At 50.9% G+C, this 57671-nt stretch carries 51 protein-coding genes and 2 tRNA genes (2 of these 53 only partly in view); 32 read left to right on the forward strand and 21 right to left on the reverse strand.

The features are described 5' to 3' along the window. Positions 1 to 109, forward strand: partial view of a HEPN domain-containing protein gene (locus AC5JMP_RS05835; protein WP_495850503.1) — the 3' end only. It extends 314 nt beyond the left edge of the window; only the last 109 of its 423 coding nucleotides appear in the window; the start codon falls outside the window, past its left edge; the stop codon is at positions 107 to 109. Positions 110 to 128: 19 nt separating this feature from the next. Here the strand turns inward: AC5JMP_RS05835 and AC5JMP_RS05840 are convergent, their stop codons facing one another. Continuing rightward, positions 129 to 962, reverse strand: coding sequence for an undecaprenyl-diphosphate phosphatase (locus tag AC5JMP_RS05840; RefSeq protein WP_495850752.1), 834 nt, complete (start codon positions 960 to 962; stop codon positions 129 to 131). A 318-nt stretch (positions 963 to 1280) separates the two neighbouring features. Here AC5JMP_RS05840 and AC5JMP_RS05845 point away from each other — a divergent pair, with 318 nt between their 5' ends. Beyond that, positions 1281 to 2009 carry a DUF3120 domain-containing protein gene (locus tag AC5JMP_RS05845; RefSeq protein ID WP_495850504.1) on the forward strand — a complete coding sequence of 243 codons (729 nt, stop codon included), beginning with the start codon at positions 1281 to 1283 and terminating at the stop codon, positions 2007 to 2009. Between the two features lie 318 nt (positions 2010 to 2327). After that, a complete protein-coding gene (locus AC5JMP_RS05850) occupies positions 2328 to 3332 on the forward strand; it encodes an FHA domain-containing protein (RefSeq protein WP_495850505.1) in 1005 nt (334 codons plus the stop codon). 144 nt (positions 3333 to 3476) lie between these two features. Here the strand turns inward: AC5JMP_RS05850 and rpmA are convergent, their stop codons facing one another. From rpmA to AC5JMP_RS05865, 3 genes are all read right to left on the reverse strand, one after another. Next, positions 3477 to 3776, reverse strand: a complete 300-nt coding sequence (gene rpmA / locus AC5JMP_RS05855) for a 50S ribosomal protein L27 (protein WP_495850506.1) — start codon at positions 3774 to 3776, stop codon at positions 3477 to 3479. A gap of 63 nt (positions 3777 to 3839) precedes the next feature. Further along, positions 3840 to 4241, reverse strand: a complete 402-nt coding sequence (gene rplU, locus AC5JMP_RS05860; RefSeq protein WP_495850507.1) for a 50S ribosomal protein L21 — start codon at positions 4239 to 4241, stop codon at positions 3840 to 3842. Positions 4242 to 4443: 202 nt separating this feature from the next. Further along, a complete protein-coding gene (locus AC5JMP_RS05865; RefSeq protein WP_495850508.1) occupies positions 4444 to 4887 on the reverse strand; it encodes an Rrf2 family transcriptional regulator in 444 nt (147 codons plus the stop codon). 389 nt (positions 4888 to 5276) lie between these two features. Here AC5JMP_RS05865 and AC5JMP_RS05870 point away from each other — a divergent pair, with 389 nt between their 5' ends. Beyond that, complete coding sequence (locus tag AC5JMP_RS05870; protein ID WP_495850509.1) at positions 5277 to 5669, forward strand: AbrB family transcriptional regulator; 393 nt, start codon at positions 5277 to 5279, stop codon at positions 5667 to 5669. A 265-nt stretch (positions 5670 to 5934) separates the two neighbouring features. Here AC5JMP_RS05870 and AC5JMP_RS05875 read toward each other — a convergent pair whose 3' ends face one another. Beyond that, positions 5935 to 7671, reverse strand: a complete 1737-nt coding sequence (locus AC5JMP_RS05875) for a putative bifunctional diguanylate cyclase/phosphodiesterase (RefSeq protein ID WP_495850510.1) — start codon at positions 7669 to 7671, stop codon at positions 5935 to 5937. 179 nt (positions 7672 to 7850) lie between these two features. Continuing rightward, positions 7851 to 8708, reverse strand: coding sequence for an N-acetylmannosamine-6-phosphate 2-epimerase (locus tag AC5JMP_RS05880; RefSeq protein ID WP_495850511.1), 858 nt, complete (start codon positions 8706 to 8708; stop codon positions 7851 to 7853). Between the two features lie 252 nt (positions 8709 to 8960). On the opposite strand from AC5JMP_RS05880, the gene AC5JMP_RS05885 reads away from it, so the two are divergent. Next, the gene (locus tag AC5JMP_RS05885) at positions 8961 to 10013 is read left to right on the forward strand and encodes a glucokinase (protein WP_495850753.1); all 1053 of its coding nucleotides are present in this window, start codon (positions 8961 to 8963) and stop codon (positions 10011 to 10013) included. A 112-nt stretch (positions 10014 to 10125) separates the two neighbouring features. Here AC5JMP_RS05885 and AC5JMP_RS05890 read toward each other — a convergent pair whose 3' ends face one another. The 3 genes from AC5JMP_RS05890 to AC5JMP_RS05900 form a co-directional block, all read right to left on the reverse strand. Further along, entirely contained in the window at positions 10126 to 15462 is a 5337-nt protein-coding gene (locus AC5JMP_RS05890; RefSeq protein ID WP_495850512.1) for an nSTAND1 domain-containing NTPase, read from the reverse strand. A 146-nt stretch (positions 15463 to 15608) separates the two neighbouring features. Further along, a complete protein-coding gene (locus AC5JMP_RS05895) occupies positions 15609 to 17189 on the reverse strand; it encodes a SagB/ThcOx family dehydrogenase (RefSeq protein WP_495850513.1) in 1581 nt (526 codons plus the stop codon). A 146-nt stretch (positions 17190 to 17335) separates the two neighbouring features. After that, positions 17336 to 18217 (reverse strand): MerR family transcriptional regulator, encoded by an 882-nt coding sequence (locus tag AC5JMP_RS05900; protein ID WP_495850514.1) that lies wholly within the window; start codon positions 18215 to 18217, stop codon positions 17336 to 17338. Between the two features lie 108 nt (positions 18218 to 18325). Here AC5JMP_RS05900 and AC5JMP_RS05905 point away from each other — a divergent pair, with 108 nt between their 5' ends. The 8 genes from AC5JMP_RS05905 to larE all read left to right on the forward strand — a co-directional run bounded on the left by AC5JMP_RS05905 (position 18326) and on the right by larE (position 24068). After that, positions 18326 to 19057, forward strand: coding sequence for a DUF4386 domain-containing protein (locus tag AC5JMP_RS05905; RefSeq protein ID WP_495850515.1), 732 nt, complete (start codon positions 18326 to 18328; stop codon positions 19055 to 19057). Between the two features lie 51 nt (positions 19058 to 19108). Beyond that, positions 19109 to 20044: an SDR family oxidoreductase gene (locus AC5JMP_RS05910; RefSeq protein WP_495850516.1), complete on the forward strand. Its 936-nt coding sequence runs from the start codon at positions 19109 to 19111 to the stop codon at positions 20042 to 20044. A gap of 5 nt (positions 20045 to 20049) precedes the next feature. Then, positions 20050 to 20847, forward strand: a complete 798-nt coding sequence (locus AC5JMP_RS05915; RefSeq protein ID WP_495850517.1) for a hypothetical protein — start codon at positions 20050 to 20052, stop codon at positions 20845 to 20847. Positions 20848 to 20924: 77 nt separating this feature from the next. After that, positions 20925 to 21140, forward strand: a complete 216-nt coding sequence (locus AC5JMP_RS05920) for an NAD(P)H-quinone oxidoreductase subunit O (protein ID WP_495850518.1) — start codon at positions 20925 to 20927, stop codon at positions 21138 to 21140. Between the two features lie 70 nt (positions 21141 to 21210). Next, positions 21211 to 22164, forward strand: a complete 954-nt coding sequence (gene mdh, locus AC5JMP_RS05925; RefSeq protein WP_495850519.1) for a malate dehydrogenase — start codon at positions 21211 to 21213, stop codon at positions 22162 to 22164. 193 nt (positions 22165 to 22357) lie between these two features. Further along, positions 22358 to 22531, forward strand: coding sequence for a hypothetical protein (locus AC5JMP_RS05930; protein ID WP_495850520.1), 174 nt, complete (start codon positions 22358 to 22360; stop codon positions 22529 to 22531). Positions 22532 to 22708: 177 nt separating this feature from the next. Further along, positions 22709 to 23155 carry a type II 3-dehydroquinate dehydratase gene (gene aroQ, locus AC5JMP_RS05935; protein WP_495850521.1) on the forward strand — a complete coding sequence of 149 codons (447 nt, stop codon included), beginning with the start codon at positions 22709 to 22711 and terminating at the stop codon, positions 23153 to 23155. 94 nt (positions 23156 to 23249) lie between these two features. Further along, positions 23250 to 24068 carry an ATP-dependent sacrificial sulfur transferase LarE gene (gene larE / locus AC5JMP_RS05940; protein ID WP_495850522.1) on the forward strand — a complete coding sequence of 273 codons (819 nt, stop codon included), beginning with the start codon at positions 23250 to 23252 and terminating at the stop codon, positions 24066 to 24068. A gap of 74 nt (positions 24069 to 24142) precedes the next feature. Here the strand turns inward: larE and AC5JMP_RS05945 are convergent, their stop codons facing one another. The 5 genes from AC5JMP_RS05945 to rpsT all read right to left on the reverse strand — a co-directional run bounded on the left by AC5JMP_RS05945 (position 24143) and on the right by rpsT (position 35279). Beyond that, positions 24143 to 28204 carry a DNA-directed RNA polymerase subunit beta' gene (locus AC5JMP_RS05945; protein ID WP_495850523.1) on the reverse strand — a complete coding sequence of 1354 codons (4062 nt, stop codon included), beginning with the start codon at positions 28202 to 28204 and terminating at the stop codon, positions 24143 to 24145. Positions 28205 to 28321: 117 nt separating this feature from the next. Next, a complete protein-coding gene (locus tag AC5JMP_RS05950) occupies positions 28322 to 30196 on the reverse strand; it encodes a DNA-directed RNA polymerase subunit gamma (protein ID WP_495850524.1) in 1875 nt (624 codons plus the stop codon). A 158-nt stretch (positions 30197 to 30354) separates the two neighbouring features. Further along, positions 30355 to 33657 carry a DNA-directed RNA polymerase subunit beta gene (gene rpoB, locus AC5JMP_RS05955; RefSeq protein ID WP_495850525.1) on the reverse strand — a complete coding sequence of 1101 codons (3303 nt, stop codon included), beginning with the start codon at positions 33655 to 33657 and terminating at the stop codon, positions 30355 to 30357. A gap of 318 nt (positions 33658 to 33975) precedes the next feature. Further along, positions 33976 to 34794 carry a TatD family hydrolase gene (locus tag AC5JMP_RS05960; RefSeq protein WP_495850754.1) on the reverse strand — a complete coding sequence of 273 codons (819 nt, stop codon included), beginning with the start codon at positions 34792 to 34794 and terminating at the stop codon, positions 33976 to 33978. A gap of 146 nt (positions 34795 to 34940) precedes the next feature. Next, entirely contained in the window at positions 34941 to 35279 is a 339-nt protein-coding gene (gene rpsT / locus AC5JMP_RS05965) for a 30S ribosomal protein S20 (protein ID WP_495850526.1), read from the reverse strand. 293 nt (positions 35280 to 35572) lie between these two features. Here rpsT and hisD point away from each other — a divergent pair, with 293 nt between their 5' ends. The 7 genes from hisD (at position 35573) to AC5JMP_RS06000 (ending at position 43023) form a co-directional block, all read left to right on the forward strand. Continuing rightward, positions 35573 to 36886, forward strand: a complete 1314-nt coding sequence (gene hisD / locus AC5JMP_RS05970) for a histidinol dehydrogenase (RefSeq protein ID WP_495850527.1) — start codon at positions 35573 to 35575, stop codon at positions 36884 to 36886. Between the two features lie 32 nt (positions 36887 to 36918). Continuing rightward, entirely contained in the window at positions 36919 to 37830 is a 912-nt protein-coding gene (gene glyQ / locus AC5JMP_RS05975; protein WP_495850528.1) for a glycine--tRNA ligase subunit alpha, read from the forward strand. 87 nt (positions 37831 to 37917) lie between these two features. Beyond that, the gene (locus AC5JMP_RS05980) at positions 37918 to 38418 is read left to right on the forward strand and encodes a DUF4079 domain-containing protein (RefSeq protein ID WP_495850529.1); all 501 of its coding nucleotides are present in this window, start codon (positions 37918 to 37920) and stop codon (positions 38416 to 38418) included. Between the two features lie 17 nt (positions 38419 to 38435). Beyond that, positions 38436 to 40766, forward strand: a complete 2331-nt coding sequence (locus AC5JMP_RS05985; protein ID WP_495850530.1) for a ComEC/Rec2 family competence protein — start codon at positions 38436 to 38438, stop codon at positions 40764 to 40766. A gap of 154 nt (positions 40767 to 40920) precedes the next feature. Next, positions 40921 to 41005: transfer RNA gene (locus AC5JMP_RS05990), tRNA-Ser, on the forward strand. Positions 41006 to 41021: 16 nt separating this feature from the next. Next, positions 41022 to 42305: a glycosyltransferase family protein gene (locus AC5JMP_RS05995; protein ID WP_495850531.1), complete on the forward strand. Its 1284-nt coding sequence runs from the start codon at positions 41022 to 41024 to the stop codon at positions 42303 to 42305. A 244-nt stretch (positions 42306 to 42549) separates the two neighbouring features. Then, positions 42550 to 43023: a hypothetical protein gene (locus AC5JMP_RS06000; RefSeq protein WP_495850532.1), complete on the forward strand. Its 474-nt coding sequence runs from the start codon at positions 42550 to 42552 to the stop codon at positions 43021 to 43023. Between the two features lie 177 nt (positions 43024 to 43200). Here AC5JMP_RS06000 and AC5JMP_RS06005 read toward each other — a convergent pair whose 3' ends face one another. Together AC5JMP_RS06005 and AC5JMP_RS06010 are read right to left on the reverse strand one after the other, a co-directional pair. Then, positions 43201 to 44379: a citrate synthase gene (locus AC5JMP_RS06005; protein WP_495850533.1), complete on the reverse strand. Its 1179-nt coding sequence runs from the start codon at positions 44377 to 44379 to the stop codon at positions 43201 to 43203. 322 nt (positions 44380 to 44701) lie between these two features. Next, on the reverse strand, positions 44702 to 46498 hold the full coding sequence (locus AC5JMP_RS06010) for a CBS domain-containing protein (protein WP_495850534.1): 1797 nt from the start codon (positions 46496 to 46498) through the stop codon (positions 44702 to 44704). A 205-nt stretch (positions 46499 to 46703) separates the two neighbouring features. Here AC5JMP_RS06010 and psbZ point away from each other — a divergent pair, with 205 nt between their 5' ends. The 5 genes from psbZ (at position 46704) to AC5JMP_RS06035 (ending at position 49880) form a co-directional block, all read left to right on the forward strand. Further along, positions 46704 to 46892: a photosystem II reaction center protein PsbZ gene (gene psbZ, locus AC5JMP_RS06015; RefSeq protein ID WP_495850535.1), complete on the forward strand. Its 189-nt coding sequence runs from the start codon at positions 46704 to 46706 to the stop codon at positions 46890 to 46892. Between the two features lie 147 nt (positions 46893 to 47039). Beyond that, positions 47040 to 47645: a 6,7-dimethyl-8-ribityllumazine synthase gene (gene ribH / locus AC5JMP_RS06020; RefSeq protein WP_495850536.1), complete on the forward strand. Its 606-nt coding sequence runs from the start codon at positions 47040 to 47042 to the stop codon at positions 47643 to 47645. 86 nt (positions 47646 to 47731) lie between these two features. Further along, positions 47732 to 47803 (forward strand) — tRNA-Gly (locus AC5JMP_RS06025). A 395-nt stretch (positions 47804 to 48198) separates the two neighbouring features. Continuing rightward, positions 48199 to 48606: a hypothetical protein gene (locus tag AC5JMP_RS06030; RefSeq protein WP_495850537.1), complete on the forward strand. Its 408-nt coding sequence runs from the start codon at positions 48199 to 48201 to the stop codon at positions 48604 to 48606. Between the two features lie 17 nt (positions 48607 to 48623). Next, positions 48624 to 49880 carry a glutamate-5-semialdehyde dehydrogenase gene (locus AC5JMP_RS06035; protein WP_495850538.1) on the forward strand — a complete coding sequence of 419 codons (1257 nt, stop codon included), beginning with the start codon at positions 48624 to 48626 and terminating at the stop codon, positions 49878 to 49880. A gap of 25 nt (positions 49881 to 49905) precedes the next feature. On the opposite strand, the gene AC5JMP_RS06040 is transcribed toward AC5JMP_RS06035, so the two are convergent. Continuing rightward, positions 49906 to 50211 carry a pentapeptide repeat-containing protein gene (locus AC5JMP_RS06040; RefSeq protein ID WP_495850539.1) on the reverse strand — a complete coding sequence of 102 codons (306 nt, stop codon included), beginning with the start codon at positions 50209 to 50211 and terminating at the stop codon, positions 49906 to 49908. Between the two features lie 87 nt (positions 50212 to 50298). Further along, positions 50299 to 50487 (reverse strand): 30S ribosomal protein S21, encoded by a 189-nt coding sequence (gene rpsU, locus AC5JMP_RS06045; RefSeq protein WP_495850540.1) that lies wholly within the window; start codon positions 50485 to 50487, stop codon positions 50299 to 50301. A gap of 13 nt (positions 50488 to 50500) precedes the next feature. Between rpsU and AC5JMP_RS06050 the strand changes: the two genes are divergently transcribed. Then, positions 50501 to 50704: a hypothetical protein gene (locus tag AC5JMP_RS06050; RefSeq protein ID WP_495850541.1), complete on the forward strand. Its 204-nt coding sequence runs from the start codon at positions 50501 to 50503 to the stop codon at positions 50702 to 50704. A 176-nt stretch (positions 50705 to 50880) separates the two neighbouring features. Here AC5JMP_RS06050 and rbp read toward each other — a convergent pair whose 3' ends face one another. Further along, a complete protein-coding gene (rbp, locus tag AC5JMP_RS06055; RefSeq protein WP_495850542.1) occupies positions 50881 to 51189 on the reverse strand; it encodes an RNA-binding regulator in 309 nt (102 codons plus the stop codon). Between the two features lie 232 nt (positions 51190 to 51421). After that, positions 51422 to 52237 carry an acyl-CoA desaturase gene (locus AC5JMP_RS06060; RefSeq protein WP_495850543.1) on the reverse strand — a complete coding sequence of 272 codons (816 nt, stop codon included), beginning with the start codon at positions 52235 to 52237 and terminating at the stop codon, positions 51422 to 51424. A gap of 223 nt (positions 52238 to 52460) precedes the next feature. On the opposite strand from AC5JMP_RS06060, the gene AC5JMP_RS06065 reads away from it, so the two are divergent. Continuing rightward, a complete protein-coding gene (locus AC5JMP_RS06065; RefSeq protein WP_495850544.1) occupies positions 52461 to 53690 on the forward strand; it encodes a methionine gamma-lyase family protein in 1230 nt (409 codons plus the stop codon). 502 nt (positions 53691 to 54192) lie between these two features. Here the strand turns inward: AC5JMP_RS06065 and AC5JMP_RS06070 are convergent. Then, positions 54193 to 54357, reverse strand: coding sequence for a ribbon-helix-helix domain-containing protein (locus AC5JMP_RS06070; RefSeq protein WP_495850545.1), 165 nt, complete (start codon positions 54355 to 54357; stop codon positions 54193 to 54195). Positions 54358 to 54474: 117 nt separating this feature from the next. On the opposite strand from AC5JMP_RS06070, the gene AC5JMP_RS06075 reads away from it, so the two are divergent. The 5 genes from AC5JMP_RS06075 to AC5JMP_RS06095 all read left to right on the forward strand — a co-directional run. Further along, a complete protein-coding gene (locus AC5JMP_RS06075) occupies positions 54475 to 54600 on the forward strand; it encodes a hypothetical protein (RefSeq protein ID WP_495850546.1) in 126 nt (41 codons plus the stop codon). Further along, complete coding sequence (locus AC5JMP_RS06080; RefSeq protein ID WP_495850547.1) at positions 54597 to 54740, forward strand: hypothetical protein; 144 nt, start codon at positions 54597 to 54599, stop codon at positions 54738 to 54740. Before AC5JMP_RS06075 ends, AC5JMP_RS06080 begins: the two co-directional genes overlap by 4 nt. 30 nt (positions 54741 to 54770) lie before the next feature. Beyond that, positions 54771 to 55475, forward strand: coding sequence for a monofunctional biosynthetic peptidoglycan transglycosylase (mtgA, locus tag AC5JMP_RS06085; RefSeq protein WP_495850548.1), 705 nt, complete (start codon positions 54771 to 54773; stop codon positions 55473 to 55475). Between the two features lie 28 nt (positions 55476 to 55503). Then, complete coding sequence (locus AC5JMP_RS06090) at positions 55504 to 56367, forward strand: cyanophycinase (protein WP_495850549.1); 864 nt, start codon at positions 55504 to 55506, stop codon at positions 56365 to 56367. Between the two features lie 419 nt (positions 56368 to 56786). Further along, a protein-coding gene (locus AC5JMP_RS06095) for a hypothetical protein (protein ID WP_495850550.1) crosses the window boundary here: on the forward strand, positions 56787 to 57671 show its 5' portion. The gene runs 771 nt beyond the window's last position; only the first 885 of its 1656 coding nucleotides appear in the window; it begins with the start codon at positions 56787 to 56789; its stop codon lies off the right edge, out of view.

The raw sequence follows: 57671 nt of genomic DNA on the forward strand, positions 1-57671 counted from the left end.
GTTAGCTCGAATGTCTCTGAAGCTAGCGGCTAGAGTATTGGCTAACTTAGATGAACTGCTGTTGCAGCAACGTCAAGCGCTTCTAAAAAGTGAGGTCAAGCGCCCTTAACAAGTTAACCTTTAACAAGCTAACCCTTAACCAAATTGAACGCCAAGCCAAACAGCAGCAGTCCGCCGAACCCCAAGCGATACCAGACAAACACCCAGGTGCTGCGCCGTTGCAGATAGCGCAGCAGCCACGCGATCGACAAATATGAAAAAATGAAGGTTGAGATAATTCCTGCGATGAGAGCAATAACGCTGTCTACGCTAGTAAAGGCTTTACTCGCCTGATAAAGGGTGGCGATCGTCAGCGTTGGAATGCCTAGCAGAAACGAAAATCGAGCGGCTGTCTGACGCTCTAGACCCAAAAACAAGGCGGCTGTCAAGGTCGAACCCGATCGAGATGCGCCCGGAAGTAGAGCAATCATCTGACCTAAGCCCACGAGAACTCCGTCAATCACTTGTAGTGACTCAAACCCTCGCTTCCGGCTGCCAATTTTTTCAGCCAGCGCCAGCAAAAGCGACATGGCGATCGACATGATGGCAATTACCAGGATGCTTTCTGGCAAAATATCTTTGAGCAGAAAACCAACTGCCAAAGCTGGAATAGTGCCGACTGTGATGCCAACCAGCAGTTTCCATTCTTCTCGTTGCCAGTCCTTTTGCTGGAAGGCTGTCCAAGCCCCGGTCAAAATTTGCCGAATATCTGACCAGAAGTACCAAACCACGGCAATCACACTGCCGAACTGGATAGCGTCCACAAAGTATTTTTGTCCCACATCTGTCCAGCCAAAAATCTTGGTAAAAACCAGCAGGTGAGCGGTGCTGCTGATGGGCAAAAATTCAGTAATGCCTTGGACGATTCCTAAGACGATCGCTCGAAATATTTCTTGAATTAAATTCACGTTGTTACCTAGCAGGTCGTTAGTGTATCAGCCTGAGATGTATCAGTCTGGCATCGATTCGGGGCATTGGGAGCAGGATTTTGCCACATTCTAATCATCATCAGCCTAATCGCCGCTGCGGTCTAATCTGAAATTGACGCGCTGAACCACAGCTTAGGAGTTTACCCGGAGGCAAGTCTATCCCTTATCCTCTTCTTTAGAAAAGTTTTATCGTCAGTCCAGAAATTATTAAGCAGTGGATCTAAGTTGGGATAAGATACGGAGATAGATATGCCCCCCCAGGGGATATATCTATGCTATGTTAAGAAAGTTGAACTAGATTATTAGAAAATTTTGTCTTCCTTTATCCCTTTTTCTAAAGACCTCTACTCAAATGCTTTAGATTTACAGCCCGCACGGTCTTCCAGGGATGAGAAGGGCGATCGCATTCATCAAGCCCGTCTAGTATTTGCTGCCGCAATTTTTTTAGTGGCTGTTCCCGTCTTTTTTCAGGCTCCTCTGGTAAGGGTTTTCCCTTGGCTGAGCTTAGGCATGACCGCTGGCTGGCTCTGGCTCAGTCTGCATCTGCGTAGCCTTCCTAAGACGGCTTTATGGGGAGATTTGTTACTAGGGTTTACCTGGACATGGCTGGCTGGCTCAGTTTACTGGGGCTGGTTGCGCTGGGAGCCATTGCTGCACTTACCTGTGGAAGCGATCGGTCTCCCTTTCGCCTGGCTCAGTTTGATGATGGGTCGAGATAAGGTAGGCAACTGGTTCTATCTGGGTTCGCTTTTCGGCACATCCATCACAGATATCTACTTTTTCTTAGTTAATCTTATTCCTCAATGGCGGCAGCTCATGAAGGCAGAGCCGGATTTAGTTCAGCCTATTTTTCAGAGCGCCATTATTCAGATTCAGACTCCTTGGGGAATTGGATGTGCGATCGCTCTGGCTCTGGTGCTGATAGCTGCCAGCAGTCTGCCTCTGCGGTCGCAACAGTTACACTGGTGGGGGTTCAGTGGCGCAGTCTTCAGCACAATTTTGGTAGATGGTCTCTTCTGGCTAGCGGCAACCTACGTCTAGGGTCAGGACATGATGGAAATAATTCGAATCTATGGGTGATCATAATTTACCTATGGCTGGGTCAGTCTGCGGCTAGATTAATGCGTGTTAAGGCATCGAGTAAGTTAAGCTTTACAGAGCTTGTCTGATTAAAAATGAACTTTGGGTTAGCGGTACTGACTGGATACATTAGTTCTTCTATATTAAGAATTTAGTAATTCATCCGGAGTTCATTTCAGACAAAGCCTCTTTATAATGCAAGAGCTGATCATGCATTAGCTGAACGTTCGCGCTTTTTGCGTTGAATCGAGTCAGGATACTACCTAGCCAGAGACACGAATGGTTTCTCAACGTGTGGCAACTGCACAACCCGTTCCCCATCTAATTTTGCGAACTGAATCTGGGAGCCGCTATCTCTCGTTAGTGGGCAGTAGCTGCTGGACTGCCGGGAGAGGAGACGACAATAATTTTGTGCTGCCCGATCGCTGGATTTCGCGCAACCATGCCATGCTGCAACGCATGGAGACGGGGGAGTTTTACCTAATTGATCTAGGCAGCCGCAACGGCTCGTTTGTCAATGGCAGAAGGGTAAGTGTTCCTGTGACGCTGCAAAATGGTGATCGCCTTACTTTTGGGCAAACTGAACTAGAGTTTTATACACCCGATACTGAACATCTGAATCATTCCCCCGTTGGGCTAGACTCTCAAGAGTTTACGGCAACTGCTACACTGCATGTCCGTCGGCTGATTTCGGTTCTAGTGGTTGATATCCGCAACTTTACCGGGATGACGCGTCAGATCGATGAGAAATTGCTGTCTGAAGTGATTGGCACCTGGTTTCGCTGCGCTGGAGAAATCATCCGCGAGTATGGAAGCTGGGTTGATAAGTATATTGGCGATGCCGTCATGGCAGTCTGGATTCACGGTGCGCAGGGAATTAGCCCCGAAGAGATGGTGCGCATCACCCGCGCCCTTAGCGCTATGCACAAGATGACCAGTCAGCTTCATGAACGCTATCCGTTGCCCTTTCCCCTCCAAATTGGTGCTGGGTTAAACACAGGATACGCCATGGTAGGGAATACAGGAACAGGCGATCGCCCCGATTACACGGCTCTGGGCGACACAGTCAACGCTGCTTTCCGACTAGAGTCTTCGACGAAGCAAATTGGCTCAGATATTGCATTAGGAGAAACAACCTATCAATATCTAGCAGAGTCAGGCATTAGTCCCGATCTATTCAAGCAACACACCGTTAGCCTCAAGGGCTATGACGTCCCAACTTTGACTTACGCAGGATCATTCACCGATCTAGACACATTCCTTAAGTTAATGCCTAATGACTGATGCCCGATGACAAAAGAGCGAAGCTTTATGGGCTTCGCTCTTGACTCACTACATTGAACCTTTAGCAAGTTAGGTTTGGTGAGTTGTGCTCCTACCAAACCTAATTTGCAAACGGTCTATTGCCTATACCATGCACCAGAACAGCTACGCGATTTCTGCAACTTCTGCAACAGGCACAATGGATTCCATAGCAGCAGCATAGACGCTGATCTTCTTGCGGTTCTTGCCTCGGCGCTCAAATGTGACGATCCCGTCAATTAAAGCAAACAACGTGTCATCGCTGCCCCGCCCGACATTTGAACCCGGATGAATTTTGGTTCCCCGCTGCCGCACCAAAATATTTCCAGCTCTGACAACTTGACCGCCGTACCGCTTAACACCAAGTCGCTGAGCGTTAGAATCACGTCCGTTGCGAGTACTACCCGTTCCCTTCTTATGAGCCATGTGAATTCCTACCCCTTACTAACGTTATCTTCCACCCTAGCCAAAGCCCAGCTAGCCCAAATCTTATTCAACAGACGCTTCCTCAAAGGAAAGCTCTGGTGGTTCTGCAGAAACAGGTGCGGAAGCATCTGCACTTGCAAGAACTTCGCCCCCCACGGAAATAGAGTTGATCATCAGCCGAGTTAGCTCTTGGCGATGCCCTTGCTTCTTGCGGGTTTTCTTTTTAGGGCGCATCTTGTAGACGATGATCTTACGACCCCGCATATGTCTCAGGACAGTGCCTTCTACAGTGGCACCCTCTACGAAAGGCTGACCCACAGAGGACTCGCCATCGTAATCAATGAAAAAAACCTTATCGATGGTTACAGATGCGTCCTCATCGACCGCAAGCCGCTCTACATCATAAAAGCGACCGGGTTCGACCCGTAGCTGCTTTCCACCTGTCTCAATAATCGCGTATGCCATGAACTTGCCCTAGATAGTTGCCGTACAGGTAGCCTGACAGATTAGGTAAATCTAGAAAAGCACTTTGAATAGAGCCTGAAAAGTGAACAGACCCAAAACCTGATCCGAGCAGAGTGACCAGTCTATTATCTTCACAAAAAAACAGGCAATTGTCAATTTTAGCCGCTAGCTTTTTCCGTGCCGCGCAGTTTTGAATCAGTCCTCAAACCACAAAGCTTGTAGAGTCTCCCTGAGTCGCTTGCCAACTCCTAGCATCAAAGTAAAGATCCTCCAGCGTGATGCTATACAGGACATCTTTGAGTTTCTGATGCAGTTGACGCCAGAGCGTCAGTGTTACCCAATCTCCTGCTTGCTCTGCTTCCGGGATATGACGAGGAAGAGGCTCGACGGTTTCGCCCACCGACTCCAGAATTTGCCCTAGAGAAATGTCGGCGGGCGATCGCGCCAGTTTATATCCCCCCTGTGCGCCCCGCACTGACTCGACTAAACCTGCTCGTCGTAATTCAATCAGCAGTTTTTCCAAATAGGGAGCAGGAATATCTTGGCGTTTGGCAATGGCTTTGACTGAAGTGGGCTGCGATCGCGGTTGTAAAGTTAAATCAAGTAACGCCTTAACGCTGTAATGTCCACGAGTCGTTAATTTCATTCGGTTGAATTAGCAGTTTTTCCTCCATTCATCGAGTTTAAAGGGTACGCTTATCAATCTGTCTGACTGATTCAGTTAAGAAACGATTGATTTGACTCATTCCTGAGTTGCCAACTCTATAAACATACTTCAATTGCCCGTTGGTTCAACAGGTTAAATTGCAATTTCTAATAGGGTTTAATCACCAACGCTAACCAACAAAATTAGTTTGAGCTGAATAGTCTTTTATCTAAATTAGATAAAATAATCTAAACTAGACGAAAAAGTATCGAGTCAGGGTAGTATAGTTCCAAGAGATGTATCGTAGAGCAAAGAAATAAAGCTTTACTGTAAATCTTAGATTACAAGACAATGTACAGATTTCTCATCATTGATATAGATTCAGGCTAATGAGTAAGAAGAAAAAAATTGAGCCGCTGTTAGGTGAAGCTCTCCTTGCAAAGGTTAAAGAACTAGAGAGCCTCAGCAAGGAAGAAAAGGCCAAAGAATGCGGCTACTACACCGTTACAAAGAATGGTGTAGAACGAGTCAATATGATGAAGTTCTTGAGTGCGCTTCTAGAAGCCAAGGAAATTGATGTAGATGGCAAGCACAGCAGCAATGGGCGTGGAGGGCGAAGTGCAAGCTATCGCATCACGGTTCAAGCAAATGGCAACTTGCTAATTGGAGCGGCATACACCAAGCAAATGGATTTGAAGCCGGGGGATGAATTTGAAATCTCCCTAGGACGAAAACATATTCGGCTTAAGCAGCTCGACTCAGACGAAGGCTTTGAAGATTAAGCTTCTTCACGGAAGTCATTGGAGCGGCTGATTCTAATAGAGCGATCGCCCTTGAGATGTTGCACCTAAGCTGTTGCGCTCAGGAGTATCATACTTGAAGTTTTGACACACATTTGACACACAGATGTCACATACAAAGAGTGGATGGTTTATTCCTGAATAAGCCATCCACTCTTTGTATGCAAAGCCCGTTTTATAGCTGTAAACAGCGAGGCCAGGACAGGAATACTTTCGGGGACGCGCCCCTTGCACCACCAAAAGTATCTTAAGACGGAATTTCTGTTGCTCTCTGGAGTTCTGCTAGCTGTTCTGATCGAATGAACTGCTCAGCAGCTTGAGTGTCTAGAGGTTTAGAAAAGAAATAGCCCTGAGCATATTCGCAGCGCAAGGCATGAAGTTGGGCAAGTTGCTTTGAGGTTTCTACCCCTTCTGCCACGACCTCCATACCCAAGTTCCAGGCAAGCATAATGATTGTCCGGACAATCGCCAACTGCTCTCCATCAGTATCCAAACGACTAATAAACGCTCGATCGATTTTGAGCGTATCAATGGGCAAGCGATGTAAATAGCTAAGGGAAGAATAGCCCGTGCCAAAGTCATCGATCGCAAGCTGAATACCCAACCCCTGAAGCTGAGTTAGGTTATTTACAGCATACTCAGCATTCTCCATCAGCAGAGTTTCAGTGATTTCTAACTTCAGCTGGCGTGGATCTAGCTCAGTATCTCGCAAGATTTGGCTGACCTGCTCAGTCAGATGAGGGCTAAATTGCTTACCTGAAACGTTGACATTAATCATGAGTGGATGGCGATCGGCAAACATTTGTCGCCAAGTTTGCATCTGTCGGCAGGCTTCTCGCAGTACCCAGTCGCCAATCGGAACAATCAACCCTGTTTCTTCAGCGATCGGGATAAACTCACTCGGCGACACCATGCCGCGTATGGGATGCTGCCAGCGAATCAGGGCTTCAAAGCCGATCGCCTGCCGAGTGCGGAGCGAAATAATCGGCTGATAGTAAAGCTGAAGCTCTTGTCGTTCGATCGATCGCCTCAAGTCGGTTTCCAATTGCAGCAGAGTCACAGCACGGGTGTGCATTTTGGGGTGAAAGATTTCGTAGCGAGCACGCCCATGAGCCTTGGCGCGATACATCGCAATGTCAGCATCCCGCAGCAGATCTTCTGGACAGGCGTAACCTGTCGTGCTGAGAGCAATGCCGATGCTGGCAGCGGTGAAAACTTCATGCCCCTCGACGCTGAAGGGGAGCGTCAGCGCATGTTGAATTCGGTCTGCGACCCGTGTCACGCTCTCTCTATTGTTCAAGTCTTCTAGTAAAACGACAAATTCGTCTCCCCCTAGCCGAGCTAGCGTATCTTTAGGGCGGAGGCAGCCAGAAAGGCGCTTGGCAATGTCAATCAGCAACTGATCGCCTACGTTGTGTCCCAAGCTGTCGTTGATCATTTTGAAGCGATCGAGATCAATAAACAGGGTAGCAAAGAGCATGTTATTGCCCTGCTGGGCAGCTTGTACTGCCTGTCTCAATCGCTCCATGAGCAAAACGCGATTGGGCAGTCCCGTTAGGCTGTCATAGAGAGCTTCGTAGAGTAGGCGCTCCTCCATCAGCTTGAGATCAATGGACTGCTGGCGGGTCGTCACATCTCGCTGCATTGACACAAAATAAAGGAGTTTTCCATTTTCAAAGACGGGATCGACCGTGATCTCATTCCAGAAGCAGGAGCCATCTCGGCGATAGTTAAGCAGCGTACAGGTAATGGATTGCTGTTGGGCGATCGCCTCTCTCAGAAGTTGAACCGTACTTGGGTCGGTATCCACACCACTCAAAAATCGACAATTTTTGCCCAATGCTTCAGCTAATTCATAGCCTGTTATCTGAGTAAAGGCATGATTGGCGTAGAGAATAGGATTGTCAGGCTGATGCGGATCGGTAATCACAACAGCTGTTGATGTACTGGCGATCACTTGTTCCAAGCGAATGTTTTTCGGCATTACCAAAAAAAGTTTCTACAAACGTTAGTGCTAAAGTGCAAAGTTCTGAGTTGGTTTCATGACTAGGGTTCCCGCAAATAGGCAGAACTCCTAAGCATTTGCTTAGTAGGCAGGTATATTTTGTTGAAGACTTGCCTTGGCTTCATAGAAGCTTGAAGATTAAAGCTTAAGAATCAAGCTCAAGAATCAAGCTCAAGGGCTAGCTGATTTCGGTAAGCTTTCACCTGCGCCTCAATACCAGTAATGGCAGTGCCCACCACAACCCCATCGGCTCCTAACTCGATCGCCCGTCTTGCCATACTCGGAGAACTAATTCCCCCTTCACACAAGACCGGAAGGCTGAGATGTTGTACCAGTGCGCTCAACAAATCAAATCCGGGCGGTATTAAGGAGCGAGTGGCATAGGTGTAGCCATAGAGCGTGGTGCCCACCAAGTCTGCCCCCGCCGCTGCCGCCGCGATCGCAGCTTCCAGAGTATCTACATCTGCCATCACGGGTTTGCCCAATTGGTGAATTTGGGTAATGAGAGACTCGACGGTTTCACCAGCCGGACGGTCTCGGAGGGTGGCATCAATGGCAATGATGTCTGCCCCGGCAGCGGCGATCGCCTCTGCATGACAAAACTGTGGCGTGATATAGACTCCAAAATTAGGCGCTACAAATCTGGACGCTGCAAATCCGGATGCTGCAAGCCTGGGGGCTTCACTAGGCACCTCAGACTGAGAAATCTGCTTCCAAAGCCCAATGATCGGAACGCTCACCTTCCGACGAACTGCCTCAACATGGGCAGGCGTATCAATTCGTACGCCAACGGCGCCCTGATGGACAGATGCCTGGGCAATCGCCGCTATGACGCTAGGTTCATAAAGAGGCGAATCGCTTGGAGCTTGACAAGACACCACTAAGCCACCCTGAAGCGATCGAATTGCCGGATAGCTTGATTGAGCAGCTCTTTGTCTGAACTTTTCTGTTGACCCTTCTGTTGACCCCTCTGCTGACTCTTCTACTGATTCCTCTGCTGACCCTGTTTCTGCCATAAGTTAAAAAGAGTTAAGGAATTTATTACGTCGCTAAGGGTAATTGAACTGTAAATAATAAGGTTTTAGATAAAGGGGCAGTGCCCCTCTTCACAGAATTTTCACAGCTATCTCTCATATTTTCTCGGTCTTGCTGATAAAAATTGCTGGGTTAATTAAGAATCATTGCAATGTCAATCCGCGATACTGCCGATCGCGAAGGCGGCTTACAGGATGGAAAGGACGATGAGTGAATATCGGGTTCCTGGAAACATGGCGCAATTATTGGCAGGCGATACGGGCGGCACCAAAACGATTCTCCGATTGGTAAATGCTGAACCTACAGAGACGGGCATTCGGCTCAAGCCCCTGTTTGAAGAACGTTACATCAGCGCTGAGTTTCCGAGCTTAACGCCGCTCGTGCGGCAGTTTCTCAAAGAAGCCACTCTTGAAATAGGGCAAACGCCTACACCCGAAAAAGCCTGTTTTTCGATCGCAGGTCCCGTGGTCAACAACACCTGCAACTTAACCAACCTCTCTTGGCTGCTGGACGGTGAGCAGCTCCAGCAAGATTTAGGGATGCGCAAGATTAGCTTGCTGAATGACTTTGCAGCTGTGGGCTACGGCATTGCCGGATTAGGCTCCACCGATCTCTGCACGCTTCAGGAGGGAGAGCCTCAAACCGATGCGCCGATCGCCATTATTGGTGCAGGGACGGGCTTGGGCGAGGGGTTTCTGATTCCTCAAGCCAACGGCAGTCATCACGTCTATGGTACTGAAGGTGGACATACTGATTTTGCGCCCCGTAACGAGCTAGAGTTTCAGCTTTTGAAATATCTGCGTGACAAGATGAGCTTGACGCGAGTCTCCGTCGAGCGGGTCGTATCAGGCATGGGCATTGTGGCGATCTATCAGTTTTTGCGCGATCGCCAGGGGATGACAGAATCACCGGAGGTTGCTGAAGCCATTCGCACTTGGGAACGAGAGGCAGGCATGGCAGAAAAATCCGTTGATCCGGGAGCCGTCATTGCGATCGCGGCTACAGAACAAGCCGATCACCTCTGCCAAAAAACGATGGAAATTTTTGCGGAACTATACGGTGCAGAGGCGGGAAATCTGGCACTGAAGCTCTTACCCTATGGCGGTCTCTATATTGCTGGAGGCGTTGCTGCCAAAAACTTGCCGCTGCTGCAATCAGGTATTTTCTTACGTGCCATGAACGATAAAGGGCGAATGCGTCCTTTAGTCGAACGTATCCCGGTGCATGTGATTCTGAACCAAAAAGTGGGGTTAATTGGAGCATCGCTGTGTGCCCTAAGACTCTAAACATCCTGAGACTCTAAACGTCCTGAAATTAGGGATTTTGGGTGATTTGGGTGATTTGAGGGATTGAAGGGTACTCGGCACCTTTCAATCCTTCAAGAACACTTTCAATCCTTCAAGAACAATTATTGAGCAAGCCTTTGCCCACATTTGGATGAGTTCGTAGATAGTCTTGGAGCCGATCGCACCCTCTCCGAAACAGCTTATCCTCATTCAAATCCCAGTAGCGAAATCCTGTAGCTTCGCTAGCGCTGAAGATCGTTTTGCCATCTGCGCTAAAGCTGAGGCTAAGAACGGGATCAGATTGTCCGATGAGAGTCTTGATCAAGGCGCCTGTTTCGGCATTCCAGAGCTTGAGGGCATGGTCTGCACCCCCAGATGCTAGAGTGGCACTATCAGGACTGTAGGCGAGGCTGGTTACACCATTTTGGTGCCCCGTGAGCGTCTGTAGCAGCGTGCCGTCCTGAACCCGCCAGAGTTTAATGGTGTTGTCCCAGCTTGCAGAGGCTAGGGTATTGCCATCAGGGCTAAAGGCGATCGCTGTTACTGCCAAACTATGTCCGGTGAGCGTCTGTAGCAGCGTGCCATCGATTCGCCACAGCTTGACGGTGTTGCTGTATCCGCCGATCGCCAGAATTCTGCCGTCGGGGCTAAAGGCAACGCTGCTGGCGCTGTCAGGTGCGGTGCTAAAGCTGCTAATCATCCGACCATCCGTTAGGTTCCACAACTTCAGCGTCTGGTCATCGCTGCCGGAAATGACCAGATTGTCGATCGGGCTAAAGCCGAGACTGTTGATGCGGGCTTTGTGTCCTATAAGCGATCGCACCAGTTCCCCAGTTTTAGCATCCCAAAGTTTAATCGTTGGATCATCGCCACCAGAGGCTAGGAGGCTGCCATCCGGACTGTAGACCAGAGCCGAAATGGATGTTTTATGTCCTTCCCAAGACTTAATCAACTGAAGTTTATCTTGATCCCAAACGCGAATGGTGCCATCCCAACCCGCTAGAGCAAAGGTGCGGGCACTAAGGCTTAAGGCATAGGCACTATCCGTCGGCGGCTGAAGCGATCGAATGTCCCACGATCGCACAGTTTTATCAGCGCCACCCGAAAATACGGTGTTGCCGTCTGAACTAAAGCGGGCAGTCAACACGGCGCTGCTATGCCCTTTGAGCGCCTGAATGAATGCCCCATCGCGGACGCGCCACAGCCGCAGCGTTGCGTCTCCACTGGCAGACAAAAGAGACTTGCCATCGGGACTAAAGGCGATAGAACTAACGGGGGTACGGTGTCCCTCCAGGATTTGAGCCGTGCCACTGGCTGAAGCTCCTTGAGCCAGATTTCCTTTCGTTAAATCCCAGAGCATTAGGGCAGCATTGCCATCGGGTAGCGCCGGATCTCCTGCGGCAGCAAGGCTCTTGCCATCTGGACTAAAAGCGATGCCGTAAATTGCCGCAGGACGACTTGCCAAACTGCGAATCATCTGAGACTTGACAATATCCCAAAGCTTAACGGCATTGTCTTCCCCTGCTGATGCCAAAGTGCGGCTGTCGGGGCTAAAGGCGATCGCATTGACCTGACCCTGATGCCCGGTCAGCGTTCGCAGCAGCCTTCCGCTCTTAGCATTCCAAATTTTTGCCGTGCCATCATGCCCCCCAGCCGCCAAAAATGCGCCATTTGGACTAAAGACAAGGCTGCTAATCTGGTCAGGCACGTCTATCCTGAGCCGCACCTTGCCGTCTGCTACGTTCCACAGGGCGATCGCCGAAGTCTCCCCTTCAAGACTGGCAGTCACGACCGTTTGTCCATCTGGGCTAAATTCTACAGCTCGCACCCGCCCCGAAGTTTGCCAAGTGCCAAGGGACGTTCCATCCAATCGCCAAAGCCGCACCGTGGTATCATCACTGCCTGAAGCAATCATCTGACCGTCTGGACTAACGCTGAGGCTGTTCACCGACTGGGTATGCCCCTCCAGCCGATTTTGCTCCTGGGTTGCTTCAATAGACTGTTCTAAAGTGGCGATCGTCTGGGTTGTTATGTCTGCTGCACCGCCCATGAAGCCTAGCTGCTGCATTTGCTGGGTTGCCTCAAGGGCAGTTGTCAGCGACTCTAGCGATCGGTTGCTCAAAAGCTGCGACTCTGACAAGGCGTTCAGGGTTTTGATCTCGCGGATCAAGGACTGCTGCCGTTGCAGGTAGGCAAAAATTCCTAGCCCCAATGCCGCAGCTCCCAGAATGCTCGCGAGGGCGATTGTTCGTTTTGCCTGTTTGAGCTGCTTTTGAGCCTGACGTTCGGCAGATTGACGTTTCTCTAAACCTGCTTCAATAAACTGCTGCACCTCTGGAGATAGAGTCTGGGTAGGATTGGCATAAATTTCTTCAGCCGCATCTAGCCGGATGCCGTGCAAGAGGGACTCTGGCTGCTGACCGCTGTGCCGCCACTGATCCATAGCCCGCTTAATCTGGCGCTGCGATCGCCCTCTGGCGCGGCTCACCTCCAGCCATTCGCGCAGAGTAGACCACTGCCCAATCAAAATTTCGTGAACCATTTCGATTGAGGTCGTTGGCAGTGACAGAGCCGCAATATCTGATTTAGGAGCAAAGGGATTAAGGCTCTCAGAATCGGCATATCTTGGCTCAGTGCTGTTCAGATCCATAAAATCTGCGTTGGGCATCACTGGGTTAGCTGCATCTACTGCATCTGTTGCCACAGCCACCAGCCTAGCGGCGATTAAGGCTTGCAAGGTGCGATCAATCAGTGCTGTTGAATACTTTTCAACGATCAGATCGGACTTGATGACGCGACGGCAAGTGTCTTCGGTGCCCTCGCCTAACTGCGTCAGCGACAGAAAAATCCATTGAGCGCAGTCTTGAGCCTCTGGATCAAGGCTGTCATAAACTGCCTGAGCCTTGCGGTCTAGTGCGCCTTTTAATCCTCCAATCTGTTGGTATGCCTGAAGAGTCAGTTCGCCTGCAACATGCTGGTTTGCAATACGCTTGTCTGCAATACACAACTCCCAGAGTTGTTCTAAAACAAACTCTAGCAATGGCAAACTTCTAGTGCCGTGGAGATCCTGCAACAGTATCTCCACGAGTTCCAGCTGCACGGTTAGCCCAACCTTCTCAGCAGGACGCAGAATCACCTGGCGATAGTCGGCTTCATGCAGCACCGAAGGAACCAGCAGATTAGAACCCTGAAGCTGCTTTGCTAGAGCCGGATATTCCAAACAGAGCGCTATAAAATCGCTGCGGAGGGTCAGGATCAGCTTGAAGCGATCGCTAGCATGTTCCAATCCGCCCAACACCAGATCTAGAAATCTTTGCCGCTCTGCCGCAGAAGCTAGGGTAAAAAGCTCCTCAAACTGATCGATGATCAGCACCGTTACTGGCTCAGGACAGGAGCGCAGCCAGTGAACAAAGCCTTCAGATCCCTGATTCAGCATTCCTTCTAGCTGGAGCTGATGATACTGGCGATCGGCTTCTGTATTTCCCTCCGCAAGACACTGAATCAGAGCCTCTACAGGATGCGCTCCTGGACGCAGGCTGCCCATCCACCAGGCATCGCTCCCTGGCACCCGCTTGCCTTGGCGCAACTCTGCCATCAGCCCTGCCATCACCACGGAAGACTTGCCGCTGCCAGAAGCCCCCACTACCGCCAGAAACGATCGCTCGGTCGCTTTAATCAATTGCTGAATCAGCAGTTCTCGACCAAAAAAGAAAGCTGCATCTTCTTCCGCAAAGGCTCTCAAACCCATGTAAGGGCAGATCCCCCAATCAAATTCTGCGGAGTCTTGCCGCAGCTCCATGAGGTTAGGCAGCACTTCGATTACCCGATCGCCCGATAGCCAAAGATGCGGAGCGATCGCGTTACCTACCAGCGTTGCCTCAATTTGGGCGATCCACCCTGCGCAGGGCAATCCGGTCTGGGGATCGGCTGCCATTAGCGTCTCTAGCAACACGCTGGCAAAAGTATCAGGATAGGTGAGAGGTGATGCTGCCGCAATCACACATTGACCGATGCGCTGACCCGCCTCAATCTGTAAATCTTCTACCCATTCGCCCAAATCTGTTGCGCCGGGGCAATCCAAAATCACGATTTGGTGGGGAATGGGCGATCGCCGCAACATCTGCCGCAACCAAGAGCGGCTAATCTCTACCCCATCTTTTAGCAATAGCCGCGCTTCCCCGGTTTCCGTATGGGCAACGCGTCCCCGCAGATAGAGCAGCACGATCGCATCTTCTAGCCCTTCACTGATTTGTGGACTCAGCGATCTGCTCGATTGATCGCCTGCCAGTTTGCTCACTTGCAGCCCTGCGACGATTGCATCTTTTACCTTTGCCCAGCCCGTCTTAGACTGAGGAAAGTAGCGCAGCTCAAAGCCCCCTTGCGATCGCAAAACCTTGCTCATTGACAGCGTTACCGCGCTGCCACCCAGCCCCTCAATCATAAAAGCCTGCCGGGGGTGCCGCAGAGGAGCCACCTCTGGCTTAAAACCCACAATCAGCCTGCCGCCCCCTTTGCCAATCCGCTTTGGCGTCTGGAGCGGGTATTCTGGCTGAAGCTGAGTTTCGCCCCGACTCCGCTTTTGCTGATTGACTAATCGCAACTGCTGATTGGTCTGATCGACATAGTGCAAGGTCTGATAGTAGACATACTCATACAGGGCATTGACCCCAATCACGCCTTGCTCGTCTGCCGCTCCGCCCAGCAGCCCTCGCATCAAAAAATAGGTAAATACGCCATGCCCTAGCTCCGGGAATTTCCAAGATTGCTGTTCCTGGTCGCAAGAGAGTAAGGCATAAAAGCCTTCGTTTTGTGCCGATCGCTGCTGCAATAGCTCCACGATTTGCGAAGTCGGGTTGACTAGGGGCACCCTGCCCCTATCTTGTTCTGGATGCGATCGGGAAGCCTTGCCGTCAGGCTCACCATGACTGACTATGCCGCCGTGACAGACATCTAGCCACACCCACTGCTGATGAGCCGGACATTGATTCAGTAAAATCAGCAGAGCCTGAACGCTAAGCCCTGTTTCAGCTAAAGCCTCTTGACGGGTGTTGGCAAGGCACAGCACCGCCTGATGACTATCAGGATCAAGAATGCCATGACCCGCAAAGTAGAACAGCACCGTATCTTGCGGTTTTGCCTCTGCCACGATCTGCTTAAGGCTATCCTGGACGGTTTGCAGATCAGGAGGCTGGACTAATGGCTGTAGACGCTGTTCTCGCGAGTGCTGCTCAAATGCGTCGTGATAGAGCCACACCGCTTTTTTGGGAAAAGTTTGCGTTGCTAAGGCGATCGCCTCGCCCAACCCCCGACAGTCCAACGCTGGATAGGACAAGTCTGAAAAGTACGGTTCCTGATACTGATTGACCCCGACCAGCAAAACCCACAGCTTGGCTTCTCCCGTTTCCAGGGCACAACTGACGCGGCTGGTTCTGATGTTGGCTGGATTCATGATTTTAGCCTAACGCTGCTCTTGGGTGGCGGGGTGTTGTTGATTTCATGTATGAATTTTTTTTGAAAGGGGCGCAAAGTGACCCTTTCAAAAAAAATTCATACCCAGATTAAGCAATTCCGGTTGCGGCAATGCCGCTTCAGATCTCAACGGCGGGGTCGCCCCAGCGTCGTGATGTATAAAACCGCTTCATCGATCGGGATGCCTAACACCTCATTCACCTCATCATCAAAAAATCCGGCAATGCCGCTCACCCCCAAGCCTAACCGAATTGCCGCTAGATTCAGCCGCTGCCCTAAATGCCCTGCATCCATATGCAAATAGCGATAGACGCGATCGCCATACTGCAATGTGGCTCTGTTCAAATCCGCCGTGTGGAACAGCACCACCCCTGCATCGCGTCCCAGATTTTGCCCTAGGCACAGCCGATGCAGCTCCTGCCGAAAGTTTTTGAACCGAATTTGCCGCAGCTCTTGGGCTTTGGGCGCGTAGTAGTAGCAGCCTTCCTCCAGACCATCAACCCCTGAAACTGCAATAAAAGTCTCTATTAGGCTCAGATCAAAATAGTCAGGGGCAGGGTCAAGACCCTGTTCTACATAGTTTTGCGGCTGGTAGGTGAAGTCTAACAGCGTTTTGAGTTCATCCAGGCTCAGGCTTGCCCCGCTCAGAGCACGGGTCGATCGCCGCTTTAAAATTGTGCTGGCCAGCTCCGCTAAATTCTCTCCCCACGGCGCAGGAACAGCATGATTCATCGAAACTTTTAGGCAAAAAGGAAAGTTATACTGGTCTGCCTGACTCGTCGTTGCCACTTGGAGGGTCTGCTTCTCAATCAGCTTTTTCAGCGAAGGCGCATCTTGGGTGGCAGGAATTTGCGTCGCCTTATGAAAATAGGGCAATAGCTCACCATCGGGCAGCTTGGGATAGGTCATTTGACGAACTGACGGCAGACAGGTAGGAGCCAACGGCAGATTTTCGCGGATATTGAGGCGATCGGCAAGGGCTAGCACGGCGATCGCCCCTTCCTGCTCAGGATCGAGGTAGAGCATCCGATTCACGGTTTCATCCATAAATCCGCCAATTAAGTGGGGGCGATAGTCGTTGATGGCGCTTGCCAGCTCAATGTTGCCCAACAAATGTCCCGTGTCTAGGAACATCCGACGATAAGCGCGATCCTGGTATTTCCAGACTGATCGATGGAATAGAGTGGTGACAACGATCGCGAGTTGGGTTTGATCTAGAGTAGGGTGCCAAAAGCAGGCATCTTGCAAGGTTGACCACACCTCGCTATCCCAAAAGCGGAGCAGAGAATGGCTTTGAGCCTGATAGCTGTAGAGTCCTGCGGCTAAGAGAGGCGTACCTCTAGAAATTAAGTAAATTTCGGCAGGATAAAGCGCGCCCGCCGAAGGAGAGGCGCGTAGATAAATCATCTCACCGCTCATGCGGGTCGCCATCTTAACCGTGAGTCCATAGCTGTGGAACAGCAGCCGTGAAAGTCGCCGCCAGCTCTGATCTTCAGCAAGGCGACTCCCCGCAGCTTCATCAACATGAACGGATTTATCCGGCTTATCGGTTAAATAGGGCTTTAAATCGAAAGCTGCACCGATCTTATATTCCTTGAAAGGACTGGGCTGCTTTGACCAATCTAGATCGATGTCTTTAAGAGTAGCCGGATGATATTTCGTGCGTTTGTGATAGTGCTGCGCGATTGAAACAGGTCGGTCTGCCATAGGGAACTCTACACGGAAGGCTAGATACGGAAGGCTAGGCGGTTCGTCACTACTCTGATCTTGCCACACGCAAATCTTTAGACTTTCTTCAAATCACAATTTTGCTTGTGAAGTGAGTTCTCTATGTCTTTTCTCTTCAGGTCTCTTCAGGACAAACGTTTAACTGGAATTTGCAGTTCTACAACGACAGCATCAAAATCAAGCTGGGGATTACATTCCCACTGATCCTGAACCTGTTCAAACTCGCGCCCAAATAAATGAATTTCTCGGTAGGCTCCGTCCGCAGAGTAACCGTTTTCACCCATCCAAGTGAATAATTCGATTAACCCTTGTCCGATATCGCTGAGTTTGCCATAGCGAGTGAGACTAGCCATCGTTTGAACTAGGGGTAATTCATAAAAATACACTTGTTCCTTCAGGGGATACAGGGCAGACGGAACTGCTGCTGGATCGATCGCTACCGCCATTTCCATATCAATATCCTTTTCTGTATATTCAGCATTGTGATAGATTGCCATTTCTGGCTCACCTGCTTTGATACGATGCTGATTGAGCCAGGTATAGACCTCTGCATACATCTTCCCCCGATACGGAAGTATGGCTGTTACGGTAGGAACAATTTGGCGAGTTGCCGCAACGACTTTCGGTTCCACTCGCTTCAGTACGACTTCGTAGTCCGCTAATTTACCTTCGCGCTCAATTTGTCTGAGCCGTGCCTCAACCCGCGTCAATTTCGTCATTCCCTCTTGAAGCTGTTGCTCGATTTCAGCTTGCCTAACTGTCAACATTGCGCGCAATTCAAGTAGGGTTAGGTCGCTGTCTAGCAAGTCTTTAATTTGATTGAGGGAGAACCCTAAATCCTTGAGGGCTAAAACGCGATTGAGCCGAGGCAGTTGATCGACTGAGTAGTAGCGGTAGTCCGTGAAGCGATCGACTTCTATGGGCTTCAGCAAGCTCAATTCCTCGTAATACCGCAAGGTTCGGACTGACACTTGGGCTAATCGTGAAAAATCGCCAATTCTGAGCATAAGCAAGCCCCTGGAATGAGAACGAAAAGTCTTGCCGCGATCAAGTTGACTCTAACGTTACGTCAGACTGCATAGTTTGACCTGTAGAACAATTTGAGCATAACCGCTATGGTTCACAGGCAAGAAAACTTCTCTTTTCAGTCTAAGAAATCTCTCTACCGCACCGCAGGATGGGCGCTAATTCTTGAAAGTCTGCTGCTTTTTGTGCCTATGGCTATTCTCGGCAGCGCGATTAACTGGCCTCAAAGTCTAGGTGATCCGGCTGAGGTAATGCTGCCGCTTCTGGCGCAAAAAGCCGCCACTGTTCGGCTGGGTTACTTTGTTTATCTGATCTACTCAATTCTCTTTTGGCTAGTTGCCCTGTCAACTGCTCGGATTGTCAGCAACGAGGAGCCGCAGTCCATTGGGCTTCGCCTTGCCACCGGGTTTGGTCTGGCTTCGACGATCGCCCGTTGTTTAGGCATCATTCGTTGGTTAGTGCCGATGCCCGCTCTGGCAACGCTCTATGTGAATCCTGCAACCTCTCCTCAGACCCGTGAGGCGATCGCGGTCGTCTATCGCGTCCTTAACGACTATGCCGGGTCGATTGGCGAAGTGCTGGGAGTCAGCCTATTTGCCGCTCTGTGGCTGGCGATCGTGTCGTTCAGCATTCTGCGAACTCGTCTCTTACCCCGATGGCTAGGATTCTTGGGGCTAGTGTCGGCAACGCTTCTAGTCATCCAACTGGCTGAGCTGTTTGGAGTTGACCTGGGTGCCTTCATTACGGTTTCAGTGAGTGTTTTACAGCTGTGGTTTTTGGCGGCTGGCATTGCGATATTGCGGCAGTTTCATCGCGTCTAATCGCTTCACATTCTCCTATTCATCCTCTTATTTCCTAACGCGAGAGAATTCATGAAATCAGAACTCCATGTCATTTTTGGGACAGGATCATTGGCACAGGCTGTAATGCGCGAACTGTTGACGCATGATGTCCGCATTCGGATGGTTAATCGCAGCGGTCAGGCTGCTGTACCTGAGTCGGTTGAGGTTGTTGCTGCCGATGGTTACGACCTGCAAAGCACTGGCAAGGCGATGCAAGGGGCAGCCGTGGTCTACCAATGTGCGCAACCTGCCTATACCCAGTGGCAAGCCTTATTTCCAAAGCTGCAAGCCAGCATTATGCAGGCGGCGGCAGTCAACGGTGCCAAGCTGATTGTTGGCGATAACCTCTACATGTATGGGGCGGTAGATTGCCCGATGCACGAAGCCTTACCTAATGCGGCAACGACCCGCAAAGGGCGCACCCGCGCTCAGATGGCAGAAGCGCTCCTATCTGCACATCAGCAGGGATTGGTACGTGTGGCGATCGCCCGTGGCTCAGATTTTTATGGCCCTGGCGTGTTGGGTTCCGTGATGGGCGATCGCGTCTTTCCGGCAGTGCTGGCGGGCAAAACGGCTGCTGCGGTGGGCAACCTGGATCTACCCCATACGTACACCTTTATTGACGACTTTGGCAAAGCGCTGGTTGCTTTGGCGGAGCGAGAAGAAGCCTTAGGGCAAATCTGGCATGTTCCCAATGCTGAAACCGTCACAACTCGCCAATTCCTCACCCTTGCGTTTGAAGAAGCTGGACATTCGCCTAAAATGGACGGCATGGGAAAATTCATGATGCGTCTCGCTGGGGTGTTCATTCCCGAAGCCCGCGAAACAGTTGAGATGATGTATGAGTTTGAACAGCCTTTTGTCGTCGATCACACCAAATATGTTGAGGCGTTTGGCAATCATGCAACGCCGCTCCGCACCGCGATTCGGGGAACATTAGAGTGGTACCGTAAGCAAGGCAAATAGCATCTATGCGAACAACCTTTGATCGAGATTGGAAGCCTCTGCTGTCGATCGCCCTGATTTCGGTTGGGGTAGGGGCGATCGCCTCTCTACAATTCCCCCAAATTCAGCGCTTGGCAAACCGGAGTCAAACGGTTTCTGCCGAAAAAATTCGCCAGGAAGTTGAGGTCGAGCGGGCACGTCTCAATCTGGTGAAAAGTCTTCCGAGCTTCGGCTTCAATAATTTGCTTGCCGACTGGTCTTTTCTGAGCTTTCTCCAATACTTTGGCGATGAGCCGGCTCGCACCAAGACAGACTATAGCCTCAGTCCTGACTATTTTGAGGTCATTCTGAGCCGCGATCCTTATTTTCTAAATACCTACACGTTTGCATCTACCAGCATCTCTCTTTATGCTGGGATGCCCGAAAAATCCGTGGTGTTGATGCAGCAGGGTTTGCAATCCCTCAAGCCCAACGTGCCCCCTGGCTCTTACTACGCTTGGCGGCAGCTCGGCATCGATCAACTGCTGTTTCTAGGAGATGCCCAAGCAGCTCGACAGTCGTTTGCAACGGCAGCAACTTGGGCGCGACTCTCCTCCCTGCCCGGAAGTGCAGACGTTGCGGATAGCTCTCAGCAAACGGTCGATTTTCTGACTCGAAATCCTAACAGCAAAACAGCTCAGGTGTCGGCATGGACAATGATTCTCAGCACTGCTCCCGACGATCGCACTCAGAAGATGGCGATCGACCGAATTGAGGCTCTGGGCAGCAAGGTCGTCAAAACCCCTGACGGCACCTACAGCATTCAGGCACCTGAAAAAGACTAGAGATTGCCAAAATCCGCTAAAATCAGGGCAATTAAGCTGAGCAATACAGTCGTTCAGTCCACCTACAGGCTAGAAATATGGCAGTCAAAAAAGGAGACGTGGTTCGGGCAATTCGAGAGCAGCTTGAGAATAGCCTGGAGGCAAAAGCCAGTGACGTGCGGTTCCCTCCCTATATTTTTGAGACCAAAGGCGAAGTGCTGGAGGCCAAGGGTGATTACGTTTTAGTTAAGTTTGGTTACGTTCCAACCCCCAATTTTTGGCTTAAAGCCGATCAATTGGAAAAGGTTGGTTAATTTTTGCCGGATTCTCACTGTGTTGAGGGCAAGATTTGAATTCCTACGCAGATTTTGACCCTTTCAAGCCATGACTTCAACGTTTCCGTCTCACCGTTCAACTCGCGTTTCAATCATCGGTTCTGGAAATGTGGGTGGGGCACTGGCTCAGCGTATTGCTGAAAAAAACTTGGCAGATGTGGTTCTGCTGGATGTCTTACCGGGTCGTCCACAGGGCATTGCTCTCGATCTGATGCAGTCTAGCGGCATTGAGGGGCACGGTCGCAAGATTATGGGCACCTGTGACTATGCTGACACCCATGACTCAGATATTGTCGTGCTCACGGCAGGCTTGCCTCGTAAACCCGGTATGAGTCGGGATGACCTATTGCGAACCAATGCTGAGATCGTCACCCAAGCGGCAAAGCAAGCGATCGCCCATTCTCCCGAAGCCCTGATTATTGTGGTGACCAATCCCCTCGATCCCATGACCTATCTCGCCTGGAAAGCCAGCGGTTTGCCCCCAGAACGAGTTATGGGCATGGCGGGTATTCTCGATTCTGCCCGATTTCAAACCTTTATTGCCCTAGAGATGGGCATTTCCCCGACCGATATTCGTGCCATGGTGCTGGGGAGTCACGGTGATTTGATGGTGCCCCTACCCCGCTACTCTACGGTCAGCGGGGTGCCCATCACAGAGCTGTTGTCCTCAGAGGCGATCGCACGAGTGGTCGATCGCACCCGCAAGGGTGGAGCTGAAGTCGTAGAGCTACTGAAAACAGGGGGAGCCTACTATGCGCCTGCTTCCTCCACCTGCCTCATGGTGGAGGCTATCTTGCGTAACCAGCCGCGTTTGCTGCCTGTTGCCGCCTACCTGCAAGGGCAATATGGACTGCGGGACTTGTATATTGGAGTGCCCGTCAAGCTAGGCTGTGGCGGCATTGAGGAAATCTGTGAGCTAGAGCTAACTGCGGAGGAAACGTCAGCGCTGCATCAATCGGCGGCGGCGGTGCGTTCTAGTCTCGACGCTGCGTTGTTGATTTAATGCGTTGTTGATTTAATGCGTTGTCGATTTAATAACCTCTCTTGCTGCATACCCTCAATCCATCTGCTGGCTTGCTCATTAAAACAACCTTTTTAAAAATGGAATTCCTCATAAAGCTACTTGATCATTTGCGGTGATTGGTTATGATAGAAATGTAAAGTCAATCACATACATTGCTTAATCAGGATTTCTGATGCGGCGGTGGGCTTACATGGAAGGAGCTATCCAGGTGATAGATTATATTGAAAGAGCGCTTGAAAGACTGAAGGATTGGGCTGGTCGGCTCATTGAAGCCTTGCTCGGTCCTGATGCTCAACCTGAACCCGTTCCAGTTCCTGTACGCAATGACGAACGCCGCAGATCCTAGAGCTTCCAGCCTTGTATGGGACACAAGCGCTTCTCTGGCAGGATAATTTAGGTTGCAGCTGCAGTCTTCTAGTCTAGCCAAGAAGCTTTTAGCGGCTTTATATCCGCTTACAGGCAAGTCGCAGTTCGCACCGGAAAATACGTGAGTTGATTACTAGGTCTTCGGGGTTGTTTTAAATTGCTAAGCATTTTGGTGTTGCATGGGCCAAATCTGAATATGCTGGGCAGGCGCGAACCGGAAGTCTACGGTCGTCAAACTCTTGAAGGTATTAATCAGATTCTTGAGCAGCAAGCCGCTTCTCTTCAAGTCAACCTCTCGGCTCTTCAGTCCAATCATGAAGGAGCTTTAGTTGACTCCATCCATGCAGCTTTGGGGCAGCATCAGGGAATACTGATCAATCCTGGAGCTTATACCCATACCAGTGTTGCGATTAGAGATGCGATCGCCGCAGTCGCATTGCCCACGGTTGAAGTTCACCTCAGCAATATTTATCAGCGTGAGCCTTTTCGCCACCATTCCTATATTGCTCCGGTTGCGATCGGTCAGGTTAGCGGTTTTGGTGCAGAGAGCTATCGTTTGGGTCTAGAGGCTTTGGTGAGCTATTTACGTCAGGCTAAGAATTGATCAAGCTAAATAGATTGGGGCTACTCAAGCTGAGTCTAGACCGGATGCTTCTCCAAATTCGCTACGCTAGAGAGAGAATCCATCTACAACTGCCATGTTGACTGAAAAATTAGAAAGTCTTAGAGCGCTCTTTGCAGAAATGGATCGGGCGCTGATTGCCTATTCAGGCGGAATTGATAGCACTCTAGTGGCTAAAGTTGCCTATGATGTCTTGGGCGATCGCGCTCTAGCCATCACAGCCGAATCGCCCTCGCTGCTGCCTGAAGATTTAGAAGATGCTCAGATTCAGGCAGCTGAAATTGGCGTTCTTCATGAAGTGGTTCAAACCCATGAGATGGACAACCCTAACTACACGTCAAACCCGGTCAACCGCTGCTACTTCTGCAAAAGCGAACTACATGATACTCTCAAGCCATTGGCTCTCCGGCGAGGCTATCCCTACGTCGTCGATGGAGTCAATGCTGATGATTTGCTAGACTACCGACCTGGAATTCAGGCGGCAAAAGAACGAGGAGCGCGATCGCCCTTAGCAGAGCTGGGCATCAGCAAGCTAGAAGTTCGGGAAATCTCTAGGCATTTAGGTTTATCGTGCTGGGACAAGCCTGCTCAGCCCTGCCTCAGCTCCCGATTTCCCTACGGCGAAGAAATCACGGCAGCAAAATTGCAGCGCGTGGGCAGAGCCGAGCGACATTTGAGAACTCTGGGTCTAAAGAACCTACGGGTTCGATCGGTCGGAGATACGGCGCAGATTGAGCTAATGCCTGAGCAGATCAAAGAATTTGTTTTGACTACCGACCTCGCCGTTTTGACAACTACGCTCCAATCCTATGGTTTTTTGTACGTCACACTCGATCTGGAGGGATATCGCAGCGGCAAGCTAAATAAAGTATTGCAATTGGCTCAGACAAGTTAAAGGCTGTATTGATGCTGCATGGGTAATAAAAAGGGGGCGCAATACGCCCCCTTTTTATTAAGGTTTAAGTGATATTAGTCTTCGTCGATGTCAATATCTGCATCTAGATCGATATCAATTTCATCCTCTACGTCAATATCCACTTCATCCTCTTCTTCGTCCTCCAAGGCAGGTAACGCAAGGTCGTCATCCTCCAACAGATCAGGCACCTTGGCGGGGAAACCCAAACCAAAAGCCCCACCCTCCAGTCCAGGCGTACGAATGGGCGGGAACACTTCAAAGCCGCCTTCGCGATCGTATGAACGAGCCGTGCGATCGTCTAAAACCACATCGCTGAGGTCAAGATCATCCTCAAAGACGCTGCTCTCATAGATGGGATCAACTTCTACCATGCTGGTTTCTTCATAGGCGTTAAAGCCTGTACCTGCCGGAATCAAACGCCCGATGATAACGTTCTCCTTCAGGCCGCGCAGCCAGTCAGATTTGCCTTCGATCGCTGCTTCGGTCAAGACCCGCGTGGTTTCCTGGAAGCTGGCTGCCGAGATAAAGCTGTCAGTGTTGAGCGAAGCCTTGGTGATACCCAAGAGAATCGGCGTATACTGCGCCGGAGCACCCCCCGTAATCGCCATGGCTTCGTTCACCTGGTCAATTTGACGCAGCTCAACCAGCTCTCCCGGCAGCATGGTGGTGTCGCCGCCATCATCAATTCTGCCTTTAGAAGTCATCTGCCGGACAATGACTTCGATGTGTTTATCCGAAATATCAATGCCCTGGGAGTTGTACACAGACTGTACTTCGTTCACTAGGAAGGTCTGAACAGCCTGCAAACTCTTCAGCGAGGCTTCATGGATTCCCTCAGTTTCACGGTGATAGGTGAAGAAGGTATCTAGAATCTCGTGAGGATTAGCAGGGCCATCAGTTAGCGCTTCCCCCGCACCTACGTCTTGACCATCCATCACCAAGGCATTTTGCCCCGGCAATAGCGGATATTCAGTAGTCACTCCATCGGATTCAATTACCTTAATCTCGATCGACTCATCATCGCTGTAAACAACTTGAGCTGTGCCAGGACGCTTTGCCAGAATGCAGGCTTCCTTGGGCTTACGGGCTTCTAGCAGTTCTTCAATTCGGGGTAGACCCTGAATAATGTCTCCTGTCTTCGCCCGCTCAAACACCAGCAGCACCAAGTTATCACCCCGTTGCACCAAATCAGCATCATCAATGTGCAAGACTGCGCCGTTGGATACGCGGTAAGGACGCGCAATCCGCATCACGACCTGACCTTCTGAGGCTTCAATCACCTGCCCCGACTCTTCTAGAGGAACGCCCGGAGCAACCGGAAAACCTGCAACATGCAGTTCGCCCTGTTTGACGGTGGGCATTTTGCCGCGTGTATTCACCGTAAAGCGATCGGCATCCCGCATGATCAAGATCCGGCGGATCGCTTCACCCCCCTCACGAATACCCCGCACCTCACCTGCCTCTTTACAGAGAATTTCGGTACGAGCAACCACTGCCCCTGGAGCAATTTTTTCGCCATCCTCGACAAGCAGACGGGTCTGTGTACTGCCTTGAGTTTGGTCAGCCGCCATGTCTCGACGAATCACCAAAGATTCCAGAATCACGAGCTGTAAACGTAGGGTGTCCGGATCAGTTTCATCAGGAACTAGCTCAATATCGGCAGCAAGCTGAGGTGCATCCTGATCGATCTCTAGTACAAGCTGAGTCCGCAGCAGCTCCAGCCCTTCTACCGATTTCACTCGCTCTCCATCCTTGTATGCCATCCGCTGAATAGCGCGAAGCTGGATCGATCGCCCACCCGACTCTTCACGAGTAGAAGCCTGGCTAGGTACGGAAGGCACGTCTGGCACTGTAAACTCTGTAACAGGACGCAGTAAGATAGCGGGTCCTTCAGGAGACTCAATGTACTCCACATAGCGCAGCTCATCTACCGTCAGCCCCGGCATCACTTCCTGCCCTGGATTGACGATCGTCTCATGCTTTGACATGACTGCTTCAGGATTGTCCACCAGGTGGAGTTCACCGGGCTTGACGACAATCTCGCGCAAAATGTCATTCTTTTGAGTCACCTCAACCACGCCATTGCTTTGACAGAAGATGTCCTTGACGACCTCTGTGCCCGCCTCAACATACTGTCCATCTTCCACCAGCAGCAAAGAAATATCTTTGTTAACTTCATGCGCTTCTTCTGGAATCCACAGCAGCGTACCGCCTGTGATCACCTCATAGCCCTGCTTCGGTTTCCCTTTCTTGGCAACCTCAACGCCAGAGTATTTGATGATGCCACCTGTCTGGGTGTGGTAGCGATTGTCAATCAGTTCAGCAACCACTTGGCTATTCGTCACCTTTGTGCCGGGAGTTGCAATCAGCGAGAAGCGTTGGTTGTGCTGAGTCTCGATCGAATATTGCTCTCGTCCTTGCTGCGTTTCGCTCGTTACCTTTGCCTGATCCAGCAGCACCGAAGCGGTAATAATCTCAACTTCTCGTCCACCCTTATTGCCTTCGCTCTCTAGGGGAATCCGCACCATACCGCCATGCTCTGTCACGAGCTTGGACTCCGCCAGGATGCTATTTGCCTCAACGCGATCGCCGTTCTTAACCGTAGGTTCTGCACCGGGGGGCAGGTTATAAACCTCACCTGACAAAATCCAGATCAGGCCACCACGCTGAGCAATTCGCGTCGTGTTGCCCTGACGGTCTTTCTTCTCTTCTGGAACCACGTCAGCGAACTTAATTTCTCCTGCTAGGTCAGAGGCAACTTCTTTCGTCGCTTTCTCCGTCACCTTGCGAACGCGACCTGCTGCCGCCATTTCCACCAGCATTTGCCCCACCTTGACTGCTTGACCGTCTTTGACAAAGACGATCGAACCTGGGGGAACAGTAGAGGATTCTTTGCGATCGCCCGCTTCCACAATGATTTCAACGCTGACTTCTGCAATCTGCGCGTCTTCCCCGTGCCGGGTGCGGAAGGGGCGCGAACGGAACTGCTTAGGCTTGGTACGGGCAATTCCATCAAAAGTTGGACGAATTTGAGGAGCTACCTCACCTGTGAACGTACCGCCCGTGTGGAACGTCCGCATAGTAAGCTGAGTCCCCGGTTCGCCGATTGACTGAGCCGCAATGATGCCGACTGCTTCGCCCAGATCTACTAACGAGGCATGAGCCAAGCTCCAGCCATAGCAGGTTTGGCAAACCGATCGCGTTGCCCCGCAGGTCAGGGGCGATCGCACCATCACTTCTTCAACTTTGGCTTTGCCAATCAAACGCGCAATCTCATTTGAAACTGGCTCGTTGCGGGCAATAATCAACTCTTTGGTTTTGGGATGAACGACATCTTCAGCCACACATCTGCCCAAGAGCCGATCCTCTAGCTTAATCAGAATCCGTTCGCCATCTGTCATGTTGCGAACGCTAACGCCGCGATCGGTACCACAGTCAATCTCTCGGATGATCACATCTTGAGAGACATCCACCAGTCGGCGAGTTAAGTAGCCTGAGTCAGCCGTGCGCAGAGCGGTATCTACCAAGCCTTTACGAGCGCCATAGGACGAAATAATATATTCCGTTACCGTCAGCCCTTCTCGGAAGTTGGTTTTAATGGGCAAGTCAATGATCTGCCCCTGCGGATCAGCCATCAGACCCCGCATTCCGACCAACTGCCGTACCTGGGAGATGTTGCCGCGTGCACCAGAGAACGCCATCATATAAACAGAATTGAGCGGATCGTTGGACTGGAAGTGGCGCACCACCTCGTCCTTCAGTTCTTCACTCGTGCCGTTCCAGGTGTCAATTACCTTTTGGAATCGCTCGACCTCCGTGATTTCACCGCGCGTGTATCGAGTTTCGGTATCGCGGATCTGTTCTTCAGCCGCCGCCAATAGCCGTCTCTTGCTAGGCGGCACTTGCAGGTCATCCACACTAATAGACACACCTGCGCGAGTTGCAAATCGAAATCCCAAGTCTTTTAGGTCATCCGCCATTTGGGCAGTACGGGCAGTGCCGTAGTTCGTAAACGCCCAAGATACCAGTCTCTTGAGCTGTCCTTTATCGACGACTCGGTTGCGGAAAATGGTCTTCTGCTCGGACTTCTGAGTTGACTTTTGCTCTTCCGTCATTAGATCTTTGCCCCTCAATCTGTTTAGCCTAGTCCTGTTTAATCAGCTTTGATCTGCACTTAGCCCCGATATCTGCCCAGTATCTGCCGGATATCTGCCTAACCTCTGCCCAAACACTTAAAGTGCCAGCGCATCAAGAATAGTTTTGTTGTAGATAATGCGTCCTGGCGTAGTTTTGATATATTGAGCAATCAGGTTGCCGTCACTATCTTCGCGAGTTCGGCGGAATGCATACACTTTAGTAACAGTGCCTTCCTCAGTTGTAGTAACCTCAAGCGGTTCACTCTCAGAATCTGGCCCTTCTACTTCGCCTTCAAACCGCACCCAAATATAGGAGTGGATATCGACTTGTCTCTGTTCGTAGGCTACGATCACGTCCTTCATGCTAGAGAAGTAGCTTCCGGCGCCCAGAGTTGCCTTTGGATTTTCAGCAGTAAGGTAGTAGCAGCCCAACACCATATCTTGGCTAGGCATGACGATCGGTCTGCCTGTTGCCGGAGATAGGATGTTGTTAGAAGCCAGCATCAGCAAACGCGCTTCAGCCTGGGCTTCTAGCGATAGAGGCACATGTACCGCCATCTGGTCACCATCAAAGTCAGCGTTAAATGCCGGACAAACGAGAGGATGGATCTGAATCGCGCGTCCTTCTACTAGGATGGGTTCAAAAGCTTGAATACCCAAACGGTGCAGGGTTGGAGCGCGGTTTAGCATTACAGGATGTCCATCAATCACTTCCTCCAACACGTCCCAAATGCTGGGATCATTGCGCTGGATCAGCTTTTTGGCGGCTTTAATGTTGTTGACTAAGCCCTGACGAATCAAACGGTGAATTACAAAGGGTTGAAACAGCTCGATCGCCATTTCTCTCGGCAGACCGCACTGGTGAATCTTGAGCTTAGGCCCAACCACAATTACCGATCGCCCAGAATAGTCAACCCGTTTGCCCAAAAGGTTCTGACGGAAACGACCCTGCTTGCCTTCAATAATGTCTGAGAGAGACTTCAGCGGTCGGTTGTTGGCTCCTACTACCGTGCGACCCCGACGACCGTTATCAATCAGCGCATCCACCGCTTCCTGCAGCATCCGCTTTTCGTTACGGACAATAATTTCGGGAGCGAGAATTTCTTGAAGCCGCGCCAGACGGTTGTTGCGGTTGATGACTCGACGATAGAGATCGTTGAGGTCAGAGGTCGCGAACCGTCCGCCGTCTAGCTGCACCATCGGACGCAGATCGGGAGGAATGACCGGAATCACTTCCAGGATCATCCATTCGGGGAGCGATCGCGTGGCGATAAAGTTATCAATCACGCGCAGTCGCTTGATCAGCTTGGCGCGTTTTTGTCCCTTAGCCGTTGCGATTTCTTCGCGCAGAATTTCAGCTTCTTTCTCTAGCGCCAAGTCCTGTAAAAGCCGCTGTAAAGCCTCTGCCCCAATGCCGACCTCGACCCCAGTCAACTGAGAGTCTTCGCTGTAAAGCTGATCCTCAATTTCAATCCACTGATCTTCGGTCAACAACTGCTTGTAGCTAAGGTTCTCAGCGTTGCCCGGATTCAGCACCACGTAAGAGTTGAAGTAGACAATTTGCTCAACATCCCGCAAAGGCATATCCAGCAAAATTGCCATGTAGCTGGGAATACCCTTGAGATACCAGACGTGAGCCACCGGAGCAGCTAGCTTGATATAGCCCATACGGTGACGACGCACCCGCGACTCCGTCACCTCTACGCCGCAACGCTCACAAACAATGCCTCTGTGGCGCACCCGCTTGTATTTGCCACAATGGCATTCCCAATCCTTCGCGGGACCAAAAATCCGTTCACAGAACAAGCCATCCATTTCCGGCTTTAGCGTCCGGTAGTTGATGGTTTCTGGCTTGGTCACTTCACCGACTACAGTGCCATTCGGCAGGGTCCGCTCTCCCCACTGCCGAATCCGCTCTGGAGAGGCCAGACCAATCTTCACATAGTCAAACCGCTGCTCTAGCTTAGCCATCGCAAGTTATTTCCTCATACTCCTGGCAGGTATTCATCACCCTTCTGAAAGCTTCTAGAAGGCTGACTCCTAAAATCGGGTCTTAGCAACACAGTCTCTAGAAAACAGCGCCGACGATCGCCTCATTTTTAGCCGATCGTCAGCCTGAACTCTAGCGTTTAGTCCTCAACTTCTTCCATCTCATCGCGAGAGATAGATTCATAGGTTGGACGAGAAGGCGTGCGGCGATTGCCCACATCTGCCATCAGATCAACCTCAATATCGCGACTGGTGCCGTCTTCCTGAGTTTGCAGCTTGTGTGCCGCAATATCTAAACAGAGTGACTGAAGCTCTCGCATCAACACCTTGAAAGATTCAGGTGTGCCTGGTCGAGGAATCGCCTTGCCCTTCACGATCGCGTTCAAAGCCTCATTTCGACCCTGCATATCGTCTGACTTCACCGTCAGCAGTTCCTGAAGAATGTAGGCTGCACCGAATGCCTCCAGCGCCCAGACTTCCATTTCTCCAAAGCGCTGACCGCCTTGCTGAGCTTTGCCTCCTAGCGGCTGCTGAGTCACCAAAGAGTAAGGGCCTGTAGAACGAGCGTGAATCTTGTCATCTACCAGATGCACCAGCTTCAGCATGTAGGCTTTGCCAACTGTAACAGGGCGATCGAACGCCTCACCTGTACGACCGTCATACACCTGAATCTTGCCAGGGTTATCCGGGTTGAACACCCAATCCTGCCCAGTTTTCTCCCGCGCTTCGTCGATCTTGGCGTGAGTTGTCAGGCGGGAAGCTTCTTCCCCATACATTTCATCAAATGGCACGATCTTGAATCGCACGCCCAGGTTATGACCTGCCCAACCTAGCAAACACTCAAATACCTGACCCACATTCATCCGGGAAGGCACGCCCAAGGGATTGAGCACAATGTCAACGGGCGTACCGTCGGGTAGGTAAGGCATATCCTCCTTCGGCAAAATCCGGGAAATAATTCCCTTGTTGCCGTGGCGACCCGCCATTTTGTCTCCCACCTGAATCTTGCGCTTTTGTGCCACATAGATGCGCACCACCATGTTGGCTCCGGGGGGAAGTTCGTCGCCCTGTTCACGGGTAAACACCCGCACATCCACTACACGACCCTTCTCGCCGTTGGGTACCCGCAGAGAGTTATCCCGCACGTCCCTAGCTTTTTCACCAAAGATAGCGCGGAGCAGCTTTTCTTCTGGTGGCTGATCCGATTCGCCCTTGGGCGTAACCTTACCCACCAAAATATCGCTGCTCTCAACCCAGGCTCCAATTCGGATAATGCCCGTTTCATCAAGCTGACGCAAAGCGTCTTCACCCACGTTAGGAATTTCGCGAGTAATTTCTTCAGGACCTAGCTTAGTCTGACGAGCTTCAATCTCATATTTTTCGATGTGGATTGAGGTGTAGACATCGTCATAAACTAGACGTTCGCTAATTAGGATGGCATCCTCATAGTTGTAGCCTTCCCAAGGCATGTAGATGACTAGGACGTTTTGACCCAGTGCGATCTCGCCTCCTTCAGTCGCAGAGCCATCAGCCAGGATTTGACCCGCAACTACGCGATCGCCATGAAACACGATTGGACGCTGATTCAGGCAAGTATCCTGGTTCGATCGATTGTACTTCTGAAGCGTATATTCGATTTCCCGGTTGTTAGATGCGCTCCGAACTCGAATGCGATTAGCATCCACATGGGTGACTTCACCCGCAGTCCGGCTAACGATCACCATCCCGGAATCACGAGCAGTCTGCGCCTCCAGCCCTGTACCAACTAGCGGACGCTCAGGTCGCAGCAGCGGCACTGCCTGACGCTGCATGTTAGAACCCATTAGCGCTCGGTTCGCGTCGTCATGCTCCAAGAAGGGAATGAGAGAAGTCGCGACCGAAATGATCTGCACTGGAGAAACGGCAACGTAGTCCACCTCTACGGGGCTAGTCGTCGTGAACTCCTGGCGATAGCGTACGGGAACTTGCTCCCCAAGCAGATAGCCATTTTCATCCATAGCGACATCTCCTGCCGCCACCCGCATATCGTCTTCTTCATCGGCCGTCAGGTAAATTGGAGCTTGTGTCTTATCAACACGACCGTTTTCAACTCTAAAAGACGGCGTTTCGATGAAGCCGTAGGAGTTAACGCGCGCATGGGTTGCCAACGAACCAATCAAGCCCGCATTTGGTCCTTCTGGCGTTTCAATCGGGCAGATTCGTCCATAGTGAGAGGGGTGAATATCTCGCACCGCAAAGCCTGCCCGCTCCCGCGTCAGACCGCCCGGTCCTAGAGCGCTAAGACGCCGCTTGTGAGTCAGCTCAGCCAGAGGATTGGTCTGATCCATGAACTGAGACAACTGAGACGAGCCAAAGAACTCTTTGATCGCAGCAACCAATGGCTTTGGGTTTACCAATGAAGCAGGGGTGAGAGAATCGGCATCCGAAACCGTCATTCTTTCCCGGATAATCCGCTCCAAACGGTTCAGACCGACACGCACCTGGTTTTGCAGCAGTTCACCGACCGATCGCACCCGGCGATTCCCCAAGTGGTCAATGTCATCAATGCTGCCGATGTCAAATTCTAGGTTAATCAGGTAGTCAACCGCCGCCAAGATATCTTGTGCAGTCAGAACTCGCGTCGCTTCAGGAACGTTTAGCCGCAGCTTTTTGTTCAGCTTGTAGCGCCCGACGCGACCCAAATCATAGCGTTTGGGGTCAAAAAAGCGAGAGTCCAAAAGCTGCTGACCCCCAGAAACCGTGGGCGGTTCACCGGGACGCAGCTTCCGGTAAAGCTCCATCAGCGCCTCTTCTTCGCTGAACTGACCTTCTTTTTCAATCGTCTTCTGAAAATATTCAGGATGGCGCAGCGCGTCAAAAATCTCGCCATCCGTCAGCCCCAATGCCTTCAGCAGCACCTGAGCAGACAGTTTGCGGGTCTTGTCAATCCGCACCCAGACGAGATCGTTCTTATCGGTTTCAAACTTCAGCCATGCGCCCCGGTTAGGAATCAAGCTGGCGTTGAAGGCGCTACGACCGTTCTTGTCAATCTCTTTCTTGTAATAGACACCTGGGCTACGGACGATCTGGTTAACGATTACGCGCTCAGCACCGTTGATGATGAAGGTACCGCGATCGGTCATCAGCGGCAGATCGCCAATAAAAACCTCTTGCTCCTTAATTTCCCCAGTCTCTTTGTTGATCAGACGGGTCGGGACATACATTTGCACCGCATAGGTGCTATCTCGACGCTTTGCCTCATCTACATCATACTTGGGTCGTCTGAGCTTATAGTCTTTCCCTAAGAAATGAAGTTCCAGCTTGCCCGTGTAGTCGGTAATAGGCGAAAAGCTGTCAAGTTCTTCAATCAAACCCTCTTCCAGGAACCAGCGAAAGCTTGCTCGCTGAATTTCTACGAGATCGGGTAGGGTAAAGACGGGTGCGGATTGGGTTAGGTTACTCATGCGGCTCCTCAAGTCGATCGCGCCTGGGGCTAAATCCAGGCAATACAGCACTAAGAAATATATATTGACGACAAAACTTCAGTCCCCATGAAAATGAAGACTGAATACGTTATGTTGTCTTGTAAGGCTTGTGAGAGATAAGATTTGGGGGGAAAGTAACTTGAGAAATGTTTAGGAGAAGTTTCAATAGCTGCGGTTCTTTGCAAAGGCAGGTTACGGCAGAAGAGATCTTAGCCTGAGTGAAAAGGTCTGTCAACTCCACATCATTATTATGACGTAAGCTTTGCATTTTGTGTCTACTTTCTAGAGGAGTTAAGGCTAGAGAAGCTGAGGCACTTGCACCGAGGGCTGTATTGCGGGCAAAGGCAATTTGAATAGATGACAGGCGTTAGCGGTTGTTTCGATCGCCAGACTCTCCAAAGCCACTTGCCGGAGCTGAGCAACTTGCTCAGCCACATAGCAGACATAGGCAGGTTGGTTAGGTCGCTCACCCCGCTTAGGAACAGGCGAGAGAAAAGGACAATCAGTTTCCACTAAAATGCGATCGCTGGGCACCATCCGAGCCGACTCCTGCACCTGCACAGCGCTCTTGAAGGTGACAATGCCGCTAAAGCTGACATATAGCCCCAGATCCAGAAACCACTGAGTTTCTTCAGGAGTTCCGCTCCAGCAGTGCATTACGCCTTTGACTGCACCCTGAGATTGCCAGAACGATCGCATGATTTCAGCCATTTCAGCTGCCGCATCTCGGCAATGAATAATTACCGGAATATCAAGCCGCTGAGCAATTTCTAGCTGAGCGATAAAAACCTTGACCTGATGATCGCGGTTCTCAGCCTTGAAAAAGTCCAGACCCATCTCCCCGATCGCCACTACGCGCTGATCTGACTCAGCTAAACCTAGAATCTGCTGAGCTGAGCCAGCATCCCACTTGTCAGCATCTAAAGGATGGAGACCCACCGCAAAAGAGATTTCGGGGAAGCGATCGGCGATCGCCCGAATGGCCGCAAATTCAGACGGCTCAACGCAAGAATGCACCAAGCGCACAACGCCAGCCTGACGCCAATTGTGAGCAATGACATCTAGGTTTTCCTGAAGACCGTCAAAATTGAGATGAACGTGAGTGTCAACCCACATTGGCTTCGATGCAGCTACTGTCACAAGGGTTTCCGAAGAATTCACTGAATACAGCCTACTTGCATTTCCTTACTAACAGCGCCGAAAATAATTGACTCTGCTCTTGATGCCCATTCTTCAAGCTAAAACACTGGTGAATCTAAGCTTCAGGAATCAACGTCAGCAACCGAGGCTTGCTCGACTGGAGCTTGTTCAACCGGAGCTTGCTTGGTCTTGAGCAGTTTTGCCATCCGAGACTTCTTGCGAGCGCCATTGTTAGCATGGATAACGCCTCGCTTGATTGCCTTGTCAATTTTGCTATAGGCAGCCGACATGCGCTGCTGGACTTCCTGCTCTGTTTCAGGAGAAGGATTTGCTCCATAGGCTTCAACGGCAGCAAGATATCGCTTGGTCAAAGTTTTGACGGCAGATTTATAGGCTTTGTTGTGCAGACGGTTGCGTTCTGCAATTTCGACGCGCTTAATTGCTGACTTAATATTTGCCATAGCCTAGCCCTTAGATTAAAAAAACTTTTAGCAGTCTATTATCATAGCGAATAATCTAGAGAAAATGCCAGAGAAACTCCTTTACCGTCTTCATGAATCCATCAAAAATCCAGGTTAAGCTATAGGAGCAATCTGATTACGGTTCAGTATTAGGTCGAAGTCTAGCCGCTTGAGTAAATTTTGACCTATTGGTTTGACCTATCGGTTGGTTCAGCCTAGTCCAGCCGCCAACTTCCAAGCTGGCGATTTTTGGATCATTCGTTTTTTAACTCACACTCGTTTCAAATGTGGCGATGCTGCGAATTATTACTCAGCGGGCTGAGGCACTTATCGAACTACGGCGAATTTGCGATCGCACCCACGATGATCAGGTTGTCCACAAAGAGGCGACGGTTCGGGAAGTTTTGCAGGCCGTTAAGCGTCAAGGCGATCGGGCAGTTTTGCACTACACCGAAGAATATGATCACCTGACCCTAAAAGCGGAAGAGCTACGGGTCACTGGTACTGAGCTAGAAGCAGCCTATCATCAGGTTTCCAAGGATTTGCTGGAAGCTATTCGTCTGGCTTGCCGCCAGGTAGAAGCCTTCCATCGCCAGCGGGTGCCCAAAAGCTGGGTAAATTTTGGAGAGCATGAGGTTGTTCTGGGCAAACGCTACACTCCGGTCGATCGGGCGGGGCTTTATATTCCAGGCGGACGGGCGGCTTACCCTAGCACTGTGATTATGAATGCTATTCCTGCCAAAGTAGCAAAGGTGCCTCACATTGTCATCACCACGCCTCCCAGCCCGGATAAAACGGTCAATGCAGCGGTGTTAGTAGCTGCTCAAGAGGCAGGCGTACAGGAAATTTATCGGGTTGGCGGAGCACAGGCGATCGCCGCCCTCGCCTACGGGACAGAGACGATCCCGAAGGTAGATGTGATCACGGGTCCCGGCAATATCTACGTCACTCTGGCAAAAAAGCTGGTTTACGGTACCGTCGGCATTGACTCCTTGGCAGGCCCCTCAGAGGTGCTAATTATTGCGGATGGACAGGCCAACCCGGCTCATGTGGCGGTAGATATGCTGGCACAGGCAGAGCATGATCCGATGGCAGCCGCAATTTTGCTGACCACCGACTCCAATTTGGCAGCGCAGGTCGTGGTGGAGGTGAAGCAGCGGCTGCTAAATCATGAGCGCAAGCTGCTGACTGAGAAGGCGATCGCCCATTACGGCTTGGTGGTGGTCGTAGATTCCCTAGACATTGCGGCCGAGCTATCTAACGAGTTTGCGCCAGAGCATCTGGAATTAGAGGTTGCCGATCCCTGGAGTCTTCTAGAAAAGATTCGCCATGCTGGGGCAATTTTTCTGGGCAACTCTACGCCTGAAGCCGTGGGAGACTATTTGGCTGGACCAAACCACACGCTACCGACTTCCGGATCGGCTCGATATGCTTCTGCCCTCAGCGTTGAAACCTTTATGAAGCACTCTAGCCTGATTCAGTATTCTCCAACGGCTCTAGGGCAGGTGGCAAAGGCGATCGACACCCTGGCAACGGCGGAAGGACTGCCCTCTCACGCAGATTCGGTGAAGCTGCGCGTCCAAGATTACCTGGACGAAGGAAAATAGAAACAAAGAGAACGCGAAAGGGGACAGGCAACGTGAATTTTCAGTCGGTGATTTCGACGCTGCATCAGTTTTGGGGCGATCGCGGCTGCCTCATTGTCCAGCCTTACGACACTGAGAAAGGGGCGGGTACGATGAGTCCCCACACCTTTTTACGGGCGATCGGTCCTGAACCCTGGTCAGTTGCCTACGCGGAGCCATGCCGCCGACCGACCGACGGACGCTATGGCGAAAATCCCAATCGCTATCAGTCTTACTATCAATATCAGGTGCTAATCAAGCCTTCCCCCGACAACATTCAGGAAATCTATCTTGACTCGCTGCGGGCGCTTGGCATTCGTCCCGAAGATCACGATATTCGCTTTGTGGAAGATAACTGGGAGTCGCCGACCTTGGGAGCCTGGGGCGTAGGCTGGGAAGTTTGGCTAGACGGCATGGAAATTACGCAGTTTACCTACTTTCAACAGTGTGGTGGCATTGATTGCCGTCCTGTCTCGATAGAAATCACCTATGGGTTAGAGCGCCTGACCATGTATCTGCAAGAGGTGAATGCCTTTACGGAAATACAGTGGAACGATCGCGTCACCTATGGCGATGTGCATTTTCAGGGCGAGATCGAGCATTCGACCTACAACTTTGAGGTTTCCAATCCTGAAATGTTGTTCACCCTGTTTGGGCTATACGAGCAAGAGGCAGGGCAAATTGTGCAAAAAGGCTTGGTTTTACCTGCGCTGGACTATGTGCTGAAATGCTCACACACCTTTAACCTGCTGGATGCTAGAGGCGTGATCTCGGTGACAGAGCGTACCCGCTATATTGGCAGAATTCGCAATTTGGCGCGTCAGGTAGCACAACTCTACGCCAAGCAACGAGAGGACTTGGGCTTTCCGCTGCTGAAAGAAAACGGGGTGAACATCAAGAATTCACAAGCAGAGAAAGCTGCCTGACCGTCCTCAAAACAACGCTTTGCTTTTCTCCAGTTCGCGTAAAATACTCTTAACAATTCTTAAGAAATGCGGAGCTGAGAGAACACAATGTCATCTAATTTTTCGCAAAGCTTAAGTCAGCAGCTAGAGCCGATCGCCGCCTGGTTTCGGAGTTTTAATCTTCCAGAGCTGATTGTCCACTGGGGGCATCCGCTAATGATGGCGATCGTCATATTCGTCATGGGTAGCTTTGTCGGCATGACGGGCTGGCGAGGGCGATCGCTGATGGAGCCGGAAGCCGCTAAGAGCCGCATGGATCACCGTAAAATTGCGCCTCTCATGTTTCTGTTTATTGTCCTGGGTGCCGTGGGTGGCGTGTTGTCATTGGTGATGCACCAGAAGCCGATTCTAGAAAGTCCCCACTTTTGGACAGGTGCTGCTGCAATTGGGCTATTGGCAGGAAACGCTGCGATCGCGGCAACTAATTTTGGGAAGAATAATCCCATGCTGCGTACTACTCATGCCTATGTGGGAAGCGCAGCGCTATGTCTACTGTCTCTTCATGCCCTTTTGGGGCTGAAACTGGGGCTTGCAATCCAGGGGCATTAATCAAGTCAGGGTGTTGAATGGCTGCAACGAGCGCATGGATCTGTTTTGCCTACATTGTGGGCTTGCTGTTGACGGGAATTCCAGGAAAATTTCTAGGGATTTCCCCCGGAGCGATCGCCATCTTGATCCTAGGGGCGATCGCTTCTTTTGTAGCACCGCGTCTTTGGCGAGACAGCCCTCCTGCGCGTCTGTGGCTCTTGGCAGGTCTTGTGGGATTTCTGGCAGCTCTGCATTTTCAGATGCGGCTACCGCAACCTGCCGCCAGCGATATTTGTCGTCTTATTAAAAGCCCGAATGATGGCGTTTGTCAGCCGATCGCTACCGCTCAAACTCCTATTCTGGGACAGATTTTTGAGGTTGAGGGCGTGGTGAATAGCTCACCACAGTTGACTCGAAGCGATCGCTACCGCTTGCAGCTAGAAGCCACGCGCGTTAGCTCTAGCAATCAGGGTAAGACGCTCTTATCCGATCGCCCAACTGCTGGAACGATTTATGTAACCTTGCCGAAGGAGAAAGGTGAGGCGCTTTATCCAGGACAACGGGTAATTGTCTCAGGTTCGCTTTATAAGCCCCAGCCTGCTGCAATTCCGGGCGGATTTAATTTTCAAGAATATCTGAGGCAGACTGGGATTTTTACTGGGCTGGTGGCTCAAGAGATCCTGTTAGCCAAAGGATCACAGCCTCAGCCGCCCTTGCTGTGGTCAATTCGGCGGCAGATTGTTCAGGCACAAGAATCTAGCTTGGGTATTGAGGAAGGACACTTGCTCAGCGCGATGGTCATGGGCAAAGCGGCAGTAGATGTGCCGTATGAGTTGCAGGATGAATTTCGTCAGGCGGGTCTGGCTCATGCGCTTGCCGCTTCCGGGGCGCAGGTATCAATGCTGATTGGCGTGATGTTAGCTTTGACGCAGCGGTGTACGGCTCGAATCCGGCTAATTTTGGGCGGCGGCGTTTTGCTTTCCTACATTGGACTGACGGGAATTGAACCCTCGGTGCTGCGGGCAGGCGTGATGGGAGGCGTAGTTCTGGTGGCGCTGGTGGCAGAGCGTAAGGTCAAGCCTTTGGGTTCTCTGCTGTTTGCGGCGGTTGCTTTGCTGCTATGGAATCCTCTGTGGATCTGGGATTTGGGGTTTCAGCTCAGCTTTTTGGCGACTTTGGGGCTGTTAGTTACTGTGCCAATTGTCTCAAACTGGCTGGACTGGATGCCGACGGCGATCGCGCCTCTCTTTGCTGTGCCGATCGCTGCCTATCTCTGGACATTGCCCCTGCAACTCTTTACCTTTGGTATTGTTTCGCCCTACAGCATTGGCATCAATGTTCTGGTGAGTCCTTTAATTGCGACTATCAGCATTGGCGGCATGGTCAGCGCTCTGGCGGCGCTCATTTACGCTCCGATGGGCAGTTTCTTGGCGGGATTACTGCACTTTCCCACCTGGCTGTTCATCAAAATAGCGGAGGTAGGCAATCAGCTTCCGGGCAGTCAGCACGCAGTGGGCACCATTAATGCTGCACAGGTTTTGCTGCTGTATGGCATGGTTTTGCTGGTGTGGATGTGGCGGCGATCGCATCGGCACTGGTGGCTGGCGCTGGGGTTGGGCATCAGTTTGGTGGCAGTTCCCGCTTGGGCAACGTCCGCGAGCTTGCTAAAAGTGACGGTGTTGCCCACTAGCAATCCGGTATGGGTGATTCAGGACAAAGGCAAAGTGATCATGATCAACGGCAGCAGCGAAAAAGATCTGCGCTTCACGGTCAAGCCATTTCTAAACCAGCAGGGCATTAACCAAATTGATTGGGCGATCGCTCCCAGCCTACGCGCCGCTACCCTGGAGACTTGGCAGCAGATGCTAGAAGCTGTACCCATCAAGATGCTCTACGGTGCAGTCCATGACCAGAGCGCAGATGAAGCGATCGCCTTTAATCAAAATCGTGTTGAGCTATCAAAAAAGATTGAGGCGCAGCAGGGCAAGTTTATCCAGCTTGCCGATCGCCAGACCTTGCAGCTAGGTTCTGTAACCGTCAAACCGCTCAGACCCGATGCCTCAATTCTGCAAATGCAGATTGGTGCTGAGAACTGGGTGATGTTGAGGGGCAGTCCCTACAAGATCCGAGGTTTGCCCCGTGCTAGCGTGCTGTGGTGGTCGGGGCAAGAGCTAGATACCCAAATTTTGGAGCAGGTGAAACCGCGAGTGGCGATTGCCCTCAAGGTCGCGCCCGCAGATCAATCACCTACCCAACGATGGCTTGAACAACATCAGGTTAAGCTCTACATCATGCCTGAATCTGGCTCTGTTCAGTGGAGTCCGCAACAAGGCTTCAGCGCTACACTTGAGTCTGGACAACCGTTCTAGCGTCTAAAGGCGCTCTGTTTATCAACTTGTCCCATAGCTTGTATGGCATTACGTAATTGAGTTAGGACGAGTTATTTTTTGAGAGCCGCGCTCCGCGCGGCTCTCAAAAAATAACTCGTTGGATCTAATCGCATAGCGCTATACAATAGAAAACGGAGAGGTGGCAGAGTGGTTGAATGCGCTTGACTCGAAATCAGGTTTGGGGCAACTCAACGGGGGTTCGAATCCCCCCTTCTCCGTCCTGCAAGGCTGACTATGCAAGCGCTTGATATTCTGATTCTCTCGAATGGCCCCGGTGAACTCACAACCTGGGTTAGACCTGTGGTTCAGGCTATTCGGCAATGTATGGGAGACGATCGCCAGCAGATCCGCATTTCTCTCGTTTTGTCGCCTTGCCCCAACGCCAGCGGGCGGGAGGTAGCCATTGCCCAGACCTATCCTGAGATCGATCGCGTACAGGGCGCAAAGCATTTCTTCCCGTTTCTGATCGGGGGAAAAACGGCTGAAGGCTGGGACTGGCGCGATCGCGGTGTCGTGGTTTTTCTGGGAGGAGATCAGCTTTTCCCGGTGGTAATTGGCAAACGCCTGGGCTACCGCACCGTTGTGTACGGCGAATGGGAGACGCGTTGGCACAGTTGGATCGATCGATTTGGTGTGATGAAACCAGAGTTAATCGATCGCGTTCCACCCAAGTATGTGCACAAGCTGACTGTTGTGGGCGATCTGATGGCGGAAGCATCAGCCTTCCAATCAGAACAGCTCAAAATATCTGAACAGCTACAGCTCGGAGAAGGACAGGATTTGATTGGGCTGCTGGTTGGCTCAAAGCCTTCAAAGTTAGCTCAGGGTGTGCCCTTGTGTCTGGCGATCGCCCACCATCTTCATGCAGCCTGTCCACAAACACGGTTTGTGATTCCTGTGGCACCCGCGCTAGACCTGCCCGCGCTAGCAAAATTTGCAGACCCAGCTCAAAACACGATCGCCAGTGCGTTTGGCAACCCTGCCGCAGAACTGGTGCAAGCAGAGCAACCCTATTTGAAGACATCTGAGGGACTCCGGGTAGATCTGTGGACAGAATCTCCTGCCCATGACCTCCTGAGTCAATGTCGCTTATGTTTTACCACCGTGGGTGCAAATACAGCTGAGTTGGGATCTTTAGGAGTTCCCATGGTCGTGATGTTGCCCACCCAACAGCTTGATGCCATGCGCGCCTGGGACGGACTGCCAGGATTGTTAGCGAATCTGCCAGGGATAGGCACCGTCTTCGCCAAGCTGATCAACGCCTGTTTTTTATGGTATTCGCGCACTCCTCGGCTGTTGGCGTGGCCCAATATCTGGGCTGGAGAAGCGATCGTTCCTGAGCTATGGGGTCATTTGCAACCGCAACAGGTGGCAGAAGTGGGGATCGACTGGCTGGATCATCCTGAGAAGCTAGAGCAGATTAGCCGCAAGCTTCGCCAAGTTCGAGGAGAAGCTGGAGCCGCCCAAAAACTGGCTCAATTGGTTAAAGAAATGGCAGATGCTCAGCCTTCAATCTGATACCAATTTAAATGATCTGCCCTGTTCGGGTCTTACAGCTGTCGCCAGTTTGGTTTAGGACATTTTTGGTGGGGCGTGAAGCGCCCCACCAAAAATGTCCCCGTCCTAACCGCTTTGGCGGTTGCTATAAATTGGTATGAGAAGAAACGATCGAAAAAAATGTAGTGAAATTCGCGAGGCGATCGCCTTCTTTCCCAAGCTATGGTGCAAATTTGCAGGTTAAAACATTACCCACTTCAAAGATATGACTACACTTGCGAGAAAGTTTCCCTGGCTCTCTTTGGCGCTGCTCTTAGCTGCCTACGCCACCTTTAGCTGGTTTTTTACCCACGCCTTTACACAGGTGCTCACCTTTTCCAACACGGCCTATTTATCGTGGAGTCTTGTGCTAGCGTTTACGTTGCTGGAGGCGCTCCTCTTGACGACTCAATTTGATGGGCTGAAGTCCCTGATTGGGCGATGGCTGCGATCGGATATGGGGTATTTCACGCTAATTATTGCGGCTTCTTTAGGCGCAACCCTCGCTTTCATTTGGTCAAATGTCACGGGCTACTTTGTTGTGCTTATTGCTGCTGAAATTCTGGCGCGATTGGATTTGCAGAATGCAAAGTTTAGCCGTTTCCAGTCGTTCATTATTTTGACCGTGATCTCGGTGCTGGGATTGGCTATAGGTCTAATTGCCAGCCTTAGATTAGATTCTGCCCTAACTGGTGTTTAGCTGTAAAAGCCTATGAAAAAGCAGCCCTGATTGGACTGCTTGACATCAAGTGCGTGAGGAGTAACCTCTCTTGAGAATACAGGGTCAGAGATTAGCTGAAAGCCGAGTTACAGATCTTGATACAGGACTTGATACAGGGCTTGATACAAGAAGACTAAGTACAGAGAGAACCTGGCATCAGCTTCTCATCAGCTCTAACAGAGACTCATCTTGTCCCGACTGCCGTTTTTCAATGGGGATATAGGACTGGGCGTGGCTCCCAGTATAAATTTGAGTAGGGCGGAAGATGCGGTTTTCATTGAGCTGCTCTTTCCAATGCGCCAGCCAGCCTGAAGTACGGGCGATCGCAAACACGGGTGTAAACAGGTCGGTCGGAATACCCAGCTTGCGGTAGACCAGTCCTGAGTAAAAGTCTACGTTAGGATAAATGCCCTTGTGTCCTAGGCGCTCAGCAACCGCTCGTTCCATCGTAACGGCAATATCGTAGTATTCATCTCTACCAAATTTTTCAAAGAGTTGCTCTGCCAAACTCTGCAAAATTGTGGCGCGAGGATCTTTAACTTTATAAACCCGATGCCCAAAGCCCATGATTTTAGACTTATTCTCCAGGCAGTTGTCTAGGTACGGCTCAACATTTTCTACGGTGCCGATCTCTTCTAGCATCATGATCACTTCTTCATTCGCTCCCCCATGCAGCGGCCCGGCCAGAGTCCCAACTGCCGAAGCCACTACGCCATAGGGATCGGTCAGAGTAGAAGCCGTCACCATAGAGGAAAACGTCGAGGCGTTGATTGTATGCTCTGCATGTAGAGTCAGACAAATATCAAAGATTTGAGCAGCAAGCGGATCAGGTTCTCGCTCGTTGAGCATATAGAGGAAGTTTGCCGCGTAGCCGAGATCGTCGCGGGGCTGCACTGGGTCATTGCCTTTGCGCATGAGCTGAAAGGCCGCAACCATTGTCGGAATCTTTGCCAGTAGCCGCACGACTGCCGCTCGAATATACGCAGGATCATCCAGCGCCCGACGAGAGTAGAACAAGCCCAGAGCAGCAGCACAAGCCTGTAGAGCATCCATAGGGTGCCCACTCTCTGGAAAGCACTTCATCATGTCGCGGATACGGTACTTCAGCCGCCGATGAGATTGAATTTCGTGCTGAAATTCTTCCAGTTCACCCGCAGTAGGCAACGCTCCCCAGATCAAGAGATAAGCAGTTTCTACGAAAGTGCTGAGTCTAGCCAGCTCTTCAATATTGATGCCCCGATACTCTAGGATGCCATTTTTGCCATCCACAAAGCTAATGCTGGATTGCGTCACAGGAATCCCTTCCAGACCCGGTCTATATTCGCAAAACGTCATAATGTCACCGTATGCCCGAAATAATTTGTACTCAAGATTTTGTCCAAAACCTCCTGATGACCAGAGTAGGTTCTCTTTTATACCAATTTAACGAATGATAGTTACAGACGAGCGTAGATGGGCATCGCTCTTCAAGCTTTCTCGATCGCGTTTATTTTTCGGTATTGCTTGATAAGGGGATGATTTTTTGTTGAACAGGAGCGCACAGAACGCCCCTTTTCAGCAAAAAACCATCCAGAGACCAGCAACGCTTATTTTTCAATTGGGTATTAGAAGATTCTGGACAAGCTGTTAGTGGATAGCTCTCTTAGATTGGCATATTCTAGGGTTGCAGTTTTGTTAGTTTTGGATCAGTCTGCCCCGTTGATCGATCGTTTCGGAGTGGAAACTGTGTTTTGACTAAGTTTTCAGCGCTATCCCGATCGCCCACTTCCCCGTCCAGCGTTGCAGCCAGCACCCTTTCCAAGATCTCTTTGTATTGTTTTCCGGGTTTGTAGCCCATTGTTTTGAGATCATTGCCATTGAGCGGAGCCTGAACAGTCTGCCACTGGGCGAGATATTGCCAGATGGGGCGGCGTGCCGATCGCGGAGCCGTTGCCCCTAACAGAATTAGCGTAGTTCGATCGCAATCTCTCAATAATTTAACGACCTGACTAGGGCGATCGCATTGGCTCAGAGCCGGAAAAATTTGATCTTGTAGATGGGGAAGATTCTGTAGCCGATCGCCACTTTCTATTGGCAGCTGGAGTGTTTGGGTAGCGGTCAGGCGATCGGGTAGCGAGAGAGCAGACAGCAGAACTTCTAGAAGCACCTGCCAGTGCAGCGCATTCTGGGGATTAAATCGCTTCAGCCAGCGATCGGCTCGTCGCATCTGCTGCCACAGCGTATTACTGAATCTCAACTGAGGATGGATGCAGACTAATGCTCCCAGATCTGACAGCCACCGCATTGCCCTCTGCCAATAGACAGTCTGCAAAATGTACTTTAGCTCCTGCCTTAGGCGGGTTTGCAGGGCGGGGGCTTTGTCGATTTGCGCGTCTGCCTGAATACGTTGATAGATACCGCTAGCGATCGCATACCGGATGTAGCGCTCAGTTTGCGGCTCAAGCTGAAACTTCAGCCGCACCGCAAATCGCACGGCTCGAAAAATCCGAGTCGGATCTTCAATAAAACTATTGGCATGAATTACGCGAATCTGTCTTGCCTTCAAATCTAACCCGCCGCCGAAAAAATCTAGCAGTTCTCCCGAACCTGGAGCCGTGAGCCGTACGGCTAACGCGTTGATGGTGAAGTCGCGCCGATAGAGATCTTGAGTGATCGAGCTTGCCTCCACCTCTGGATTTGCTGCCGGATAAAGATAAAACTCAGTTCGAGCGGTAGCAATGTCTATTCCTAGAGAACCCAACGCCGGATCGTCTTGCCAGAGCAGCGCTGCCGTTTGAAATTGCCCGTGGATTTGCAGACGCACCTGAGGATAGATCTGCTGTAAAGCTTGAGCTAGCTCTACTCCTGCTGAGTCGATCGCCTGATGAAATCCATCCACTACCAGGTCAATATCCTGAAGCTGTAAAGGCTGCAGGTCTGCTAACAGCAAATCGCGCACGGCACCCCCCACCAGATAGAGCTGCCAGCCCAGCCGCTCTGCCTGATCTGCAATTGTCTGCAATAGTTTCCAGAGTGCTGGAGTCAGGCGATCGTGCAGCAAATGACTCATACCTTCAGGTATTGCCCTGCTTCGATGAATCTGCCGCAGTACATCTGTGCGAGTGACTATTCCTATCAGGCGATCGTTTGCTAAAACAGGCAACCGACCGATGCCGTAAGTCATCATCAGCGCTTCGATGTCAGGCAGCTTTGCCTCTGGCGTCACGGTTTTAAGCTCCGTCGCCATGTGATCTTTGACAGGGGCATCGCCAAAGCCATGACGCAGGGCAATCTCCAAGTCTCGACGAGAAATAATCCCCACTAGCCGATCCTCAGCATCTACCACACAGAGTCCAGAATGCCCGTAGCGCAAAAGCAGGCGCTGAGCTGTGGCGATCGTCGTTTCCGGGCAAACGGTGCGAACGGGAGAGGACATCAGGTTTCTGGCGATCGGTGGCGTAAGCATCGAATCCATGGCGGCTTTTCCTCTGGCTTTTCCCCGGCATTTACCCGGCTTTTAGCTTTGTCCTGCTTCTAGCCTTATCCTGTCACAAGGGTCTCAATTTCTGATAGGTTACTAATTAGGGAAAGATAGAGAGCAGATTGCTTGGTCAAGGCGCGATCGTCTAATCCTCTTCGCTGTGCTGGTTAGCTGTTGGCTGTATTTGGGAGGGAAAATAATGTCTGTTCTATTTCAACTGGCTTTGGCGGCTCTTGTCGCAGTATCGTTCATCATGGTAGTTGCTGTTCCTGTTGCCTATGCTTCACCTAAAAACTGGGAGCAATCGAAGCGGCTGCTATTTTTAGGATCAGGGCTTTGGACAATTTTGGTGCTGTTGGTGGGCGGTCTCAACTACTTTGTGGTGTAGCGCTCTATTTAACGCCTTAAGTTGATTGTCTAGAAAATCAGCCAAATCTCTAGAAAGGTAGTTTAGGCTAAAGTAGCCCCACATCTGAGAGCAGGCACTTCGTCTGAAAGTTTCTATCAGCCATCTTTTTAGCTCATTGGTATTTCTATGACAGTTTTTGAGGGCACGTTTACCCGCACAGATGATCTACGGTTTGCGATCGTCATTGGTCGATTCAACGACTTGGTGACAGGCAAGCTGCTCGAAGGATGTCAGGACTGCTTGAAGCGTCACGGCATTGATCCCGATCCACAGGGGACACAAGTAGACTATGCCTGGGTTCCGGGGAGTTTTGAAGTGCCGCTTCTAGCACGGCAGCTAGCTTTGTCGGGTCGCTATGATGCCATCATCTGTTTGGGCGCCATCATTCGAGGATCTACCCCTCATTTTGACTATGTGGCGGCAGAAGTGTCTAAGGGAATTGCTGCCGCCAGCTTCCAGACGGGGGTGCCTGTCATTTTTGGTATCCTGACCACAGATACTATGCAGCAAGCGCTCGAACGAGCCGGAATTAAGAGCAACAATGGCTGGAATTACGCCATGAATGCGATCGAGATGGCGAGTCTCATGCACCAGGTGAAAGCCAGCAGCCGAGACGTCTCTTCTGGTGGCGCAAATGGCGATTCAATATCAGGCTCAGCTCAGCTTTCGGGGGCAGGTCTTCAAACTTTGCCAGGGGCACTCAGGAGCGCTTTGCCTGAGCAAGTGGAGTAGTAAGGTAAGAGTTTTGGACGCTAAGGCGGTTCACTCAGGTTGACAAATTGGTTGAACTCTGGCACTATGATAAAAGTCTGAATTTTGCGGGTGTAGCTCAGTGGTAGAGCGCAACCTTGCCAAGGTTGATGTCGTGGGTTCGAATCCCATCACCCGCTTAATCTAAAAAGCCTTTTGAAGTTGAGCCTTCAGAAGGCTTTTTAGGTTTTCCCCAGATTATTAGAATAAATCCCTTGCAGATTGGGTGAGGTATGGCTCTCACCTCACCCAATCTGCAAATCCTAATTCATGAGGGGTCGAATGACGGATGAAAGAACAGCGGCATGGACGTGAGCTGTTCTTTTGTATTCTTTTTTCAATAAAGAGAGTGTTAATGATCGCCCTTGATACCAAGGTTTGAGCTAGATTGAGGATAGTGTTGATTGGGGCGAGGAAGAAGTTAAAGAGATTTAGGCTACGAGGGGCTTGCTTTTCAATAACTCTTTCTTCTTCAATTCCAGTCGATTGCTTCCAAATCCTTGCTCCAGACCATTCATCCGTGTCGCTGCGACCTGTGCAACATCCGAAAACCCAGAAAATTGACCTCAATAGTGAATATCCCTGTCCCTGTCGTCGTCGGGGTCGCCTAACTCCGATCGTCTTGACAGAGGCTTTCGGCTGCGATCGCTGTCAGCAAATTTTCGTGCTGCAAGAGAATGGCTATGTGATTGAGCAGCTATCGACGCACTATCCCTACAAACGGGCTTGGCGCTGGACAGGTCATCAATGGAACGCTGCTCATTCCAACCTGGGTCGAGGCTATTTCCCCCTAACGCTATTTATCATTTTTGGACTAATCTTTTTACTGCTGCTAACGACCCTCAACTCTCCCCTCAGCTATAGCATCACTTTCCGCGTGATAGCAGCTTTGGTTCTATCAATGCTGCTAGTCTGGATGCTATGGCTAGCCTGTAGACGTTAGTCAAAGTAAGGACAGAATTGAACGCTTCACCTGTGACCACCATCGCCTACCGAGGCTATCACTCAGCCTTAGAACTGGCAACCATGCGAGGAACCGATCGCAGTCGTGCCTTGCACATCATGGCAGAAGCTTTGATGGAGCGCCAGAACGACATTTTAGAAGCCAACACGCTCGATCTGGAAATTAGCCGTGAAATGGCAGTTCCTGACCTAGTTTTGGATTGGCTGAAGTTAACTCCAGAACGATTGCAGACGGCAGGACAGATCCTTCAGCGTCTGGCAGAGCTTTCTGATCCGATTCAGCAGGTTCTCAACATTCCGTCCTATCAGGTTGATCAGTGCCAAACCTATTGTCAACTGACGCCTTTGGGGGTAGTTGCTTTTATCTACGAAGCCTTTCCCGACATGGGGGCGATTGCCGCAGGGCTTTGCATTCGTACCGCCAATAGCCTAATTTTGCGGGGGAGCGCCGAGGCAAGCCATTCTAATCAGGTCATTGCTGAGACTCTGAAACTGGCTATTGAAGATGCAGGTCTGCCGGGTGACTGCATTCAGAGTTTGCCCCCAGAGCATGGCGACCAGATTCGAGAGCTGGTGGTTCAAGATCAGTTTGTCAACTTAGTCATTCCCTATGGGCGATCGAGCCTGGTGCAGCAGGTCGTACGTCAAGCAACTTGTCCGGTACTCAGGACTGCAATCGGCAATTGCTACCTCTACTGGTCGCCCTCTGGAAGTTTAGACATGGCTCGATGGATGATTTTAGACAGCCACCAGAGTGCGCCTGATGCAGTTAATGCGATCGAGAAGGTTTTGATTCATCGTCACCATAACCCTTCAACGCTGATTATGCTTTGGAGTAGTCTTCAGGAAAAAGGTTACGTTCTGCATGGTGACGATATTCTCTGTGCAGAGTTTCCGGAAGTCTTTACGGCTGAAGCCAAGCCCTATGAGTGGAGTCAGGCTTATCTGAACCGCACTATTGCCTTTAAGGCTGTGGAGCAATTGGAAGATGCGATCGCTTGGATCAATCGTCATAGCAGTGGTCATGCAGACTGTCTGGCAACAGAATCGTACCAGGAAAGCCGCCAGTTCGCATTAGGAATTGGCAGCGCTATGACCTACATTAATGCCTCACCCCGATTCTATCGGAATCCCAAGCGAGGTAGCCCGATCGCTCTAGGCATGTCTAATCAGAAAGGGCATCGACGCGGGCTAATTAGTGTTGAAACCCTCACGACCTTAAGACACATTGTTCAAGGCAACGGCGTGAGTTGAGCGCTTTTAGCCTAACTGACCTGATTTAACTGACCTGACGAATGATGGCTCCCCGAATGTCAGCTTGCTCTAAGTCAACATCCGTCAGAGTGACGTTGGTTAAATTAGCTTGAACCAGGTTGGTCTCAGCCAAGTTAGCCCCTGTCAGAACAGCATCTGTCAGATTGGCACGACTCAGATTGGTTCGACTTAAATTAGCCTTTGTGAAATTCGCCCCGCTAAAATTCGCCCCGCTAAGATTGATATTTCTCAAATTTGCCGCCATCAAGTTTAGGTTTCTAAAGTCTCTCTGCCCTGCTGAGTATCGGCTTAAAAGTTCTGGAATTTTCATTAGAATAACGTTGAGAGGAGTATAGAACCCAGGCTGCGAAGCGGATTCAGTGAAGCGGATTCAGCTTGAAGTATCGGCTGCTGCAAGCTAGTTGCGGAAGCTCTTCCTTCGCTGTTTGTGTCGAGCAACTGCCTTGCGCCGCCGCTTTTCGATCGGGGTTTCAAAGTGACGATACTTTTTCATGTCTGGAAAGACTCCCGCCTGGGAAACTTTCCGCTTAAATCGGCGTAGCGCTGACTCTATTCCTTCGTCTTCACCAAGAATTACTTGGGTCATTCCATCTTGCCTCATGAGTGATCAGGGAGAAGACCTCCTGTTTCCAGAAAGTCTCACAAAACTTCGTCCTAGCCACGCTCTGGCAGACTGCTACTGTATGGCAACCGCCTTGGCGGTTAGGGAAGGGACGTTTATGGTGGGGCGCGAAGCGCCCCACCATAAACGCTCTAAGCAAACTGGCGATAGCTATAAAAACATCGCCAAGAATAGCGCTTAGGATCGTGGATTAAATAATCTGTACAACCGATCTGCTGTAAGGGGTTAGCAATGCCAAGCCCCTACTGAGCTAAGCCCCTACCCCAAGAATTACTTAAAAAGGGGGAATAAAAAAGGGCAGACTGGAAGTCCGCCCCTCACTAAAACGGTAGAGTTTACAGACTAAGCCTCAGAGACTTAGTAACGACGAGAAGATCCGCCTTTGTTGCTCCAGCCGCCGCCGCCGCCGAAAGAACCTCTGTCCTCACGGGGTTTTGCCTTGTTGACCTTCAGGTCGCGACCCATCCATTCAGCTCCATCCAGAGCTTCAATGGCAGCAGTTTCTTCTGCTTCTGCACCCATTTCCACAAAAGCAAAGCCGCGTAAGCGACCTGTTTCACGATCGGTGGGGAGTTGCACCCGCTTGACCGTGCCGTACTCTGCGAAAATTTGGGTGATATCCTCTTGAGTTGCCTCAAAGGATAAATTACCGACGTAGATTGACATGAAAAATGATCTCCAGAATCAGAGAGTGTAGAGAGTTAGATTCGGAGAAATGCGCATAAAACGAATTACACAGCCGAAAATAATCCTATTACAGAGGTTAGCATAGTCACGGCAGTGTTGGTAGATGAGTGAGGCGAGGAAGCGTTAAGAAAAGTATAAAAAATAAGCCCACACCAGAGTGTGAGCCTCTATTATGACAGGGACAAACCTGCTTGGTCAATTTATGCTTGTTCTAAGCTTCTTCAATTAGCTTCACTTTCTTGGCAAGCCCCAGAAATTTAAGGGTCTGAATCATCATCCAAGTGGCATCAATCTCCCACCATTTGAGACCATGCCGTGCCGAGTATTGGTAGCTGTGATGGTTATTGTGCCAGCCTTCGCCGTAGGCCAGCAGGGCAACCCACCAGCAGTTGGTAGAGCGATCGCTAGAGTCAAAGGTGCGGTATCCAAACTTATGGGTGGCGCTGTTGACAAGCCAGGTGGTGTGATAGACCATCACCAGCCGCACGAATCCGCCCCAAAACAGGAAAGACCAGCCGCCAATCAAATAGAGCACAACGCCGAATACCGCCTGAATTGCCACAAAGTTGTTATCAAGAAATTGATAAAAGCGATCGTTTGCAATGTCTTTTGTAAGACGAGGAATCTCATACTCAACTGGAACTTCGTACATCATCCATCCCATATGGCTCCACCAGAAGCCTTTCGTGGAATCGTGATGATCGACATCTTGGTCAGAAAACAGGTGATGGTGACGGTGCAGCCCTACCCACCAGATGGGGCCACCTTGCATAGATAAGGTGCCACAGAATACTAAAAAATACTCTAGCCATTTGGGAGTTTGAAAGCTGCGATGGGTAACTAGCCGATGCCAGCCCAGCGTCACGCCCAAGCCACCCGTAACCCAGTGCAAAAACAGGGCAAGGGCAACCCCCTGCCAGCTAAAGAAAGCCGGGAGGAAAGCGCCCAGCGCCAAAATATGAAGGGCTATCATGAACACGACAACAGCCCAGTCATGCGTAAGTTTGGTCGAGTTTGCAATAGTCATGAAGTCATCTCAATGTGAACGATGTAGCCAGATCTGCGCGACAATGAACTCCGCGAGTGTTATGAACACGACTTGAAATACAGATGTAGCCTGACAGAGGCAGCCTGATGGGCATGCGATCGGCAACGCAATCATTTTCCAGGATTTGCATTTATTCTCCAAGATCAAAGTGACACTTAGATAACGAATCCTAGACAGTTGGCATCTTCAAACGGTTGGTAATTTGATGAGCAGCGAACAGCTTCAGCAAGCCGAACAGGCACTATTTCAAATTTTTTCTGGTATTGACGCGCAGGTCAAGAAAAATCTTCGCAGAGTTTTGGCAGCTTACCGTCATCACCAAGTAGGAGTTCAGCATTTCGCTGGGGTGAGTGGCTATGGGCATGATGATCTGGGGCGGCAGGTGCTCGATCGCGTCTTTGCAGAAATAGTGGGGGCAGAAGCGGCGATCGTCCGGATTCAGTTTGTCTCAGGAACTCATGCGATCGCTTCTGCGCTTTACGGCGTGCTGCGTCCGGGGGATGAGATGCTAGCCGTCACAGGCGCACCCTATGACACGTTGGAAGAAGTAATTGGACTCCGAGGAGAGAACCAAGGTTCCCTGAAGGACTTTAACATCCGCTATCGTCAGCTAGATCTGACAGAAGAGGGAGCGATCGACTGGCACGGGTTGTCTGAGGCGGTGCGTCCTGAGACAAAGCTGGTGCATATTCAGCGCTCCTGCGGCTACTCTTGGCGACCTAGCCTGTCAATTCAAGAGATTGAAAAAATTGTTTACTCAGTCAAACAGCAAAATCCTGAGACGGTTTGCTTTGTGGATAACTGTTACGGCGAATTTGTGGAGGATCAGGAACCGACGGCGGTGGGGGCTGACCTGATTGCCGGATCGCTGATCAAGAATCCGGGGGGAACAATTGTCGCGGCAGGGGGATACATTGCCGGAAGAGCTGACCTAGTGGAAATGGCGGCTTGTCGGCTAACGGCTCCAGGGATTGGTAGCGAGGGCGGTGCTACGTTTGACCAGAACCGTCTGCTGTTTCAGGGATTGTTTCTAGCGCCGCAGATGGTGGGGGAGGCGATGAAGGGCAATCACCTGACGGCACATGTGTTTCAACAGCTGGGTTATCCGGTGAATCCGCTGCCAGAAGCGCCGCGACGGGATGTGATCCAGGCGATCAGGCTAGGCTCTCCAGAGAAGATTATTGCCTTTTGCAAGGCGATTCAGCAGAATTCGCCGATCGGCTCTTATCTCAGTCCGGTACCTGCTGCTATGCCGGGATATGAGAGTGAGCTGGTAATGGCGGGGGGGACGTTTATTGATGGCAGCACTTCGGAGTTTTCAGCAGATGGGCCGTTGCGGGAGCCGTATACTGTGTTTTGCCAAGGCGGGACGCATTGGACGCATGTGGCGATCGCGTTAGAGGCGGCGATCGATGCTGTGGGTGAGGCTTAGGATATCTTTTATTTTTTGAAAAGGGTGTAGCTTTTCAAAAAATGAACATATGGAGTTTGGGGAACAGCTAACAGCCTTGGGGGTCTCCCCCAAACCCCCGGTGGAGGACGCGCCCGTCCTCCACGCCCCCTCCGCATGAGATTGTGGATGGGCGGGAGAGATCGCGTCGCATGGGTGGGCAGATAGGGGGGCTACTCGAATTCAAAGAGTTCGCTGATGCTTTGACAGTTAAAGAATTCCTTCAGCTTTAAGGCGGTATCGCAATCAATTCGAGCGAATTGGTTCTTAAAGAGGCTGCGAACTGTTCCAGGACTCAAAAATTCATCGTCGCACCCCAGACCATCGCACTTGAAACCTTGGGGTGTAATGGCGTATCTCGCAGTCTCTCACCGGATGCTTAGAGGTGCGATCGCAAGTTCAGGCAGGCAATCATGGAAAATTTTTAGGATTTGCTACCGCAATAATTCATGAACGCCATTGAAACATTGTCTAAGCCCAACTTCTAGGGCTTTTTTTGCTGTTCGTTGTCCATCGATTCTATGGCTTTCAACAGCAAGATTTCGATCGTGGCACTCACAGACCGTTTATCTTGTTCAGCCAACTGTGAGATCCGCTCACGCAGTCCTGACGGCAGATAAACGGTAATTCTGTCTTTGTCTGTAGCCACGTAGAACCAGATAACGTCAAAAGTTCATAAAGATTGTAGAACGCTGCCATCGCAATGTGATAGCGTTGTAAGACGTTAAACAACGTCAATTAACGTCAAAATAAAGGAGCTGCGTTTATGGTGCTGAGTGACGATGAAGCCGCTTTGATTAAAGCGATCCTGACTGCTTTGCGAGGAATCAAGATTCGAGACATTGATAAAGCCCTGGTGATTCTCAGTAAAGAAGAACGGCAATCGCAATGAAGAAAAACGGCGATCGCGTATCTCAAAGTCTTTTCTCAAAGTCTTTCGCTGGACTTTCAGAGGGGCGATCGCCCCAACCTAGTTTGCTTAATCTGCCTCCAGCAATTCATGGCGATCGTTTGAACTCGCGCTATCTTTAAGAGTGCTGTCAATCTGGCTAAGTTCGATCAGTGAGCCGCAAGCGTCACAAATTCGGGTTGCATTGGCTGCTGTCGCAAGTAGCTAATTTGGCGATCGCCTTTTTCCTCCTCTCAATTTTGCTGGTGCTGCCCTGGCGCTGGTTGCCGCTGCCAACCTCCAGCTTTATGCTGCAATCTATGTTTCAGAATGGGCGAATTCAGCCTTACAGTTACCGCTGGCAGCCCTACCCTGAGATTTCGCCGGATATGGCGCTGGCGGCGATCGCGGCTGAAGATCAGCGATTTCCTAGCCACCATGGATTTGACATTGACGCTTTGAAACAGGCGATCGAAGAGTCTCAAGCAGGCGGCGACTTGCGCGGTGCCAGCACCATTAGCCAGCAGGTTGCTAAGAATCTCTACCTTTGGTCGGGACGGAGCTTAGGACGTAAGATCTTGGAAGCCTGGTTTACGGTGCTGCTAGAGCTGCTATGGTCGAAGCAGCGGATTTTGGAAGTTTACCTAAACATTGCTCAGTTTGGCGATCGCCTGTTTGGCGTGGAAGCAGCAGGCCAGCAGTTTTTTGCCAAATCTGCCAGTCAGTTAAGTCGAGAGGAGGCGGCACTTCTGGCAGCCGTCTTACCAGGGCCAGAAATTTACCAAGTTGACCAGCCTTCGCCGATCGTGCTGCGGCATCAGGACTGGATTTTGCAGCAAATGCAGCAGCTTGGGATCGATTACCTGAGTAGGCTGTAGTTTAAAGCTGCGTGAAGATAAGGAGAAAATGGAGCCGTTAAACCAATCTAGAGCAGGAGCTGAAGTGGGATTGGATGCAGCGCAAGGAGCGCTTGTCATCATTGGGGGAGCAGAAGATCGGCACGAAGACCGCCAGATTTTACGGGAGTTTATTGGGCTGGCGGGAGGCAGAGAGGCACAAGTTGTGGTGCTGACGGCGGCAACTAGCGAACCAGAGGAGGCAGGCGAGACTTACATTGATGTGTTCGGGGCTTTGGGAGCTGCCAATGTGCAGGTGGTGGATACTCGCGATCGCGCTGATGCTAATCAGTTCAAGGCGATCAAAGCGATCGGCAAAGCCACAGGCATTTTTTTCACGGGCGGCAATCAGGCGCGGATTGTGGAATCGATTAAGCACACGCTGTTAGATGATGCCATCAGCAAGCGCTATCTGGAAGGCGTGGTGATTGCCGGAACCAGTGCTGGTGCAGCAATTATGCCCGAACGAATGATTGTGCGAGGCGAGTCGGAAACTAGCCCACGCGGCGATACGGTTCTCCTGGGACCCGGTATGGGGTTTGTCCGGGGCATGGTGCTCGATCAGCATTTTGCCCAGCGAGGGCGGCTAGGGCGGCTGCTGGCGGCGCTGTTGCTCGATCCGGCAGTAATTGGCGTAGGCATCGACGAAAATACGGCGATCGTCATTCAGGGCACTGAGTTTCGGGTACTGGGAGAAGGCTCGGTGACGGTGGTGGATGATTCGAGTGTCACCCACAGCAATTTAGAGAACATTACCGATCGTCAGCCAATGTCGGTATTTGGCGTGAAGCTACATATTTTGACCGAAGGCTGTCGGTTTGATTTGCGATTAAGGCAGCCTATTGCCAGGAACGAGGGGTTGCTGCGATCGTAATTCGTCTTGGATGAAAGCTAGCTCCCTTTTTTCAGAGAGGTACTTTTCAAACGATTCTACGATCGCCCTAATCTCTTCAATCAACTCCTGAGGCTTATCCTCATAAAAATAGGGCTGTCTCATCGCTTACATTAAGCTTTACCCATCATAACGACGAGCGCTTACCCTAAAACACAGGCTAGAATCGCCATAGAGTTCAGCGTGCTAACTCTTGCACTGAGTCTTGATAGTGAAAGGCTCAAGGTGCCAGTCGAGTATAGCTGTCGCCAGTTTGCTTAGGATATTTTGGGTGGGGCGCGAAGCGCCCCACCCAAAATATCCCCGTCCTAACCGCCAGAGCGGTTGCCATAACTGGAGCTTTTTGAAGAGTTCAACGGGGTGCCACTGCCAGTAAACACAATTGGCGAGCGGATCTCCTAATGGTTACACGTAGACAGATCTTACTTTTCCTTGGGGCACTCACAAGTCTGGTGCTAGTCTCTCAGCAATCTATCGCAGAGACAGTTCACGGTTATTTTCACCTAGTGGCTACCAGCACTCCTATTGCAAATTACTGTAAATCCAGCAGCGATACTGCTGAGAACGAGTATTTCAATGGAGTCATTGTTGCAGTTTGCACTGCAACGGCGAACCTTGACTCCGTCACTGCTGCCACTGTGCCGTCGGTTACACCTGACTACACAATCACATCACTGTCGCCCTATACACAAGTGCGAAACACGCCTGCGGCAGCCTCTACTTTGACATGGGTCAACCCTGGTTTCACACTTCCGGCTGACCCGACAGGTGCGGCTCAGGCATTTACGCCAAACTTTCAGCCACTGAATTCCACATGGCGACTGGTTAGAACTGGGTTTACCAAGACCAGCTTTGGGCTGAACATGTACCCCTATCTGGCTGTCAATCCTGATATCCCCTATCCGGCAGTGCGCCTATTTGTTCACTGGAGCAACATGGCTTCAAAGTCTGGCAGCAATCCTGTTGTCTATAACTTCGATGTGAAGTATGACCCCGCCACCGGATCAGAAACCTTCCGGCAGGCAATGAACCGTTTTTACAAGGCGGGTTCAAAGATCGATATTGTGTTGTTAGACACACCAGCTTATGCACAGCTAAATCCTTCTTCCCCAGCAACACCAGGCGGAGTACCTGGCAGTAGTTCTTTATTCTCAGGGCAGGACGCTGCTAATTTTCTGAAGGCGTTGATTAAGACATTTCCCAGCATGATCCGCTCGATCGAGCTGTGGAATGAAGCGAACCTTAAGGTCAATACTACAGACAATAGAGGATACTTCAGTGGCAGC

This window comes from Drouetiella sp. (assembly GCF_059504425.1).

Excerpts from the sequence above, each read along its gene's own strand:
- AC5JMP_RS06060 (WP_495850543.1), bottom strand. The coding sequence starts at position 52,237 with ATGACTATTGCAAACTCGACCAAACTTACGCATGACTGGGCTGTTGTC.
- AC5JMP_RS06080 (WP_495850547.1), top strand. The coding sequence starts at position 54,597 with ATGAAGAAAAACGGCGATCGCGTATCTCAAAGTCTTTTCTCAAAGTCT.
- AC5JMP_RS05885 (WP_495850753.1), top strand. The coding sequence starts at position 8,961 with ATGGCGCAATTATTGGCAGGCGATACGGGCGGCACCAAAACGATTCTC.
- rpmA (WP_495850506.1), bottom strand. The coding sequence starts at position 3,776 with ATGGCTCATAAGAAGGGAACGGGTAGTACTCGCAACGGACGTGATTCT.
- AC5JMP_RS05985 (WP_495850530.1), top strand. The coding sequence starts at position 38,436 with ATGGCTGCAACGAGCGCATGGATCTGTTTTGCCTACATTGTGGGCTTG.
- AC5JMP_RS06000 (WP_495850532.1), top strand. The coding sequence starts at position 42,550 with ATGACTACACTTGCGAGAAAGTTTCCCTGGCTCTCTTTGGCGCTGCTC.
- AC5JMP_RS05950 (WP_495850524.1), bottom strand. The coding sequence starts at position 30,196 with ATGGCTAAGCTAGAGCAGCGGTTTGACTATGTGAAGATTGGTCTGGCC.
- AC5JMP_RS05900 (WP_495850514.1), bottom strand. The coding sequence starts at position 18,217 with ATGCTCAGAATTGGCGATTTTTCACGATTAGCCCAAGTGTCAGTCCGA.
- ribH (WP_495850536.1), top strand. The coding sequence starts at position 47,040 with ATGACAGTTTTTGAGGGCACGTTTACCCGCACAGATGATCTACGGTTT.
- hisD (WP_495850527.1), top strand. The coding sequence starts at position 35,573 with ATGCTGCGAATTATTACTCAGCGGGCTGAGGCACTTATCGAACTACGG.
- AC5JMP_RS06050 (WP_495850541.1), top strand. The coding sequence starts at position 50,501 with ATGAGTGATCAGGGAGAAGACCTCCTGTTTCCAGAAAGTCTCACAAAA.
- rpsT (WP_495850526.1), bottom strand. The coding sequence starts at position 35,279 with ATGGCAAATATTAAGTCAGCAATTAAGCGCGTCGAAATTGCAGAACGC.
- AC5JMP_RS05980 (WP_495850529.1), top strand. The coding sequence starts at position 37,918 with ATGTCATCTAATTTTTCGCAAAGCTTAAGTCAGCAGCTAGAGCCGATC.
- AC5JMP_RS06010 (WP_495850534.1), bottom strand. The coding sequence starts at position 46,498 with ATGGATTCGATGCTTACGCCACCGATCGCCAGAAACCTGATGTCCTCT.
- psbZ (WP_495850535.1), top strand. The coding sequence starts at position 46,704 with ATGTCTGTTCTATTTCAACTGGCTTTGGCGGCTCTTGTCGCAGTATCG.
- AC5JMP_RS05880 (WP_495850511.1), bottom strand. The coding sequence starts at position 8,708 with ATGGCAGAAACAGGGTCAGCAGAGGAATCAGTAGAAGAGTCAGCAGAG.
- AC5JMP_RS05890 (WP_495850512.1), bottom strand. The coding sequence starts at position 15,462 with ATGAATCCAGCCAACATCAGAACCAGCCGCGTCAGTTGTGCCCTGGAA.
- rpoB (WP_495850525.1), bottom strand. The coding sequence starts at position 33,657 with ATGAGTAACCTAACCCAATCCGCACCCGTCTTTACCCTACCCGATCTC.
- AC5JMP_RS05870 (WP_495850509.1), top strand. The coding sequence starts at position 5,277 with ATGAGTAAGAAGAAAAAAATTGAGCCGCTGTTAGGTGAAGCTCTCCTT.
- AC5JMP_RS05910 (WP_495850516.1), top strand. The coding sequence starts at position 19,109 with ATGAAATCAGAACTCCATGTCATTTTTGGGACAGGATCATTGGCACAG.
- mdh (WP_495850519.1), top strand. The coding sequence starts at position 21,211 with ATGACTTCAACGTTTCCGTCTCACCGTTCAACTCGCGTTTCAATCATC.
- AC5JMP_RS05895 (WP_495850513.1), bottom strand. The coding sequence starts at position 17,189 with ATGGCAGACCGACCTGTTTCAATCGCGCAGCACTATCACAAACGCACG.
- AC5JMP_RS05850 (WP_495850505.1), top strand. The coding sequence starts at position 2,328 with ATGGTTTCTCAACGTGTGGCAACTGCACAACCCGTTCCCCATCTAATT.
- AC5JMP_RS05905 (WP_495850515.1), top strand. The coding sequence starts at position 18,326 with ATGGTTCACAGGCAAGAAAACTTCTCTTTTCAGTCTAAGAAATCTCTC.
- AC5JMP_RS06005 (WP_495850533.1), bottom strand. The coding sequence starts at position 44,379 with ATGACGTTTTGCGAATATAGACCGGGTCTGGAAGGGATTCCTGTGACG.
- rbp (WP_495850542.1), bottom strand. The coding sequence starts at position 51,189 with ATGTCAATCTACGTCGGTAATTTATCCTTTGAGGCAACTCAAGAGGAT.
- rplU (WP_495850507.1), bottom strand. The coding sequence starts at position 4,241 with ATGGCATACGCGATTATTGAGACAGGTGGAAAGCAGCTACGGGTCGAA.
- AC5JMP_RS05915 (WP_495850517.1), top strand. The coding sequence starts at position 20,050 with ATGCGAACAACCTTTGATCGAGATTGGAAGCCTCTGCTGTCGATCGCC.
- rpsU (WP_495850540.1), bottom strand. The coding sequence starts at position 50,487 with ATGACCCAAGTAATTCTTGGTGAAGACGAAGGAATAGAGTCAGCGCTA.
- AC5JMP_RS05865 (WP_495850508.1), bottom strand. The coding sequence starts at position 4,887 with ATGAAATTAACGACTCGTGGACATTACAGCGTTAAGGCGTTACTTGAT.
- AC5JMP_RS06090 (WP_495850549.1), top strand. The coding sequence starts at position 55,504 with ATGGAGCCGTTAAACCAATCTAGAGCAGGAGCTGAAGTGGGATTGGAT.
- AC5JMP_RS05960 (WP_495850754.1), bottom strand. The coding sequence starts at position 34,794 with ATGTGGGTTGACACTCACGTTCATCTCAATTTTGACGGTCTTCAGGAA.
- AC5JMP_RS05945 (WP_495850523.1), bottom strand. The coding sequence starts at position 28,204 with ATGACGGAAGAGCAAAAGTCAACTCAGAAGTCCGAGCAGAAGACCATT.
- AC5JMP_RS05875 (WP_495850510.1), bottom strand. The coding sequence starts at position 7,671 with ATGCCGAAAAACATTCGCTTGGAACAAGTGATCGCCAGTACATCAACA.
- larE (WP_495850522.1), top strand. The coding sequence starts at position 23,250 with ATGTTGACTGAAAAATTAGAAAGTCTTAGAGCGCTCTTTGCAGAAATG.
- AC5JMP_RS05930 (WP_495850520.1), top strand. The coding sequence starts at position 22,358 with ATGCGGCGGTGGGCTTACATGGAAGGAGCTATCCAGGTGATAGATTAT.
- AC5JMP_RS05995 (WP_495850531.1), top strand. The coding sequence starts at position 41,022 with ATGCAAGCGCTTGATATTCTGATTCTCTCGAATGGCCCCGGTGAACTC.
- AC5JMP_RS06040 (WP_495850539.1), bottom strand. The coding sequence starts at position 50,211 with ATGAAAATTCCAGAACTTTTAAGCCGATACTCAGCAGGGCAGAGAGAC.
- AC5JMP_RS06075 (WP_495850546.1), top strand. The coding sequence starts at position 54,475 with ATGGTGCTGAGTGACGATGAAGCCGCTTTGATTAAAGCGATCCTGACT.
- AC5JMP_RS05920 (WP_495850518.1), top strand. The coding sequence starts at position 20,925 with ATGGCAGTCAAAAAAGGAGACGTGGTTCGGGCAATTCGAGAGCAGCTT.